Annotated in this window: 42 protein-coding genes, 1 tRNA gene and 1 other RNA gene; 10 read left to right on the top strand and 34 right to left on the bottom strand. The window is 58.8% G+C overall.

What is annotated here, in order from left to right:
- Positions 1-238: 238 nt before the first annotated feature.
- Together ACYVIS_RS08845 and ACYVIS_RS08850 are read right to left on the bottom strand one after the other, a co-directional pair.
- Positions 239-793, bottom strand: a complete 555-nt coding sequence (locus ACYVIS_RS08845) for a hypothetical protein (protein ID WP_232744148.1) — start codon at positions 791-793, stop codon at positions 239-241.
- Positions 794-1,011: 218 nt separating this feature from the next.
- A tRNA-Lys gene (locus ACYVIS_RS08850) sits at positions 1,012-1,087 on the bottom strand.
- 144 nt (positions 1,088-1,231) lie between these two features.
- Between ACYVIS_RS08850 and ACYVIS_RS08855 the strand changes: the two genes are divergently transcribed.
- Entirely contained in the window at positions 1,232-2,017 is a 786-nt protein-coding gene (locus ACYVIS_RS08855; protein ID WP_460873798.1) for a metallophosphoesterase, read from the top strand.
- Between the two features lie 20 nt (positions 2,018-2,037).
- On the opposite strand, the gene ACYVIS_RS08860 is transcribed toward ACYVIS_RS08855, so the two are convergent.
- The 5 genes from ACYVIS_RS08860 to mnmC form a co-directional block, all read right to left on the bottom strand.
- On the bottom strand, positions 2,038-2,460 hold the full coding sequence (locus ACYVIS_RS08860) for a c-type cytochrome (RefSeq protein WP_460873799.1): 423 nt from the start codon (positions 2,458-2,460) through the stop codon (positions 2,038-2,040).
- Entirely contained in the window at positions 2,457-3,035 is a 579-nt protein-coding gene (locus tag ACYVIS_RS08865; RefSeq protein ID WP_232744150.1) for a ferritin-like domain-containing protein, read from the bottom strand. Before ACYVIS_RS08865 ends, ACYVIS_RS08860 begins: the two co-directional genes overlap by 4 nt.
- Positions 3,036-3,073: 38 nt before the next feature.
- Positions 3,074-3,781, bottom strand: coding sequence for an RNA polymerase sigma factor (locus tag ACYVIS_RS08870; RefSeq protein ID WP_232744151.1), 708 nt, complete (start codon positions 3,779-3,781; stop codon positions 3,074-3,076).
- A gap of 170 nt (positions 3,782-3,951) precedes the next feature.
- Positions 3,952-6,165: a glycoside hydrolase family 31 protein gene (locus tag ACYVIS_RS08875; protein WP_460873800.1), complete on the bottom strand. Its 2,214-nt coding sequence runs from the start codon at positions 6,163-6,165 to the stop codon at positions 3,952-3,954.
- A 118-nt stretch (positions 6,166-6,283) separates the two neighbouring features.
- Complete coding sequence (gene mnmC, locus ACYVIS_RS08880; RefSeq protein ID WP_460873801.1) at positions 6,284-8,158, bottom strand: bifunctional tRNA (5-methylaminomethyl-2-thiouridine)(34)-methyltransferase MnmC2/FAD-dependent 5-carboxymethylaminomethyl-2-thiouridine(34) oxidoreductase MnmC1; 1,875 nt, start codon at positions 8,156-8,158, stop codon at positions 6,284-6,286.
- A 109-nt stretch (positions 8,159-8,267) separates the two neighbouring features.
- On the opposite strand from mnmC, the gene ACYVIS_RS08885 reads away from it, so the two are divergent.
- A complete protein-coding gene (locus ACYVIS_RS08885) occupies positions 8,268-9,113 on the top strand; it encodes an inositol monophosphatase family protein (protein ID WP_232744154.1) in 846 nt (281 codons plus the stop codon).
- Between the two features lie 45 nt (positions 9,114-9,158).
- On the opposite strand, the gene ACYVIS_RS08890 is transcribed toward ACYVIS_RS08885, so the two are convergent.
- Complete coding sequence (locus ACYVIS_RS08890) at positions 9,159-10,844, bottom strand: AMP-binding protein (protein ID WP_460873802.1); 1,686 nt, start codon at positions 10,842-10,844, stop codon at positions 9,159-9,161.
- Between the two features lie 89 nt (positions 10,845-10,933).
- Here ACYVIS_RS08890 and ACYVIS_RS08895 point away from each other — a divergent pair, with 89 nt between their 5' ends.
- From ACYVIS_RS08895 to mgtE, 3 genes are all read left to right on the top strand, one after another.
- Positions 10,934-12,139 carry a M20 aminoacylase family protein gene (locus ACYVIS_RS08895; protein WP_460873803.1) on the top strand — a complete coding sequence of 402 codons (1,206 nt, stop codon included), beginning with the start codon at positions 10,934-10,936 and terminating at the stop codon, positions 12,137-12,139.
- A 69-nt stretch (positions 12,140-12,208) separates the two neighbouring features.
- Complete coding sequence (locus ACYVIS_RS08900) at positions 12,209-12,604, top strand: acyl-CoA thioesterase (RefSeq protein ID WP_232744617.1); 396 nt, start codon at positions 12,209-12,211, stop codon at positions 12,602-12,604.
- A 13-nt stretch (positions 12,605-12,617) separates the two neighbouring features.
- Entirely contained in the window at positions 12,618-14,096 is a 1,479-nt protein-coding gene (gene mgtE, locus ACYVIS_RS08905) for a magnesium transporter (protein ID WP_232744157.1), read from the top strand.
- Positions 14,097-14,148: 52 nt separating this feature from the next.
- Here the strand turns inward: mgtE and secA are convergent, their stop codons facing one another.
- Entirely contained in the window at positions 14,149-16,896 is a 2,748-nt protein-coding gene (gene secA / locus ACYVIS_RS08910; RefSeq protein ID WP_460873804.1) for a preprotein translocase subunit SecA, read from the bottom strand.
- Between the two features lie 99 nt (positions 16,897-16,995).
- Entirely contained in the window at positions 16,996-17,970 is a 975-nt protein-coding gene (locus ACYVIS_RS08915; protein ID WP_460873805.1) for a M23 family metallopeptidase, read from the bottom strand.
- Positions 17,971-17,998: 28 nt separating this feature from the next.
- Here ACYVIS_RS08915 and ACYVIS_RS08920 point away from each other — a divergent pair, with 28 nt between their 5' ends.
- The gene (locus tag ACYVIS_RS08920; protein ID WP_232744159.1) at positions 17,999-18,484 is read left to right on the top strand and encodes a DciA family protein; all 486 of its coding nucleotides are present in this window, start codon (positions 17,999-18,001) and stop codon (positions 18,482-18,484) included.
- An 8-nt stretch (positions 18,485-18,492) separates the two neighbouring features.
- Here ACYVIS_RS08920 and lpxC read toward each other — a convergent pair whose 3' ends face one another.
- The 16 genes from lpxC to rnpB form a co-directional block, all read right to left on the bottom strand.
- On the bottom strand, positions 18,493-19,416 hold the full coding sequence (gene lpxC, locus ACYVIS_RS08925; protein ID WP_232744160.1) for a UDP-3-O-acyl-N-acetylglucosamine deacetylase: 924 nt from the start codon (positions 19,414-19,416) through the stop codon (positions 18,493-18,495).
- Between the two features lie 263 nt (positions 19,417-19,679).
- Positions 19,680-20,849 (bottom strand): cell division protein FtsZ, encoded by a 1,170-nt coding sequence (gene ftsZ / locus ACYVIS_RS08930; protein WP_232744161.1) that lies wholly within the window; start codon positions 20,847-20,849, stop codon positions 19,680-19,682.
- 173 nt (positions 20,850-21,022) lie between these two features.
- The gene (ftsA, locus tag ACYVIS_RS08935) at positions 21,023-22,249 is read right to left on the bottom strand and encodes a cell division protein FtsA (RefSeq protein WP_232744162.1); all 1,227 of its coding nucleotides are present in this window, start codon (positions 22,247-22,249) and stop codon (positions 21,023-21,025) included.
- A gap of 7 nt (positions 22,250-22,256) precedes the next feature.
- On the bottom strand, positions 22,257-23,048 hold the full coding sequence (locus ACYVIS_RS08940; protein WP_232744163.1) for a cell division protein FtsQ/DivIB: 792 nt from the start codon (positions 23,046-23,048) through the stop codon (positions 22,257-22,259).
- Between the two features lie 22 nt (positions 23,049-23,070).
- On the bottom strand, positions 23,071-24,018 hold the full coding sequence (locus tag ACYVIS_RS08945) for a D-alanine--D-alanine ligase (RefSeq protein WP_460873806.1): 948 nt from the start codon (positions 24,016-24,018) through the stop codon (positions 23,071-23,073).
- Complete coding sequence (murC, locus tag ACYVIS_RS08950) at positions 24,015-25,421, bottom strand: UDP-N-acetylmuramate--L-alanine ligase (protein WP_232744165.1); 1,407 nt, start codon at positions 25,419-25,421, stop codon at positions 24,015-24,017. The genes ACYVIS_RS08945 and murC overlap by 4 nt, the downstream gene beginning before the upstream one ends.
- On the bottom strand, positions 25,418-26,491 hold the full coding sequence (gene murG, locus ACYVIS_RS08955; RefSeq protein ID WP_460873807.1) for an undecaprenyldiphospho-muramoylpentapeptide beta-N-acetylglucosaminyltransferase: 1,074 nt from the start codon (positions 26,489-26,491) through the stop codon (positions 25,418-25,420). The genes murC and murG overlap by 4 nt, the downstream gene beginning before the upstream one ends.
- A complete protein-coding gene (gene ftsW, locus ACYVIS_RS08960) occupies positions 26,488-27,681 on the bottom strand; it encodes a putative lipid II flippase FtsW (RefSeq protein ID WP_232744167.1) in 1,194 nt (397 codons plus the stop codon). Before ftsW ends, murG begins: the two co-directional genes overlap by 4 nt.
- Complete coding sequence (gene murD / locus ACYVIS_RS08965) at positions 27,678-29,207, bottom strand: UDP-N-acetylmuramoyl-L-alanine--D-glutamate ligase (RefSeq protein ID WP_460873808.1); 1,530 nt, start codon at positions 29,205-29,207, stop codon at positions 27,678-27,680. Before murD ends, ftsW begins: the two co-directional genes overlap by 4 nt.
- The gene (gene mraY, locus ACYVIS_RS08970) at positions 29,204-30,376 is read right to left on the bottom strand and encodes a phospho-N-acetylmuramoyl-pentapeptide-transferase (protein WP_232744169.1); all 1,173 of its coding nucleotides are present in this window, start codon (positions 30,374-30,376) and stop codon (positions 29,204-29,206) included. The genes murD and mraY overlap by 4 nt, the downstream gene beginning before the upstream one ends.
- Positions 30,366-33,155 carry a bifunctional UDP-N-acetylmuramoyl-L-alanyl-D-glutamate--2,6-diaminopimelate ligase MurE/UDP-N-acetylmuramoyl-tripeptide--D-alanyl-D-alanine ligase MurF gene (murF, locus tag ACYVIS_RS08975; RefSeq protein WP_460873809.1) on the bottom strand — a complete coding sequence of 930 codons (2,790 nt, stop codon included), beginning with the start codon at positions 33,153-33,155 and terminating at the stop codon, positions 30,366-30,368. The genes mraY and murF overlap by 11 nt, the downstream gene beginning before the upstream one ends.
- The gene (locus ACYVIS_RS08980) at positions 33,152-34,885 is read right to left on the bottom strand and encodes a peptidoglycan D,D-transpeptidase FtsI family protein (RefSeq protein ID WP_460873810.1); all 1,734 of its coding nucleotides are present in this window, start codon (positions 34,883-34,885) and stop codon (positions 33,152-33,154) included. Before ACYVIS_RS08980 ends, murF begins: the two co-directional genes overlap by 4 nt.
- Positions 34,882-35,229 (bottom strand): cell division protein FtsL, encoded by a 348-nt coding sequence (gene ftsL, locus ACYVIS_RS08985; protein ID WP_460873811.1) that lies wholly within the window; start codon positions 35,227-35,229, stop codon positions 34,882-34,884. The genes ACYVIS_RS08980 and ftsL overlap by 4 nt, the downstream gene beginning before the upstream one ends.
- Positions 35,229-36,299, bottom strand: coding sequence for a 16S rRNA (cytosine(1402)-N(4))-methyltransferase RsmH (gene rsmH / locus ACYVIS_RS08990; RefSeq protein WP_232744173.1), 1,071 nt, complete (start codon positions 36,297-36,299; stop codon positions 35,229-35,231). The genes ftsL and rsmH overlap by 1 nt, the downstream gene beginning before the upstream one ends.
- Positions 36,300-36,307: 8 nt before the next feature.
- Positions 36,308-36,736: a division/cell wall cluster transcriptional repressor MraZ gene (gene mraZ, locus ACYVIS_RS08995; RefSeq protein ID WP_232744174.1), complete on the bottom strand. Its 429-nt coding sequence runs from the start codon at positions 36,734-36,736 to the stop codon at positions 36,308-36,310.
- Positions 36,737-37,028: 292 nt separating this feature from the next.
- Positions 37,029-37,438: RNase P RNA component class A (gene rnpB / locus ACYVIS_RS09000), an RNA gene on the bottom strand.
- A 182-nt stretch (positions 37,439-37,620) separates the two neighbouring features.
- Between rnpB and ACYVIS_RS09005 the strand changes: the two genes are divergently transcribed.
- On the top strand, positions 37,621-39,426 hold the full coding sequence (locus ACYVIS_RS09005) for an ATP-binding cassette domain-containing protein (protein WP_460873812.1): 1,806 nt from the start codon (positions 37,621-37,623) through the stop codon (positions 39,424-39,426).
- A 42-nt stretch (positions 39,427-39,468) separates the two neighbouring features.
- Here the strand turns inward: ACYVIS_RS09005 and pyrC are convergent, their stop codons facing one another.
- Both pyrC and ACYVIS_RS09015 read right to left on the bottom strand, forming a co-directional pair.
- A complete protein-coding gene (pyrC, locus tag ACYVIS_RS09010; protein WP_460873813.1) occupies positions 39,469-40,536 on the bottom strand; it encodes a dihydroorotase in 1,068 nt (355 codons plus the stop codon).
- A gap of 36 nt (positions 40,537-40,572) precedes the next feature.
- Positions 40,573-41,772: a M20 aminoacylase family protein gene (locus ACYVIS_RS09015; protein ID WP_232744177.1), complete on the bottom strand. Its 1,200-nt coding sequence runs from the start codon at positions 41,770-41,772 to the stop codon at positions 40,573-40,575.
- 320 nt (positions 41,773-42,092) lie between these two features.
- On the opposite strand from ACYVIS_RS09015, the gene ACYVIS_RS09020 reads away from it, so the two are divergent.
- Positions 42,093-43,436 carry an ABC transporter substrate-binding protein gene (locus ACYVIS_RS09020; RefSeq protein ID WP_232744178.1) on the top strand — a complete coding sequence of 448 codons (1,344 nt, stop codon included), beginning with the start codon at positions 42,093-42,095 and terminating at the stop codon, positions 43,434-43,436.
- Between the two features lie 65 nt (positions 43,437-43,501).
- On the opposite strand, the gene ACYVIS_RS09025 is transcribed toward ACYVIS_RS09020, so the two are convergent.
- From ACYVIS_RS09025 to ACYVIS_RS09040, 4 genes are read right to left on the bottom strand one after another with little or no spacing between them, the layout of a single operon-like run.
- Entirely contained in the window at positions 43,502-44,689 is a 1,188-nt protein-coding gene (locus tag ACYVIS_RS09025; protein WP_460873814.1) for a branched-chain amino acid ABC transporter permease, read from the bottom strand.
- Positions 44,690-44,705: 16 nt separating this feature from the next.
- Complete coding sequence (locus ACYVIS_RS09030) at positions 44,706-45,824, bottom strand: branched-chain amino acid ABC transporter permease (RefSeq protein WP_232744180.1); 1,119 nt, start codon at positions 45,822-45,824, stop codon at positions 44,706-44,708.
- Between the two features lie 13 nt (positions 45,825-45,837).
- Positions 45,838-46,545, bottom strand: coding sequence for an ABC transporter ATP-binding protein (locus ACYVIS_RS09035; RefSeq protein ID WP_232744181.1), 708 nt, complete (start codon positions 46,543-46,545; stop codon positions 45,838-45,840).
- Positions 46,526-47,359 (bottom strand): ABC transporter ATP-binding protein, encoded by an 834-nt coding sequence (locus ACYVIS_RS09040; RefSeq protein ID WP_232744182.1) that lies wholly within the window; start codon positions 47,357-47,359, stop codon positions 46,526-46,528. The genes ACYVIS_RS09035 and ACYVIS_RS09040 overlap by 20 nt, the downstream gene beginning before the upstream one ends.
- Between ACYVIS_RS09040 and ACYVIS_RS09045 the strand changes: the two genes are divergently transcribed.
- Both ACYVIS_RS09045 and ACYVIS_RS09050 read left to right on the top strand, forming a co-directional pair.
- Entirely contained in the window at positions 47,358-47,720 is a 363-nt protein-coding gene (locus ACYVIS_RS09045) for a hypothetical protein (RefSeq protein ID WP_232744183.1), read from the top strand. The two genes, ACYVIS_RS09040 and ACYVIS_RS09045, sit on opposite strands and share 2 nt — an antisense overlap.
- A 194-nt stretch (positions 47,721-47,914) precedes the next feature.
- Positions 47,915-48,190: an SWIB/MDM2 domain-containing protein gene (locus ACYVIS_RS09050; RefSeq protein WP_232744184.1), complete on the top strand. Its 276-nt coding sequence runs from the start codon at positions 47,915-47,917 to the stop codon at positions 48,188-48,190.
- Between the two features lie 208 nt (positions 48,191-48,398).
- Here the strand turns inward: ACYVIS_RS09050 and ACYVIS_RS09055 are convergent, their stop codons facing one another.
- Both ACYVIS_RS09055 and ACYVIS_RS09060 read right to left on the bottom strand, forming a co-directional pair.
- Positions 48,399-48,764 carry a DUF4870 family protein gene (locus ACYVIS_RS09055; protein WP_232744185.1) on the bottom strand — a complete coding sequence of 122 codons (366 nt, stop codon included), beginning with the start codon at positions 48,762-48,764 and terminating at the stop codon, positions 48,399-48,401.
- 122 nt (positions 48,765-48,886) lie between these two features.
- Positions 48,887-49,075, bottom strand: a 189-nt coding sequence (locus ACYVIS_RS09060) for a hypothetical protein (RefSeq protein WP_460873815.1), incomplete at its 5' end; no start/stop codon positions are given.

Raw genomic sequence — 49,075 nt, forward strand, 5'->3', positions numbered from 1 at the left:
GCGAGTTCGCCCGACGCCCGCCTGGACGAGGCAGACCCGGGCAGTCGGGGCGCGTAGCGACACGACCGCTGGACGTGCCGGACTGCACAGCACCGCCCACCCTGCGGCGTCTTTATAGAATTAACCGCCGCCTACACAGCAACGCTCAGTCCAAAGTCACTACCCAAGCCAAAAAACGGCTCAAAAACAAAGTCACAGAAACACGTCCAGCGCCGTAAACACCTGAACCGAAAATACTCTAGTCTTTCCGATGCCCAGTGTGCTTGTCGGCCTTTTCCTTCAGATAGGCAGTGACCTTCTGTTGCTGCGCGCCATCAAGCGCATCCCAGACGGCCAGCCATTTCTGAGTGAGCTGGTCACGACTCGCGCCCATATCTTTTTTCCACATGTCATCAGCCGCCTTCTGGGCGGCATGAGGATCGATCTTGCCCGTATCCAATTGTGCTTTTTGTTCTTGGCGCGCTGTTCGTTTCAAGTCATGCAAAGATTTTTGAAACGCGTCTTGTGCCGCCTGCGCATCGGCAAGCAGTTTCATCTGGCTATCGTTCAGTTTCAGCGAGTTCACCACCTTGTGCTTGACAGTGCCAAAGCCTGGCACCACCAAGGCCATGCCCTTTTTCTCATGATGACGCTTTGTCGCACGAGGCACGGTCTGACTGGCGCTGGCGGGCGCAACACTTTGCGTGGCACTGGCAGGCGCATCTGAGGGTGCCGCCATTGCCGCACCTTGCAGCGCAAACACCACTGTCAGCACCGCAAACTTAGCCAAAGCGGGTATTTTAAAATATGACATAGTGATTATTTCCATTTATGGACAAGGAATCGCAAGTCAGCTCCTTCGCAACCATGAAGCAAGCCTTGGAGGCGATATTAACCCGGAGCGCCCCCTGGGTGAACCGCAGCGCGCTCGCCATTTCCACAAATAAATAATCGCAACCCCATAACGACAAACGGCAGGTCGAACGTGATTCGGCCTGCCGTCGGATAAGTGCTTAATGCATATAGGGTTTCTGGTGGGTCGTGCGCGACTCGAACGCGCGACCATCGGATTAAAAGTCCGGTGCTCTACCAACTGAGCTAACGACCCAACAAAGAACGAGATTATGAAGAATAATTTTTTTACTGTCAAATTGACCAGTATATTGGCCCCCTCGGCATCAAGCCTTTGCGTCCGCCTCTAAAATAACAAAGAACGCATCCGATTCCAGCATCGTTGTCACAAGGATTGAGCATGGCCAAACTAGCGCCGCTTCGGCTGAACATACTTTCCGACCTGCATTTGAGCCAGGGCAGCCTGCCCCTGCCCGAAACATCCGCCGATGTGATTGTGCTGGCCGGCGACATCACCCGCCCGCGCGAAGCGATAGAATGGGCGCGCGGCTTTGACAAGCCCGTGATCTACATAGCAGGCAACCACGAGTTTTATGGCGGCAACCTGCCCGACACGCTGCAAGAACTGAAGCAGCGCAGCCAAGGGACTCACATCCACGTGCTCGACCAAGACGAGCTGATCCTGCAGGGAGTACGATTTTTGGGGGCCACGTTGTGGACCGACTTCCTGTTGTATGGGCGTGGCCCGCAACGCGAAGAGGCCTGTCGCCAGGCACAGCTCATGATTCGCGACTTCAGCCGCATCCAGTCGGACACATCCCGCGAACAAAGGTTTACTCCATCCGACTCGGAAATGCTCTGCAAAAACCACAGTGCCTGGCTGGATCGCAAATTGGCCGAGCCGTACAAGGGCCCCACAGTCGTCATTACCCACCACGCCCCATCGACGGGCAGCATACACCCACGATTCGATGGCTCGCCGCTCAATGTCTGCTATGTATCCAGGCTGGAACATCTCATGAGCAAGGACCGCGCCATTTTATGGGTACACGGGCACACCCACGACAGCTTCGACTATCTGGTCAACGGCACAAGGGTGATTTGCAACCCGCGAGGCTACTGCAAGGACGGAATCAACGAAAACGCCGCGTTCGACCCACGACTGATCGTCGAGGTCGAACGCTAGCGGCTGCTTAAAGCTGGCGGCTACTTGACGTTGGCACAGGTGGCCGATTCGTTTTCCCGCTTCAGGTACGCAATCAGATCGGCCCGCTCCTGCGGGTCGGGAATGCCTGCGTAGCCCATGGCGGTTCCCGGAATGTCCGCCATCGGATTTTTCAGAAAGACATTCAAGGTTTCTTCAGTCCATACGATTTTTGAATTTTTCATCGCATCGGAATAAACAAAACCTTTGACGCTGCCCGCCTTTCTACCGAAAAGACCACAATGCCGTGGGCCGGTTCGATCATAGGCCAGTGCATGGCACGCAAGACAGCGGGTATAAATTGCCTCGCCTCGGCCTGCGTTGCCGGTCAGCAAAGGCTCGGACCATGCTTCGTGCAATACCCCCCCCGTGCTTATCAGGAACGTACAGGCCAGAAGCCTGATCCACTGGGCCCGGCGTCTCATGACATGAAAGCCGAAGGAACGGGGGGTTCGCCCAAGGCATTGCGCAAAATCGCCCAATGCATGGACTCGTCGCCCAGGATGCTGGCGGCTGCCTTGGCCAGATCGCGATTGTCGAAAATAGGTACGGCCCCCAGATAGGCGCTGACAGCTCCTTTTTCCAGCAAGGACGCAAAACGCAGCACATCGGTTTGCGTTTTCAGCTTGTCGGTCGGGAATGTGTATTTGGACTTGGCCACCACCGGCTTGCCGCCCAGGGTCACAATGGTCTTGGAAAGCAGTTCCGCGTGCTGCTTGTGATGCCCTTGAAAGGTGACAGCCAAATCGAGCACAGGCTTTTGCAACAAGCCGCTTTCCGCACCCAATTGGTACGCAGCAATGGCCTCCAGTTCGGCACCCAGCGCCGTGTTCAGAATTCGCGCGTCCGAAGCGGCCGAACCCTTCGTTCCTTTGGCCAGGGCCTCCCGGCCGGCAAGCAGCGCAACCGCCGTACCCGACAAAAGCATGCCGGATTTGCCCAGAAAAGCCCTGCGTGAGCTTTGCGAGGTGGAGGTATCAATAAAATCAAGAAACGACATGGTGGTTCTCCCAGGTATAGAGCCTGAACAATCAGGCATCATGAATTTGTACGTAAAGCATCGACACGAGCCAGAACGCCGGCCACGATGCGGTCGCAGCGGTCGCCCGCGAAGGCGAACGCATCTTCCAGCCCGTGCCCGATTTCCTGGGACAGCAGCTTGCGCAATAAGCCCCGTGCCCTGAAATAGCGTGTACGCACGGTTGCCGGAGGAATCTCCAGGCACTGCGCCACCTCGTCGACCGTCATTTCCTCAACGGCTCTCAAGACAAAGACTGTACGAAAGACATCGGGCAGCAGATCGATTTTGGCCTCAATCAGATGCCTGGTTTGGACATGCACCATGGCCTGCTCCGGTTGGCTGTAAATAGATTCATCGGTGTCCGCCAGCACCTGATCGCCCAGATGCTCGAGATCGTCGTCGTACTCAAGCACGGCATGCAGGCGCTTGTTTTTATGCAGGCGCTTGTTCGACTCATTGACCACGATGCGAGTCAACCAGGTCGACAAGGCCGAGTCTCCACGAAATCGGCCCATGGCGCGATAAGCAAGGAAAAACGCCTCAAGAACCGCTTCCTCGGCATCGGCGTCATTGCGCAGCACGCTGCGGGCGACTCGAAACAGCCTCTGGTTATAGCGCCGCATCAAGGCTTTCAGGGCTTCCCGATCTCCTTGCGAGATCCGTAGCGCAATCTCGGTATCGGACAAATCCTGACTGCTGTGAGGTTTTACGATTGACAATGGCATGCTGGATCCAGGCAAAAGGGGTGATTACGACATTAGATTAGGCTATCGCGGCTGGCGTTCCCGCTGCCGGCGATTACTTATCATGCAGGCCGGCGGCATGAATGACAAGGGCCGGGAATTCAGACTCGAAAAGTCTGAATTCCCGGCCCTATAGACCAGGGGAAAAAGATCTACCGCGCCCTGGAAATACGCACTTCGGCCCCCCGGCGCTTGACCTCCAGGCCTTCCGATGGAAGTATGCGCAGACCTTCCAGCCCCTTGATGTAGCTGGAACCTTGCATCTGCATGACACGTATCTTGTTGCGCATGACAACAGGGCTGTGTTCGGGCATCCCGAACATCCAGACCTCATCCAGAATCCGGGCTGAGTTGAATTCGCCGGTATGCTGGGCGGTTGGCCCCAGGCACAGCATATGCCCTTCACGCCCGAACACCGGCAGGGTATTCAGCCCGGCTTCGACCGTCCAGGTAGTGCCGCCCTCGTAGCGCCAACCCGTGTTCAAATCCCACCAGGCCTCGCCTTCGGGCAAATACACTCTGGATTCCTTGCCGGCTTGCACCGCCGGCGCCACCAGCAAGGCCGGTCCCAGCAGATATTGCGTGTCCCATGCATGAGCCACGGGATCGGACGGGAAAGCCAGCGCCATGGTGCGTTGCACAGGCAGGCCCGTACGTACCGAATCTTCGATAATACCCAGCACGTACGGAATCAGGCGATAACGCCACTGCAGCCAATGCTGGACCAGCTCGCGCGTTGCCGCGTCGAAGGCCTCCGGCAACAAGCCGTGTACGCCCTGAAAGCTGAAGTTGGCGGAAAAGACATTCATGGCCAGCCAGCGTATGTACAGTTCGGGACTCATGGTCGCGGTGGAATGCGCCGCCGACCCTAAGCCATGCACTTGCACAGGAACACCGCTGGCCCCCAGTGACAAAGCCGTGCGCAAGGTATGCTCCAGGCCCGCCCAGCTATTGCCGGCCCGAGGTCCGATCTGCCAGGGAAAGCGCTGGGCGGCAGGGAACAGATCTGTACTGCATATGATCCCTTCCTGAGGGGTCTTGTGGCCTGCGACAGCGTCAAACAGGGCTCGGCGCGCCAACAGTGGGTACATCGTGCGCAAAACCGCCCCCGACTCGCCCCCACGGGCAGTGATGCCATCGGGAATATCGAACTGGGCAACGCAGTCCGGAGCCCCCAGGCCCTCGTCCACCAGTTGACGCTGGCGCTCGGCCCATAGTTTGTATACATCTTTATTGGTCAGATCGAGCAGCCCAAAACGCTGGCCGGCGGTTACCGTATTGCCCGCAAAACGGTGCGCAGCGCCACTGGAGTCGTCAATGAGCAGCCAGCCGCGATCCTCCCACTCTCCGAACAGGGGAGTATCGGCAAGAACGCCTGGAAAGCAAGGAGCCGCCACTTGCACATTCAATGCCTGAAACCGCGCCAGCATACTGCGCGAATCCTGCACCCTGTGCGCATCCCATTCGAATGCCGGCTTATCTGCCTGAAAACCGTAAATACCCGGGGCCGCCAGACGGACGGCATCGAGTGCAAGCTCGCCGGCACGGAAGTCTTCCACTATTTTCAATGTGGCCTCGACGGCCTGGCCCGGAGCCTGGTCCAGCCAGACGCCCATGGGCCACAGGCCGGGTTGCCCGGCACGCCCGGTAAGCGCCGAGTACTGATTGAGGATTTCAGCGGGGTCGCCCGCAAAGACAAACACATCGAAAATCCGGTCTTGCAAATGCACCGTATATAAATCGGAATCCGCAGCCCCCAGATCGTGCTCGACGCGCCCAAATGTATTGACATAAAGCCCCCAGCCGGCCGTGCTCCAGACTAGAGGCAGGGCTCGATCTTGCGGGGAGTCGGAAACCAGGCGTTCGCCGCGGCGATCCAGATCGCCGGCTGTTTCGCCCAAACCGTACAAGGCATCGTCGCCATCGAGCTCCAGGCCCAAACGCCACCGGTTGGAGCCCTCGAGGGCCTCGCGTCCGAGCGTAGCCGAGATTTCACTGCGCAACACGCAGCGATCACCCCGATACAGCAAAAACTGCAAGGGATCGGACGATATTTCGAGAACGACGTCGCCTTGCTCCAGGCGCCACCCACGGCGATCGGCCAGGGTAATGGAGCTGACGGCCAATTCGCCGACCGGCTCGTGCCGCGCCAACAGCATATCGGCATGCGCCCGGGCGCGAGCGCCAGGTTTGTCATCGAGCAAGGCTTTGGCCTCGGCGCAGCGCAAACGATATACGCCAGGCGCATGGGCTTCGATTTGAAGCTGCAGCTCGTCGAACGAAAAATCTGCGCGCGTGGATTTCGCCGTCAGAAATTTCAAAGAAGCAAGTTGCGTCACGTGAGCAAGGTTAGACTTGGGCGGCACAGCGCAATCCTCGGGCTCTAAGCCCAAAAAGCATTCAAAAGTGACTATTTTGACGGATTTACTCTATAAAATAAAATCGCATACATTCAGGCCTGTTTCAAAAGCCGTCAAAACCGCTTCAACGAGGCGCAATTGCCCTCAATAAATCACGCTCTACCGGCGCCGGCTCATGATTGAGACGCGCCGCAATAATATCTCCTGCCAGGGCCGACCACGTCAAGCCGCGTGAGCCGTAGCCGCACGCCAGCCATAGCCCGGGCGCCTGCGCAAGTTCTCCTATCAGCGGCAAGCGCCCTGCCGCCACCGCTCGCCATCCGGCCCAGCCGCCTGAATTATGTAGCGCTGATCGCAATTCAGAAACAGATACATTCAGCAACATATTTAATTTGTCGATCACCTCGCCATGCCCCCGATCGGTGACAGAGCTGACAAGGGCATCCGCGTCGTAGGTACTGCCCCCAACACAGATCTGGTCTACAGCCGGTAGGCAATAACCGACTCCTCCGAGTATGAGTTGGGGGTTGAGTCGCGCTGTGTCCGGCGCGGAAAAATGACTGACTTGCCCGCTCAACGCCTGCATGGCGAAAAGCTTGGGCAAGGCTGCAGTATACGGTGTAGCCGCCAGCAGGGTTTTGGCCTGAACCGCGTTGGCAAGCACCAGCGTGGATGCCCGGGCAAGTTCCCGGCCTGCCGCGTCCCTCACCAGCCACTGCCCGGGCCCAGATTGTTCCAGGCTGCCAACCTGAACGGCCTGGCAACGAATGCCAGGCCGGCCAAGCAGCGCTTCAATGAGCGGCTCGGGCCGCACCAACTGGCCATCGGTAAAAAACACCCCGCCCCGGGCAAGGGAAAGCCCCGCGCGGCGCGAAGCTGCCTCCGGCTCCAGCCACGACACCCAGCTATCCGGAAACGACAAATGCGCCAAGGTCTCTTGGCGCTCAAGCGCATCCTGCGGGTCCGTGGCCAGCTCCAGGGTTCCACAGCGCAGCGGACGCGCCGGCTCGGCAAGAGTCTGCCAGCGATGCAAGGCTCTCAAAGTACCGGCACGGGACAAGCGCGCACGAATATCGTCGTCCCGGGAAATCAAAGGTGTCAGCGCAGCCGACCTGTGCCCCTTGTGACTTGCGCCCACGCCCTGCCCGAAGACCGGATCCAGCACGGTGACGGCATGGCCTCGAAGCGCCAGACTGTGGGCAATGCCGGCGCCCGCCAGTCCGCCGCCCACCACGAGGACAGAATGACCCCGAACAGCAGAGGCGCTATCGCGGCGCATGCTTGGCCGCAGGGTCGCGACCGTTACCTCCCGCTTGCGGCCAAAGCCCGGCGCCTTGGAGACCAGAAAGCCAGCCTCGGTCAATGCACGGCGCACGCTCCCTGCGCAACACCAGCTTGCCGCCGTAGCCCCCGCATTGGCCATGCGGACCAGTTGGCCAAACAACCTGGGCGACCACATCTCAGGGTTCTTTTGTGGAGCAAAACCGTCCAGAAAATAAGCGTCGACCCGCGCATCGAGTTGCCGGGCAAGTTTTTCCACGAAACCGAACGCCAGGGTAAGGGTCAAGGCCCCCGACTCGAACTCCAGCCTATGCAATCCAGGCAACGCGGCGGGCCACACGGCGACCAGTTGCTCGGCCAGTCCGGCAAACCGGGCCGGAACCCGCGGCAACAACACCCGCGCCAGATCTTCTTTCGAAAAAGGATGGGCTTCGAACGACACCATGTGCAGGCGTGACGAACGCTCCGGATCGGCGCGCCAGGCCTGCCACAACGCCAGAAAATTCTGCCCCAGGCCAAAACCCGTTTCACACACGGTGAATGTGTCCCGGCCGCGCCAGCGGAAGGGCAATTGATTGCCCTTTAAAAATACATGTTCGGCTTGCGCCAGAGCACCCAGTTCCGCATGGTAAACATCGCCATATTGCTCGCTCACGGGAGTACCCGCCGCATCGAAGGCTACGCTTGCCGGAACCAGCGGCTCAAAAGAAATTGCCATAAACCAAACTACGCTCAAATCCAGTATTGCTGAAAGCCAGTTGCAAACTTGGCCGGGTACAATGTTACGTACACTAGAGTTTCCCGACCCTCAGACGCTTACGGATCGTATGCCAATACCACGCCTCAATCTCAGCGAATCCCTTGACGCCGCGGTTACCGCCTCTCGTGCAGCAGCGGCGATTCTGCAATCCTACGCCCACAATCGATCCGACCTGGTCATCAACAAGAAAGCCAGAAACGATCTGGTCTCCCAAGCCGATCGGGAAGCGGAAATCGCTATTATCGACCTGTTGCGTGAACGCACGCCCGACTTTGGCATCGTGGCGGAAGAATCCGGCGGAAAAACAGCGGGTAAAGCGACCTGGTACATCGATCCCCTCGATGGCACCACCAATTTCCTGCATGGCATACCCCATTATGCGGTTTCGATAGCGCTGATTGCGCACGCCGGGGCAATCCTCGACGATCAGCCCCTGGAGCAGGATACGCCTGTAATCGGGGTCGTCTACGATCCGAACCGCGAAGAAATATTTACCGCCATGCACGGCGTGGGCGCGTGGTTGAACGAGTACAGGATCTCATGCTCGCAAACTCGCGACCTGAGCGAGGCCGTACTGGCCACAGGATTTCCATTCCGGGATTTCTCCTTTGCCGAGCAATACATGCCCACCTTGCATGAAGCCATTAACACCACACGCGGAGTACGGCGATTAGGGGCGGCCGCGCTCGATCTGGCCTGGACCGCCTGCGGCCGCTACGACGGCTATTGGGAAATGGGCCTGGCTCCCTGGGACGTGGCCGCGGGGACGGTCATCGTGCGCGAAGCGGGTGGAGTAGCCGAAGATATGCATCACATCGACCCTTGGCCCATAAAAGGCTATGTGTACGCCGGCAATCCCGACACGGCATCCGCCATCGATGCCATGATCCGGCCTCATTTGAAGCCGCGCTGACCTGAGAAGGTCCGGCGCCAAGGCCTTTCCAGGGCTGGGCGACGTTCAGGCAACAACGCCTTGCGACGCCTCATCGCGCAGCGCTCGCCGCAAAATCTTGCCCACATTGCTTTTGGGCAGCTCGGTACGGAATTCGATTCTGTGCGGACGCTTGTACGCCGCCAGCCGCTCGGCGCACCAGTCCCGCAACTGCCGTTCGTCCAGGGACTGATCTTTTTTTACTACATAGAGCTTGACCATTTCGCCGGTGCGCGCATCGGGCAGGCCTATTGCCGCGCACTCCAGCACGCCCGGATGAGCGGCCACGACCTCTTCGATCTCGCTGGGATAGACATTGAATCCCGAAACCAGAATCATGTCTTTTTTGCGATCGACCAGGCGGATTCGCCCTTGCTCGCTCATGATGCCGATATCGCCGCTCTTGAAAAACCCATCCTTGGTAAAGGACTGGGCCGTTTCGTCGAGACGCTGCCAGTACCCCTTCATGACCTGAGGGCCGCGTATGCCTACCTCGCCGGGCTCGCCCAGGGCCACAGGCTGTTCCTGATTATCGAACAGGACAATGTCGGTGGACGGCAGGGGAAAACCGATATCCCCGGAGTATTCGCCGGCATCGGTCGGGTTGACGCACACGACAGGCGATGTCTCGGACAGGCCGTATCCTTCAATAAGCGGCTTGCCTGTGATTTGCTGCCATTTTTCGGCCACGGCACGTTGTACGGCCGCTCCTCCGCCAAAACACAGGCGCAGGGCGGAAAAATCCAGGGCGGCAAATTCGGTCCGATTGGCCAAACCATTGAACAAGGTATTGACAGCGGGAAAGATATGAATCGGATCACGGCGCCATGCCTGCACGATCGTGGATAAATCGCGCGGATTGACGATCAGTACGCTGCACATGCCCGCGTGCACGGCAAACAGCCCGCAGACCGTCAGTGCAAAAATATGATAAAGAGGCAAGGCGCTCAAGATGGTCAGGGGCTCGCCCGACAGATCGCCCAGCGCCGGCCGGGCTACCGCCCTGACCTGCAACACATTGGCCACCAGGTTGCGGTGAGTCAGCATGGCGCCCTTGGGCACGCCGGTGGTGCCTCCCGTGTACTGCAGCACCGCCAGGTCGTCCATCGCCACCACGGGCCGCGTAAAGACCGCTTTGGCGCCCTGCTCCAGCACCGCGCGAAAACGCAGTGCCCCCGCCAGGCTATAAGGGGGAATCAGCCGCTTGACGTAGCGCACCACCAGATCGACCAGGCGCCCCTTGAGTCCCAGCAAATCGCCCAGCGACACAATGACCACCCGCCCTGGCCGCTGATCGCCCGGAACCGCGGCCAGGGTGGCGGCAAAATTTTCCAGGATGAAAATCAATTCCGGACGGCAGTCCTGGAGCTGGTGTTCGAGCTCGCGCTCGCTATACATGGGATTGATATTGACAGCCACCATGCCCGCACGCAAAACCCCCATGAAAACCACCATATAGGGCATGGCATTGGGCATCATCAGAGCGACGCGGCTGCCCGCGGGCAGGCCTTGCTGCTGTATCCAGGCGGCCACCGCATCGGCATGCCGATCGAGGTCGCGATAAAGCAGGCTGCGGCCCATCAATGTCAGGGCGCGCCGGTCTGCGTGCTTCTTGCAGGCCTGATCCAGCAAATCCACCAGCGAAGAGTAATTTCCGGTATTTATTTCAGCCGGGACGTCTTTCGGATAGTGCAGCAACCACGGTTTTTCCATCTGTCAGCCCCTTTTCCCGATTTCAACAGTTTGATGATACGCTGTCACAGGCGTACAGTTTCATCGACGACTACAACAGGATATCCATCATGAAATTAGTTGAACCTATCGTTGCATGGCAAGCCGAGATCGCTGCGATCCGGCGCGATATCCACGCGCATCCTGAACTAGCCTACGAAGAAGTCCGCACCGCCGATGTCGTGGCAAAAAAGCTCGAATCCTGGAGCATCGATACGCACCGGGGCCTGGGTGTTACAGGCGTCGTAGGAACAATACACGGTAAAACGCAAAATGGCCATGCCATTGGCTTGCGGGCCGACATGGATGCGCTGCCCATGCAAGAACTGAATACCTTCGGGCACGCCAGCAAAAACCCCGGCAAGATGCACGCTTGCGGACACGACGGCCATACCGCCATGCTCCTGGCGGCAGCTCGCTATCTCGCCGAGCATCGCGATTTCGACGGCACCGTTCACGTTATTTTCCAGCCTGCCGAAGAAGGCTTCAGCGGCGCAAAAAAAATGATCGACGATGGCCTCTTCACGCTGTTCCCCATGGACGCCGTATTTGGCATGCATAACTGGCCGGGCATGGAAGTCGGCACTTTCGGCGTCATTCCAGGCCCCATGATGGGCTCCAGCAATACGTTCGAAATCGTCCTCGAAGGCAAGGGAGCGCATGCCGCCATGCCGCATCTGGGCGTCGATCCCGTCATGGCCGCCGTCCAGCTGGCGCAGTCGTTCCAGACCATACTCACGCGCGACCTGGACCCCCTCGATCCCGCCGTACTCAGCATTACCCAGATTCATGCCGGTTCGGCCGACAATGTCATCCCCAACAGCGCCTCGATGCGAGGCACTGTCCGCACATTTTCCGACAAAGCCCTCGACATCATTGAAAAACGCATGTCCGAAATTACGCACTTGGGCTGTCAAGCCATGAACTGCAAAGCCGAATTCACGTTTCACCGCAAATATCCGGCCACCGTCAACCACGCCAGGGAAACCGCCTTTTGCGCCAATGTGCTCAAAGGCATCGTCGGCCAACAAGGGGTCAACCAGTCGGTACGGCCTTCCATGGGCTCCGAAGATTTTGCCTTCATGCTCAGGGAAAAACCCGGCTGTTATGTCTGGATAGGCAATGGCGACGGCACCCACCGCACCCAGGGGCATGGCATGGGGCCGTGCATGCTGCACAATGGCAGTTACGACTTCAACGACGACCTCCTCCCTTTGGGCGCGAGCTACTGGGTCGAACTGGCTCGAAGCTGGCTGGCCGACGCGGCTTCTCATTAACCTCTTTCTCGCTGCCTTGCACGCCTGCGCATCGGCCAGGCTTTTATTGGAGTTGTCTTGAGCACCCCTATGCCCGCCACCATCCTGCCCACCCCGTCGCGGCACGCCGTGCTGCGCGTTGTCCCCATGCCTGCCGACGCCAATATGCACGGTGATGTATTCGGAGGCTGGATCATGGCGCAAGTCGATATAGCCGGATCGATCCCCGCGGCCCGCCGGGCTGCCGGACGCGTGGCAACCATCGCCGTCAATGCCTTTACCTTCAAGCAACCTGTTTTTGTCGGCGACCTTCTCAGCTTCTATGCGGAAATCATCAAAGTCGGCACCACCTCGGTTACGGTTGCCGTCGAAGTCTACGCCGAACGCCAACGCCTGCAATTCGAAGTCGTCAAGGTAACCGAAGCGACCCTGACTTACGTCGCCACCGACGAGCAGCGTCGGCGCCGCCCCCTTCCACCCGTTTGAACAAGGCGCGCCTATGTCGGACACCTTCGTCAAGCCTGAAAGCGAGCCCATCGCGATTCCTCGCAGGCTGGACCCTGAAGATGCGCAGCTTGCCCTGCAAAAGCTGCAATCGATACTCAAGCGGCAAGAAGTCGTAGAAGCCCTGGCCCACCGCCAGTACGAAGACGAAGACCGCTCAAACCTGCTCGAAGGCATGCTGCATCGGCAGCATGAGAACGAGATCAAGACGATCGTCAACGGCCTGCACCCGGCCGATATCGCCTTTATCCTCGAGTCCCTGCCGGTCGTCGAGCGGCAAGCGGTATGGCACTTGGTCGACGCCGAACACGATGCCGATGTGCTGCTCGAAGTGGACGACTGGGCTCGCGAATCGCTGATCGAATCCATGAACCACCAGGACTTGGTGGCTGCCACCGGCACCATGGATGCCGACGAAATCGCCGACCTGGTTCCGGACCTGCCGGCTGACGTCATAGCCGAAGTGCAAAAAGGCCTGACCGACGAAGAACGTGCGCAATTGATTGCGGCCATGGGCTACCCCGAAGGCACCGTGGGCGCCATCATGGACTTCGAAATGGTGCGGGTACGCGAGAATGTATCGCTCGAGGTTGTCTTGCGTTATTTGCGGCGCCTGCGCGAATTGCCGGACCATACCGACCAGATTTTTGTGGTCGATCGCCAGGACAAGCTGCAAGGCACGCTGCCCTTATCGACCCTGCTTGTCAGCGAACCCGAAACCGATGTGTCGGGTGTCATGGACACCGATTACCTGACGCTCAACCCACTGGACTCCGACGCCGACGCGGCTGGCGCATTCGAACGTTACGACCTGGTCTCGGCGCCGGTAGTCGATGACCAGGGCCGCTTGATCGGGCGCGTCACCATCGCCGAAGTCGTGGACGTGATGCAGGAAGACTCCCAGGAGCAAGCCTTGTCCCGCGCCGGCCTGCAGGAAGAGGACATCTTTGCGCCGATCGTCAGCGCCCTGAAAAACCGCGCGCCCTGGCTGCTGGTCAATTTATGCACGGCATCGACGGCTTCATTCATTGCCTCGCGCTTCGAAGAGACCGTCAGCCATATCGTCATACTGGCATTTTTAATGTCCATCGTCGCCGGAATCGGCGGCAACTCCGGCAATCAGACCATGACCATGATCATTCGCGCGCTGGCGGTGGGCCGGGTCACAGGCGCCAACGCCTGGCAACTCGTCAAGCGCGAACTGTACGTGGCCTTCCTGGTCGGGACATGCGGCAGTTTCGTCACCGGAATATTCGCCTGGTTGATTTCAGGCTCGCTGGCCATAGCGGCCGTCATGATGGCCGCCATGGTGGGCAATATACTGATAGGCGCGGCACTTGGCGTGCTGATTCCGATCCTGCGCGACCGCTTCGGCAAAGACCCGGCAATGGGCTCGTCGGTGCTCCTGACCTTTGCCACCGATTCGTTGGGCTTTTTTCTCTTTCTCGGCCTGGCAACCCTATTCTTGCTGTAGAAGCGGGCACAAGTCCCGCCTCTACATCATCCCTTGCTTGCCAAGAGGGTATCTACGCCAGCTTGCCGTGGCAATGCTTGTATTTTTTCCCGCTCCCGCAGGGGCACGGATCGTTGCGGCCTACTTTCGGCGTCACATTGACCAGGGGACGGTTCACGGGCCCGGTCGCATCCACGCCATCGATACCGGGATCTTCGCCGCTCAATGCGACGTCGTAATCGGAGTGATGATAGGTCACGTTCTCGAGCTGAGGCTGCTCCTCGGCTTCCACCTGAGCGGCGGACTCGATCTTGACTGTCATCAAGACCTTGACTACATCGCTGCGGATCCGGTCAAGCATGGCCGAAAACAGTTCAAAGGCCTCGCGTTTGTATGCCTGCTTGGGATCCTGCTGCGCATAGCCGCGCAAATGAATGCCTTGCCGCAGATGATCCAACGACGACAAATGCCCGCGCCAATGCGTATCGACAGCCTGCAGCAACATCGACCGCTCAAAGGGATTCCAGTTTTCTCGCCCCACCATCTCGACCTTGGCGTCGTAAATACGGCGCGCTTCGGCCAGCACACGCTCAAGCAGGTCATCATCGGTCAGGTTAGGCTCTTTTTCGAGCATATCGACCAGAGGCATTTCAATCTGCCAGTCGGCTTCCAGCGCACTCTGCAGGGCAGGGACGTCCCACTGCTCTTCCATGCTTTCCTCGGGGATATACGCCCGGAACTGCTCGGTCACCGCGGCGTCGCGCAAATTATTGATGGTTTCCGACACATCGGCCGATTCCAGCACCTCGTTGCGCTGCGCATACAAGACCTTGCGCTGATCGTTCGAAACATCGTCGTATTCGAGCAATTGCTTGCGTATATCGAAGTTGCGCGCCTCGACCTTGCGTTGCGCCGATTCGATCGAGCGCGACACCATGCGCGCCTCGATAGGCTCGCCCTCAGGCAAACGCAGACGCTCCATGATGGACCGTACCCTGTCACCGGCGAAAATCCGCATCAGGGAATCATCGAGCGACAGGTAGAAGCGCGAAGAACCCGGGTCGCCCTGACGTCCGGCACGGCCACGCAACTGATTGTCGATCCGTCGGGATTCGTGGCGTTCGGTACCGATAATGCGCAAGCCCCCCGCCTGCTTGACGCGCTCATTGGCAGGAGCCCACTCGGACTTGACGGTGTCAATGCGCGCCACCTTGTCGTCCTCGCTGAGTGAGGAATCGGCACGGATCAGGTCGATCTGCTTCTCGATGCTGCCGCCCAGCACGATATCGGTTCCGCGGCCGGCCATATTGGTGGCTATCGTAATATGCCCGGGCTTGCCGGCTTCGGCCACGATTTCGGCCTCGCGTGCATGCTGCTTGGCATTCAGAACTTCATGCGGCAACTTGGCCCGCACCAGCAAACCCGCCAACAGCTCGGAGTTTTCAATACTGGTTGTACCAACCAGCACCGGCTGGCCACGCTCGTGGCAATCTTTGATGTCGCCCAGGATCGCCTGGTATTTTTCTTTATCGGTTTTGAAAACCTGATCGTTTTGATCCTTGCGGATCATGGGACGATTGGTCGGGATAATCATGGTTTCCAGGCTATAGATCTCCTGGAACTCATAAGCCTCGGTATCGGCCGTTCCGGTCATGCCCGACAGTTTGTCGTACATGCGGAAGTAATTCTGGAATGTAATGGAAGCGAGCGTCTGGTTTTCGTTCTGGATCTTGACGCCTTCTTTGGCTTCGACGGCCTGGTGCAGGCCATCCGACCAGCGGCGCCCAACCATCAGTCTTCCGGTGAACTCATCGACGATCATCACTTCGTCGTTCTGAACAACGTATTGCTGGTCCCGGAAGAACAAGTTATGCGCCCGCAAGGCCACCATCAAATGGTGTATCAAGGCAATATTGCGTGGGTCGTACAGAGACTCGCCATCGGGCAGCAGGCCCATGCTCGACAGAATTTGCTCGGCCTTCTCATGCCCCGCTTCCGACATATGAACCTGCTGCGCCTTTTCGTCGACCCAGAAATCGCCTTCGGGTTCGGGCTCCTGCGGCTTGGGTTCGGAAGCCATGCGCGACAGCAGCGGCGGCACCGCATTCATGCGGATGTAAAGATCGGTATTGTCTTCGGCCTGACCGGAAATGATCAGTGGCGTGCGCGCCTCGTCGATCAGGATCGAATCGACTTCATCGACAATAGCGTAGGCAAGCTGGCGCTGCCGGCGATCTTCGGCGCGGTACTCCATATTGTCGCGCAAATAATCAAAACCGTATTCGTTGTTGGTGCCGTATGTGATGTCGGCCATATAGGCCGCTCTTTTTTCCTCGTTTTCCTGCTGGGGTACAACCACTCCAACCGTCATGGCCAGGAAATTGTACAAACGGCCCATCCATTGCGCATCGCGGCGAGCCAGATAGTCGTTGACGGTTACCACATGCACGCCGCGACCGGCCAGGGCGTTGAGGTACACCGCGAGGGTCGCCATAAGCGTTTTGCCTTCGCCGGTGCGCATTTCCGCGATCTTGCCGTTATGCAGGGCAATGGCCCCGAGCATCTGGACATCGAAGTGACGCATGCCAAACACCCGCTTGCTGGCCTCGCGCACCACGGCAAACGCCTCGGGCAATAAATCGTCCAGCGATGCACCGGCCTGATATCTTTGGCGGAATTCGTCTGTTTTAGCCGTCAACTGCTCGTCGGCGAGAGCAACCATTTTCGACTCGAGCGCGTTAACTTGCGCTACCTGCTTGCGATACTGCTTAAGTAACCGATCGTTGCGACTACCAATGAGCTTTTTTAGCAGAGAGACCATTCTTGTGTCGTTAATGCAGGCTTGCACCGTTAGCACGCGCAACGCCTAATGCATATCTTTTTTTAGGTTGGCGGAAAATCCGCAGGAAAACGAGACAGTTTAACGCACCTCGGGCAGGATGGCTTTTACGTGGCTTGAGGCGTCGGCGACCAAGTGCCTGGACACCTCCGGCTTGGCTAAAAACAACTTGGGATCCAGGGGGTGCCCTGCCATTCGAACTTCGAAATGCAGATGCGAGCCGGTGGATCGGCCAGAGGAACCGACACGGGCGATCATTTGCCCTTTTTCGACCAGATCGCCGGCTTTCACATCCAGCACGGATGCATGAGCGTACCGTGTAACCAGGCCGTTTCCATGATTGATTTCAACCATTTTCCCGTAACCCGCCTGAACACCCGCTTCGGATACCACGCCACCTGAAGCCGCATAAATGGGCGCGCCTTTGGGCGCCGCAAAATCCAGGCCCTCGTGCATGGAGCGACGGCCGGTCACCGGATTCAGGCGCCAGCCAAACGAAGAGCTCAGGTAAGGGTAATTGACCGGCATCAAGGTCGGCAAGCGAGCCTCGGTGCCGGCACGCTTGGTCAGCACCAGATCCAGCATGGCAAACCAGTCTTTTTGCTCGTCGATCTGCTGCTGCATGAGATCCAGCTGGCGCCCCAGGCCCTCGGCCGACATGGAGTCGCCCGGACCGTCGTTGATGTAATCCATAACAGGCTGAGCGTGGTCGAGACTGGCCTTGATTTCCGGGTCGGTGTAGGAAATGCCGGCGACATCGGCCACCCGCTTGCTCAGGCCGCCCATGGCGATGAGCTTGGCCTGCAGCTCGCCGACAGTCTGGGCAAGAAGGTTTACATTTTCGCGTATATACGCGGAATCGCGGGAAACTTGATTGTTAATAACGCGTTCTTGCGCCACACTAAGCGAAGCCGGGCGACTGTAGCGCGATTGTACCCAGGCGCCTGCGGCGGCCGAAGCCGACAGCGCGGCAATCGCCAAGGCAGCCAGAAACGGCATTCCCAGCTTCTTGACATTGGAACCATCCGAACGACCATGCATAATGACAACATTCACTGTATAAATCCTTACTGACAAGTCGCGCATGCCCCAGACTCCCGATCGACGATCCCGAGATAAATCCTTACCCGCCAACCTTTCTGCAATCAGTTGGCTGGGTAGCGATCGGCATGGCGCTGATGTTTTAACGACGGCACGCATGTTGCTATCAATAGAACATGCGGCCAAAAAAATATTGCCCCCTGCGATTGCGCAGGTTTGTCGAGTAGCGCGTATAGACAGACAGCAAGTCACGCTGGCGGTTCCCAGCGCGGCGCATGCGGCAAAGCTTCGACAATTGGCCCCCCGAATTGTTCAACTGCTAACGGAGGGTGGATGGAACCTTAACGAAATTAATGTCAGGGTTCAAGCTGGCTTGTTACAAAACCAGACAAAAGCAGCACCCATCAAAGAAGTGGTGCCACTCGATAATAACGCTTTACGCGCATTTGAAACGTTACAAAATAACTTGCGCCCCGGCCCGCTGGCCGACGCCGTAAAACGCCTGCTGGCGCATCATCGGCACCCGTAACGCCGAGATCAGGCGAACTTCCACTCGTTGGTGAAAGCCTTGGGCGCCGTGGCACTGGATTCGTAGGTAATCATCTCCCAGGCATCCTGTTGGGCCAGCAAGGCCCGCGCCAGCCTGTTATTCAGGCTATGGCCCGACTTGCAAGCCACATAGCGCGCCACCAGCGGCTTGCCGATCAGATATAAATCGCCGATAGCGTCAAGAATTTTATGCTTGACGAACTCGTCGTCGTAGCGCAAGCCATCGGAATTCAATACCCGGTATTCATCCATGACAATGGCGTTGTCAAGGCTGCCGCCGCGAGCCAAGCCCGCCGCGCGCAAAGCTTCAACCTCGCTCACGAATCCGAAGGTGCGGGCCCGCGCAATGGTTTTGGCGTACGAATCCTTGGAAAAATCGACTTCGGCGAAATTGGCCGTGGAGTCGATGGCCGGATGATGAAAGTCGATGGCAAACGACAGGGCGAAGCCATCGTAGGGTTCCAGGCGAGCCCACTTCAATTCCTGGCCTTCGCCTTCCTGCACCTCGATGGTTTTCAGCACCCGCAGGAATTGCTTGGCAGCCGCCTGTTCCTGAAGGCCTGCCGAGCGCAACAAGTAAACGAAAGTCCCGGCGCTGCCATCCATGATGGGAACTTCTTCGCCGGTAAGATCGATATGAAGGTTGTCGATGCCCAGGCCGGCCAGAGCCGACATGAGGTGCTCGACAGTCGATACCCGCACATTGCCCTGCTGCAGCACCGAAGCCATGCGAGTATCGCCGACCCGATTTGCCTGGGCCGGAAAATCCACGACTTCGGGCAGATCGACGCGATGAAACACAATACCTGTATTGGGGGCTGCGGGGCGGAGCGTAATTTCAACTCGACGACCAGAGTGCAGGCCCACACCTTTGGTACTGATGGATTTTTGTATGGTGCGTTGGCGTAACATAAATAAAAGACCAGAATTCAAACAGCTGGCGCGACCACTTTGGCAGCGTACTCGTCATTGTAACAAGAATACGTATCAATCCCTTAAATTTTTGTAAGTCCTGGCAACGTCTGCGGACCGCCGGCCATCGCAATGGCTGCGGTTGATACGCGGCGGCACGCCCTCCCGGGGATATAGGAAGACGTGCCGTCGGATCGGTACGGGCGTTTCGCCCGCCTCATCGCTGTGAGGGCTGCCTGAACAGCCTTGGGCCGGATTTCTGTCTAGTCGGCCTGTTTGCGCAAAAACGCCGGTATGTCGAAATGATCCATGCCGGCGGTTTCCAGCGCCCGCACCTGTGCGGAAGCCTGGCTGCGCGGATTGCGAATCACTGCGGGCACGTCGGAATTGGCAAAACCTCCCATCAGGGGCAGATTATCGGTGCCGGTGCGATACACTTCGGCCGAATTCGACACGAGTTGAGGACGCGTGGAAGCAGCCGTGCGGCCCAAGCCGGTTGCGACCACCGTAACACGCAAGTTTTCACCCATGGATTCGTCGTAGGCCGTCCCGAAAATCACCGTGGCATCTTCAGCGGCGTAGCTGCGGATGGTATCCATGATTTCGCGCGTTTCGCGCATTTTAAGGGTACGGCTGGCAGTGATATTCACCAGCATGCCACGGGCTCCGTGCAAATCGACGCCTTCCAGCAACGGGCATGCAATGGCCCGCTCGGCAGCCACACGGGCGCGGTCGGCCCCGGCGGCGATGGATGTGCCCATCATGGCCTGGCCCTGTTCGCCCATAATGGTCTTGACGTCTTCGAAGTCGACGTTCACATTGCCTTCGACATTGATGATCTCGGCAATTCCGGCGCACGCATTGTGCAATACGTCGTCGGCCGACTTGAAGCAGTCTTCCTGAGTGGCGTCGTCGTCCATCAATTCGTAGAGATTCTCGTTCAGCACGACAATCAGCGAATGCACATGCTTGGACAACTCGGCAATACCGTCTTCCGCCATTTTCAGGCGCTTGGCGCCTTCGAAGGAGAATGGCTTGGTTACGACCCCGACGGTCAGAATGCCAAGTTCCTTGGCAACTTCGGCAACCACGGGACCCGCTCCGGTTCCTGTGCCGCCACCCATGCCGGCTGTAATGAACACCATATTCGCACCCGTCAATGCGGCACGAATTTCTTCTCTTGCGGTTTCGGCCGCGGCGCGGCCCTGCTCAGGCTTGGCGCCTGCACCCAGGCCTGTGCGACCCAGACGGATTTGCACAGGGGCTTCGCTGGCAACCAATGCCTGGGCATCGGTATTGGCGCAAATAAAATCCACACCGTTGACGCCGGAACGGATCATGTGCGCCACGGCGTTGCCGCCAGCACCACCCACACCGACTACTTTGATAACGGTACCATTGGCATTGCTATCGAGCATTTCAAAATTCATCATGATTGACTCCCTCACATTTCCTGAAAACGATAAAAGCGTATAAATTTCCCCAGTACTACTTACCTTGCCGGAAATCGCTTCAAAGGAGATGCCAGTTGCATGACTCGCACCAAATTTGAAACGCCTCCCGAAGACAGGACAAAAAACCACCTGTCTATTAAGGCCATAAGGCCCTAATTCATAAACCACTCCTTCATGCGCGATAAAAGGCTTTTGAAACTCCCTTTTTGTTGCGCGACCTTGCGACCGCGTGCACGCTGCAAACGCGCCTCGGATAACAAACCCATGACGGTTGAAAAGCGTGGGTTGTGCATGACATCGGCCAGACTACCCTGGTAATCGGGCACCGCAACACGCACCGGTTTTAAGAAAACATCCTCGGCCAGCTCGACAATGCCGGGCATCAGGGCCGTACCGCCGGTCAGGACCACGCCCGACGCCAGCAAATCCTCGTAGCCGGACTCACGCACGATTTGCTGCACAAACGTAAACAGCTCCTCGATCCGGGGCTCTATGACCGCGCCCAAAGCCTGCCGCTTGACCTGGCGGTTGGGCCGGTCGCCCAGGCCCGGCACTTCGACATGATCCTCGGCACTGGCCAATACCTGCTTGGCGATCCCGAAACGCAACTTGATTTCCTCCGCGTCCGGGGTCGGTGTGCGCAGCATTGCCGCGATATCGCTGGTGATCTGATCGCCCGCGATAGGCACGACAGCGGTATGGCGTATCGCCCCGCCGGTATAGATCGCGATATCGGTGGTGCCGCCGCCGATGTCGACCAGCACCACGCCCAGCTCCTTTTCGTCGGAGGTCAGGCAGGCCATGCTGGAGGCCAAGGGCTGCAAAATAAGGTCCTGGACTTCGAGACCGCAGCGGCGCACGCACTTGACGATATTTTGTGCCGCGCTGACCGCGCCCGTAACGATATGCACACGCACCTCGAGGCGCAGGCCGCTCATGCCTATCGGTTCGCGTATATCTTCTTGCGAATCGACGATGAACTCCTGCGTCAACACGTGCAATACCTGCTGATCGGTAGGTATATTCACGGCTTTGGCGGTTTCAATCACGCGGGCCACGTCGGTCGCAGTGACCTCTTTGTCCTTGACCGCGACCATGCCGCTCGAGTTGAAACTCGTGATGTGGCTGCCGGCGATACCGGTATACACCTCACGAATCTTGCAGTCGGCCATGAGTTCAGCCTCTTCGAGCGCGCGCTGAATCGAATTTACGGTCGACTCGATATTGACCACGACGCCTTTGCGCATCCCCTGGGACTCATGCTGGCCCAGGCCAAGCACTTCGAAACGCCCTTCCGGCAATATTTCAGCCACCACCGCCACCACTTTGCTGGTGCCGATATCGAGTGCAACGATCAGATCCTTGATGTCACGGGTCATAGTTTTTCTATTTAGTAGAGGTAGGAGAAACAGGAGCCAACGTAATAGCAAACCCGTTGGAGTAACGTAAATCGGCACTGCGTACGGCACGACCGCCAAGCCGTTGCATAAGCACCGGCCAGGTTTTTACAAAACGTTCGATGCGCGCCGCGAATGGCAGCGCGCCGGAGCGGCCGTGAGGATCGGCCACGTCGGCGGCCGGATCGCGGCCCAGGCTCAGACGCACGCCATCCGACAATTCGACATCCCACGCATAACGCGGGCTGAGCGTAATTTGCTTGACATGCAAGTTGAGCGGCGCAAACCAGCGAGCCAGCTCGGCATAGCGCTGCACCACCAAGCGCTCGGACTGGGCCGGGCCATAAAAATGCGGCAAATTGGCATCGTCGGGAAGTTCACCCTGGTTGGCGCTGAAAGCCTCGCCCCAGGTGTTGATCATTTGATTCTCGTTCCACAATGCCAATGGTTGCTGCTCTTCTATTTGAACCCGCAAAGTATTGGGCCACACGCGCCGAATCTGCGCACGGCGCACCCATGGTACGGTTTCCAACAATTTGCGCGTGTCGTTAAGATTTACCGTAAAGAAATTTCCTGCCAACCTCCCGGCTATTGTCGCCCGCACACTGGTCGCCGAGACGTAATTCAATGTATCCGCTTGCATCGGTTCAATCTGGATTTGGGTAATCGCGAAATACGGCCGCTGCGCGACCCAGAGTACGACGCCCAAGATCAACGCCAATACCGCCAGCAAAGCCAGCGAATTGGCAATGAAGTTGGTTAGGCGGGCGTCGTTAAACACGATTACATTTTCTCCTGTCGTTTCAAGCCGCGGGCGGCGCAAGTACTTTGCACGAGGCGCTGGCCAGGATCGTCACGCACAAATCGACATAACTCATCCCGGCAGCCTTGGCTCCCATCGGAACGAGCGAGTGGCTCGTCATTCCGGGAGAGGTATTCATTTCCAACAGCCAAGGCCTGTCATCGGCATCGAGCATGAAATCTGCGCGTCCCCATCCCTCGCACCCCAAGGCCACATAGGCCCGTTCCGCCAAGGTCATGATTTCCCGGGTCAGCGCCGTGTCGAGTTTGGCCGGACACACATACTGCGTGTCATTCGACACATATTTGTGCTCGTAGTCGTAATTGCCTTGAGGTGCCACGATCTCGACTATCGGCAAGGCACGCGCCCCCTTGCCCTTGCCGAGTACCGGCACGGTGAGTTCACGGCCCGAGATAAACCGTTCGGCGAGAATCTCCGCATCGTACCGGGCGGCCAGACGATAGGCGGCGCTCAATTCTTCGAGCTTCCCGACCTTCGTCACTCCCAGCGTCGACCCTTCATGCGGCGGCTTGATGATCAGCGGCAAGCCGATTGCGGCAACGACCTCATCGAGATCGGAGGACTCCGTCAATATTGCGAATCCGGGTGTCGGCAAATTCTGTTCGAGCCAGACTTTCTTGGTCATGATCTTGTCCATGGCAAGACTGGATGCCAAGGGGCCGCTGCCGGTGTAAGGCAACTGCAGCAGCTCGAGAGCGCCTTGCAGAGTGCCGTCCTCGCCGTAACGGCCATGCAGCGCAATAAACACGCGATCGAAACCTGCATTGGCCAGGTCGACCAGGCTTTGCTTGCCCGGGTCGAACAGATGGGCGTCGATACCCACGCTGGTCAGCGCCGCATGTACGCCCTGGCCGGACATGAGCGATACCTCGCGCTCGGCCGAACAGCCTCCATACAACACTCCGACGCGCCCAAAATTTTCGCTCATGCCAACTCTCCTATGCGGGCCGGAACCTTGCTGATCGAGCCCGCACCCATGACGATGACCACATCGCCATCCTGTACAAAATCCAGTATCGCCTGAGGCAAATCGACGACATCTTCGACGAACAGGGGTTCGACTTTGCCTGCCACACGAATTGCGCGGCTCAGGGCGCGCCCATCGGCGGCGACCAAAGGAGCCTCGCCGGCCGGATAGACATCCGTCAGGAGCACCGCGTCGGCCGAGCTCAGGACACGCACGAAATCTTCGAAGCAGTCGCGTGTACGCGTATACCGATGCGGCTGGAACGCCAGGACGATACGACGCTCGGGCCACGCCCCGCGGGCGGCATCCAGCGTCGCCGCCATCTCGACCGGATGATGTCCGTAGTCGTCGATCAGAGTGAATGCGCCGCCATTGCGCTGGTCGGATACGGCGAATTCGCCAACCTGCGTAAAGCGGCGCCCTACGCCGTTGAAAGCGGCAAGCGCCCCGGCAATGGAGCTGTCGGCCACGCCCAGCTCCGTGGCGACGGCAATTGCCGCCAGTGCATTCAGGACATTGTGCTTGCCAGGCAGATTCAGGGTGATCGACAGTCGGGGCAGCATCCCGGCGGCGCTGCGGCGCTCCACGTCGAAATGCATGGTGGTTCCGTCCGCCCGCAGATTGACGGCACGTACCTGGGCATCGGGATTGACGCCATAAGTCGTGATTGGACGCGAAACGAAAGGCATGATTTCACGCACATTGGCATCGTCGCTGCACAATACGGCACTGCCGTAAAACGGCAGCTTGTGCGTAAATTCGATGAAAGCGCTCTTGAGACGGGCTACGTCATGCCCATAGGTATCCATGTGGTCGACGTCGATGTTCGTCACGATCGCCATGACGGGCAACAAGTTCAAGAACGACGCATCGGATTCGTCCGCCTCGACGACAATAAATTCTCCCTGCCCCAGACGGGCATTGGCGCCCGCTGAATTCAGGCGCCCCCCGATAACAAAGGTTGGATCCAGGTCTCCCGCCGCCAGCACGCTGGCCACGAGACTGGTGGTCGTGGTCTTGCCATGCGTGCCCGCCACCGCAATACCGCGCTTGAGACGCATGAGCTCTGCCAGCATCAGGGCACGGGGCACAACCGGAATGTGCGCCGCCCGAGCGGCCAGGACCTCGGGGTTGTCGGCGGTGACGGCCGTCGATGTCACAATGGCGCCGACCCCACGTATATTTTCAGCCGTATGGCCGATCGAGACCTTCGCGCCAAGACCGGCGAGCCGACGTGTTACAGCCGACTCCTGTATATCGGATCCGCTGATGGCATAGCCCAGGTTCAACAACACTTCGGCAATGCCGCTCATGCCCGACCCGCCAATACCTACAAAATGAATGCTTTGAATTCTGTGCTTCATGCCCGACTCCTTAACGCTTGCTCACAGGCATCGGCAATCTGCTGTGTCGCATTCAGGCACGCGTGCTCGTGGGCATGCTGTGCCACGGCGGCCAATTCCGTGCGTGAACGCGCACGCAACCACTGAGCCAGCCAATCCGCCGAGAATTCCGCCTGGCTTTGCAGCCAGCCCCCTTGGCAGTCGCTCAGGTAACGGGCATTGGCCGTCTGATGATCGTCAATCGCGTTCGGCAGTGGAATAAACAGGGCCGCCACACCGACTGCGGCTACTTCAGCCACGGTCATGGCTCCAGCGCGGCAAATCAACAAATCGGCGTCGGCCAGGGCCGCCGCCATATCGTCGATAAAGGCATGGCACTCAGCCTGGACCCCGGCACTTTCATAAGCCGCGCGCAAACCGGCCAAATGCCGCTCTCCCGCCTGATGTACGACCACAGGCCGGTCGTCGACGGCGATCTGCGCCAGCGCCAGCGGCACTATCTTGTTCAGGGCCTGCGCCCCCAGGCTGCCGCCCACCACCAGCAGGCGCAATGCACCCTGACGAGCGCTGTAACGCTGCTGCGCCGGTGTCAATCCAGTCAGGCTGCGGCGGACGGGATTGCCTACCATAATGGCTCCGGGCAAGGACCCCGGAAAACCCACCAATACTTTCTTGGCCATTTTCGCCAGCCATCGATTGGCGGTACCGGCCACGGCGTTCTGCTCATGTATCACAAGCGGGATACGGCGCAAGGCCGCCATCAAGCCGCCGGGAAAAGCAACATAGCCACCCATGCCCAGCACCACATCCGGGCGAATTGCCTTCAGGCTGGCGAACGTCCGCCGGCATGCGCAGGCCAACGCGAAAGGCAATTTCAGCAAAGCCATCGGGCCCTTCCCCCGTACGCCGCCAAAACGCAGCGATACCAGTTCAAATCCCTGCTGCGGCACCAGCCGGCCTTCCATGCGATCGGGATCGCCCAGCCACACGATCCGCCAGCCGCGGCTTTGCATCTCGTGGGCCACGGCCAGTCCCGGCATGATGTGCCCACCCGTACCGCCAGCCATGATGAGCAAGGTGCGCATACTCATGTCCGCTTGCCCCGCATCATATTGCGATTTTCATGATCCACCCTCAACAGCAAGGCAATCGCGCACAGGTTCATGACAATCCCGGAGCCGCCGTAGCTCACCATTGGCAGAGTCAACCCCTTGGTAGGCAGCAGTCCCACACACACACCCACATTGATGAAGGTCTGCACGCCGAACCACAGCGCAACACCCTGGGCCACCAGGCCATTGAAAATGCGTTCCATGGCAATCGATTGCCGGCCAATGTCAAAACCGCGCCACACAAGAAACACAAACAGGGAGAGCAGACACATCAGGCCCACAAAGCCCAGCTCCTCACCGATGACGGCAACAATAAAATCGGTGTGCGCCTCCGGAAGGTAATGCAGTTTCTCGATGCTGGCCCCAAGACCCACGCCAAACCATTCCCCACGCCCCAAGGCAATCAAGGAATGAGACAACTGATAAGCGCTGCCGTAGGCATTGTCGGGATTCCAGGGGTCGAGATAGGCAAACAGGCGCCCGCGCCGCCACGGAGACAACCAGATCAGCGCCAGGAAGCTGCCGAACAGAATGGCCAGCAGGCTCGAAAACAGCTTGCCATTGATACCGCCTATGAACAGAATACCCACGGCAATCGCCACGATCACCATGAACGCGCCCAGATCCGGTTCGAGCAGCAGCACTATGCCGACCGCGGCAAGGGCGAAAGACATGGGCAAAAAACCCCGGAAAAAATTCTGCATATGTTCTTGCTTGCGCACCGTGTAATCGGCGGCATAGAGCAAGATGGTGATCTTCATGAGCTCCGAAGGCTGAAAATTGAGCGGCCCCAGAGGCAGCCAGCGACGCGCGCCATTCACTTCCCGGCCTATGCCGGGCACCAGCACAACGAGCAACAGCAACAAACTGATCAGGAACAAGGGCACGGCAAATTTCTGCCACACCTGCATGGGTATGCTGAGTACGAAAGCGGCGCATAATAGCCCTGCACAAATGAACATGCCGTGCCGGCCCACAAAATAGAAGCGGCCATAGCTTTCATAACGCGGCCCATCGGCCAGGGCAATCGAGGCCGAATACACCATGAGCAATCCAAACAGCAACAGTGCCACGGCAGTAATCACTATGGCAACATCGAAATTCGGCATCGTGGTGCGGCCGGGACGCACGGCGTTGACGCCGGAACTCAGATCCCCAAATACGCTCATGTCAGCTCTCCTTGCTCAAGAGCCAGCGCCTGAACAGCCTCAACAAAAACCCGGGCACGATCGCCATAATTTTTAAACATATCCATGCTGGCGCAGGCCGGCGATAACAATACGGCATCGCCCTCCCGGGCCAGGGCAAAGCCGCGGGCCACGGCCTGCTCCATGGACTCGGCCTGCTCGAGCGGAACACCGCAGGACGCCAAAGTCTGGGCAATCAAGGGGCCGTCCTGGCCAATCAGCACCACCGCCCGGGTGTGCTCTCGAACCACTTTCACCAAGGGCGAAAAGTCCTGGCCTTTCCCCAGGCCGCCAGCAATCAATACAACGGTCTGGCCCAGACCATCGAGCGCGGCTACCGTAGCGCCGACATTGGTTCCCTTGCTGTCTTCGACAAAGGCGACACCCCCAATGCTGCGCACGAACTCCACCCGATGAGGCTCGCCGCGATAATCTCGAAGCGCCGGCAAGATACCGGCCCAAGCCAGGCCCAGGCATCGCACCAACGCCAGCGCCGCCAAGGCATTCAAGGCATTATGCGTGCCTCGGACCCGCAAGGCATCGACCGGGATCAGGCGCGTCATGCGGCCCGTTTCGCGCGGCGGCTCGGCATCGTTCTTTTTCCGTTTTGGCTTGGCGGCCGGTACGTCGAAATCCAATGCCTCGGCGACCGCCAGCCAACGGACTTCGTGGCTGCTTTCAATACCAAGATCGCCCTCGATCACAGGCACATCGCGACCGAACGAACGCACGGATTGCGCCTTGACATCGGCCACCATGGCTGCAACCACAGGGTCGTCGCGGTTGATGACCACGACTTTTGCCATCTTCACCAGCCTGGCCTTGGCCGCCGCATAGGCGTTCAGGGACCCATGCCAGTCAAGGTGGTCCTGGCTGATATTCAACACAGCAGCCGCATCCGCTGCCAGAGTATGGGTTGCGTCAAGCTGAAAACTCGACAGCTCCAGTACCCAGACCTCGGGCAGATCGTCGGCTGCCAAGGCTTCGCGCAAGGCCGTCAATGCAGCCGGGCTGATATTGCCCGCCGCGCGCGCCTTCAGGCCGCCCGCCTCGCACAATTGCCGCGCCATGGCGGTCACGGTTGTCTTGCCATTGGTGCCGGTTACCGCCAGCACTTTCGGCTGGTAGCCCTGTTCGGCCATATCAGACAATGCACGGGCAAAAAGCTCGATTTCGCCAAGGACTTCAATGCCGCGCTCGGCAGCCAAGGCCAGAAATGACCGTACCGGTTCGTCCCGAGGAGAAAGCCCGGGACTGAGGACGACCATAGATACATCCAGCAAAGCATCTTCGACCAATGCATCGGCGCCAAACCGGCACTCGGCCGCCGCTTCCCCCAACTGCTCGCGCAAGGCGGGCCAGGCACCCGGCTGCTCACGGGTATCGAGTACCCTCAGCCGGGCTCCGCGATCGGCGCACCAGAGAGCCGCCGCCACGCCCGTCTCGCCCAATCCGAGGATCAGGACAAGAGAACCGGCAGGTACCGAGGGAAAAGACATCGTAGTCATCGTAATTTCAATGTTGCCAAGCCAAGAAGCACCAACATCATGCTGATAATCCAGAAACGCACCACAACCTGGGTTTCCTTCCAGCCGCCTACTTCAAAATGATGATGCAATGGAGCCATGCGCAAAATGCGCCGGCCTTGCCCATACCGTTTCTTCGTGTATTTGAAATAGGTCACCTGCAGCATCACCGAAAGGGTTTCTGCCACAAACACCCCTCCCATGATGAACAGGACAATTTCCTGACGCACAATGACGGCGATTGTGCCGAGGGCGCCGCCGAGTGCAAGCGCCCCCACATCGCCCATGAACACCTGGGCCGGATAAGCGTTGAACCACAAAAATGCCAAGCCTGCTCCGGCAATCGCCGCGCACAGAACCATCAGCTCCGACGCGCCGGGAATATACGGGAAGAGCAGGTATTTCGAGTAATCGACCCGTCCCACGACATAGGCAAAAATCCCCAGGGCGCTGCCCACCATGACGGTAGGCATGATCGCCAGCCCATCCAGGCCATCGGTCAGATTGACGGCGTTGCTGGTACCGACGATCACGAACCAGGTCAGCGCGGCGAAACCGAATGCACCCAGCGGGTAGCTGACGCTTTTGAAGAACGGCACAATCAGATCGGCGCGAGTCGGCAAGGACATGGTAAAGCCACTCACCACCCAATCGCGGAACAAGGGCCATAAGTCGGCATTGGCCGGCGCTGAAACAGCAAAAGTCAGGTAAATGGAGGCGATAAGGCCAACCAGGGCCTGCCAGAAAAATTTTCGGCGCGAAGACATTCCTTCCGGATCGCGATTGACCACCTTTTTATAGTCGTCGGCCCAACCGATCCAGCCAAAGCCAAACGTCACCAGCAATACCACCCACACAAAACGGTTAGTCCAGTCGGCCCACAACAGCGTGCTGACCGCGATCGAAATCAGAATCAGGGCCCCCCCCATGGTCGGCGTGCCGGTTTTCTGCAAATGCGATTCGGGCCCGTAGCTGCGGACTGCCTGGCCGATTTTCAATTCAGTCAATTTGCGTATCACACGGGGCCCGGCCACCAAACCGATGAATAGAGCCGTGCCGCACGCCAGCAACGCTCGAAACGTAATGTATTCAACGACGCCAAAGGCGCGGATGTGGGCATCGGACAGCCAACGTGCTAATTCAAGTAGCATGGCGCGCCTCGCTTTCTTGTTGCTTGAGTTGTTTTTGCAGCGCCTGCACCACTCTTTCCATGCGAGTGCTGCGGGATCCTTTCACCAGAATGTTCGCGGGCAGAAGCTCCAGCAAATCGGCGACCAGGGCCTCGATCGAATCGAAGGCCCGAACCGTCCCTCCAAACGCGGCGGCCGAATTCCTGGCTGCCGGCCCAAAAGTCAACAGCTCATCGATAGTCTGTTCGCGCGCATAGGCCCCGACTTCGGCATGCATGGCAGGCCCATTTTCGCCAACCTCGGCCATATCGCCCAGAACGAGTATTTTTTTGCCATCCAGACGCGCCAGCACATCGATGGCGGCCCGTACAGAGTCCGGATTCGCGTTATACGAATCATCGATAAGCTGCCGGCCATCGGCCAGCAAATAGGGCTGCATGCGGCCCGCAACCGGATTGAAACGAGCCAGGCCTTCCACTATGGCGACCAATGGCGCTCCCGCGGCGCAGGCGCAAGCCGCCGCTGCCAGGGCGTTGCGCAGGTTATGCACGCCCGGAGCCACAAGCGTCAGTGCGGCAACTCCAACAGGCGTATGCAACTGGCACTGTGTGCCTCGAGCCTCGGCATGAATCTGATCGGCATACACATCGAAGTGTGGTTCAAACCCGAACAACAGGGTTTTGCGCTCACCCGCGAGCCGCTTCCACACGGGGGTATACAGATCATCACCGGGGAAAACCGCCACACCATCGTCCGGCAAGGCGCTCAGAACCGCACCGTTTTCAATCGCGACAGCCTCGACGGAATGCATGAACTCCTGGTGCTCGCGCTGGGCATTGTTCACCAGCGCCACCGTGGCTTGTGCCATATCGGCCAAGCCGGCGATTTCGCCCGGATGATTCATTCCCAGCTCGAACACCGCGGCGGAATGCGAAGGGCGCAAACGCAGCAGTGTCAGCGGCACGCCGATATCGTTGTTCAAATTGCCCGCCGTGGACAAAGACGCCTCGGCACCCACCCATGCCAGCAGGATCGCGGCGACCATTTCTTTGGTCGTCGTTTTGCCATTGCTTCCGGTCACCGCAATGGCCGGCAAATGAAACTGGCGGCGCCATGCCGATCCGGCCTTGATCAGGGCCGCGCGTGTATCGCCCAATTCGAATTGCGGCAAGGTAATGTTCGTGTCGCGCCGGGACACAATGGCTGCGCAGGCTCCTGCCAATTGCACCTGAGCCAGATACCGGTGGCCATCGAAAGACTCACCTTTGAGGGCAACAAAGATCTGGCCCGGAAGGATGCTTCGCGAATCGGTCGAGACTGTCATTCCACGCAGCCAGGTCACGGCAAAACGAGCCCATTCGCGATCATCGAAAGGAATGCGCGTATTCTTGAATTCCTGGTAGGTTTCATGCCCCTTGCCCGCGAGCAGCACCACATCGTTGGGCTTCGCACCCCAGATCGCCGCAAGAATAGCGCTGGCACGATCCAGTTCGATCTGCGGCCGGGCCGGCATGCCGGCGACGATCTGATCGACAATCGCGTGCGGGTCCTCGGCACGCGGATTATCGTTGGTCAGGATGACGGAATCGGCCAGCTTGCCGGCTATCCCGCCCATGATGGGACGCTTGCCGCTGTCGCGGCTGCCACCGCAACCGAACACACATACCAGGCGTCCGTTTCGTACACGGGCGACTTCGCGTAAAGACTGCAAGGCACGTTCCAGCGCATCCGGCGTATGCGCATAATCGACCACCACCAGGGGTGTTGCAATCGATGCATCGCCGCCATCGCAAGGCTCAACGACCTGCAATCGCCCCTCGACAGAGCGCAATGTAACCAACACCCGGGCTATGCGCGCCAAGCCCCAGCCCAGTTCACGCAATACTCCGGCGACCAGCAGCAAATTGGAAATATTGTGCTCGCCCACCAGACGAGTCACGATTTGGGCCGCGCCATCGGGCATGAGCAAATTGAAAATCAGGCCGTAGCTTCCTGTTTGAACATCCTGCGCCTGCACGGCGGCGGCGCTGTCGCGCTTGAGCGAATATCCCAGCCGATCGGAGACGGCCACCGACGCATACAATTCCTTTCCCGCGGCATCGTCTACATTGACAATTACCGCGCGCAAAGCCGGCCAGCCGAACAGTGCAAACTTGGCGGCCTTGTAGTTCTCCAGGGTCTGGTGATAGTCGAGATGATCGCGCGTCAGATTGGTAAACCCGGCAATCTCGATGTGAACATGGTCTAGGCGCCCCTGCTCGATGCCTATGGAAGACGCCTCGAGCGCGACCGCCTTGCCGCCGGCATCGCGAATGGCGGCCAGGCTGCGGTGCAAGGTCAGTACATCGGGCGTCGTCAAGGCCCCGCCCAGATTCGCTCCATTGGGGAGCGTTACTCCCAAAGTCCCTACCGTGCCGCAAGGCACGCCTTCCAGATTCAGGGCTGCCGCGATCCACTGCACTGTCGTGGTCTTGCCATTGGTACCCGTGACGGCGATCACCGACATGACGCTCGAAGGCTCTTCGTACCAGGCGTGGGCGATCGAGCCCAGCAGCGCCTGCAAGCCCTGGATTTCAAGCATGGGCGCCGACTGCTCGAGGACAGCACCGTCGCCGGCCTGCATCACTATGGCCGCGGCACCGCGGGCAATCGCATCGCGTATGTATTGCCGCCCATCGTCCGCCAGGCCGGGGCAGGCAAAAAACACATCGCCCCGCGCCACTTGGCGTGAATCCAGGCAAAGATGCGCCGTGCGCGCGACATGCTCTTTCAGCCAGCCGATTATCTGTTGCGCCGTCATCGCCGCACCCCGTGAGGAGAGCCGACCGCCACCAGGGAATCGACTGGCGCATCAGGCTGAACCCCAAGCCGGCGCAGAGTGCTGCCCATCACACTGGCGAATACGGGTCCCGAGATGACGCTGCCATAATAACCACCGACATGCGGCTCATCGAGCGAGACAGCCACCACGACACGAGGATTGGACACCGGCCCGAAGCCGACGAAAGACCCTCTATATAGAGACTTGCTGTAGTGACCGTTGACGATCTGACGCGCCGTCCCGCTCTTGCCCGCCACACGGTAGCCGGGAACCTTTTGCTTGGCGCCCTCGGGACCTGCGGCCGCCTCCAGCATGGCCCGGATCAGGCCAGCCACTTGCGGGGTGAACACCTGCACGCTGGTCGCCTTGCCCTTGCGCTTTAACAAAGTCAGTGAAACCATGTCGCCGTTGCGCGCAAACACCGTGTAGGCATGGGCGATTTGCAATAGCGACACCGACAAGCCGTAGCCATAGGCCATGGTGGCCCGCTCGATGGGGCGCCAGCGCTCCCAGGGACGCAGGCGTCCGGACGCAACACCTGGGAAATTGGCCTGCGGGGCGCGGCCGAAACCCAACTCGGTAAAGTTGTTCCACATTTCCTGCGAGGTCAGCAATTCGGAAATCATCGTCATGCCAATATTGCTGGAACGGCGCAAAATTCCAGCCACGTTCAAGGTGCCATTGCTGCTGACATCGGTGATCGTGGCGCCTTGATACCGATAATGCCCATTGCCGGTATTGAACATCGTCGAGGTCGTGATCCGCCCCAGGCTCAAGGCCAAAGCCGCCGTGAACGGCTTCATGATAGAGCCGGGCTCAAATGTGTCGGTAATCACCCGGTTGCGCAACGCCGCACCTTTGCGGTCTTCGCGATCGTTCGGATCGTAGGAAGGGAGATTCGCCAACGCCAGAATTTCGCCGGTGCGCACGTCGACGATGATGCCAGCCGCCGCCTTGGCCTGGTGCTCGTCCTTGGCTTTTTTAAGCGCGCTGAAAAGATCGAACTGCAAACCGGCATCGATCGACAAGCTCAAATCCTGCCCATTGACGGGCGGGACAACAGCCTGCACGTCTTCAACCACACGACCAAGGCGATCCTTGATTACCCGGCGGCTGCCCGGACGGCCGGAAAGCTCGGAATTGAACGCCAGTTCAATGCCTTCGATGCCCTGATCTTCGATGTTGGTGAAACCCACCACGTGCGCCGCAATGTCGCCCTCGGGGTATGAACGCCGCATTTCTCCCTGCTGATGAAAACCGGGAACCTTCAGTTCCTTGATTTTTGCCGCCACATCAAGCGGCACCTGGCGCTTGATGTAGACAAAATTCTTGTCCTCATCAACCAGGCGGCTTTGTATGTCCTTGACCGGCATATCGAGCAATTTGCCCAGCGCCGCCAGTTGTTCGGGCGTGGCATCCTTGGCATCTTCCGGGATAGCCCAAATGGCGCGAGCGGGAACGCTTGACGCCAGCACCACCGAACCGCTGCGGTCGAATATCTTGCCACGCGTGGCGGGCAGGACCAGTGTGCGCTCGTAACGCCGCTCGCCTTGCTGCTGCAGGAATTCGGTGGACAGCCCCTGCAAATAAAGCGCCTTGACGGCAAGCGCCACAAAGCCCAGCATCAGCAAGATCAACACCAGGCGCGAGCGCCACAAAGGCATCTGCACATTGAGCACCGGGCTGTCATAGAACCGGACTCGCTTCATGGCTTCCTCCGGGAGGATCGAGCCGCCGCGGCAGGCGCGACGGGCGCGACGGGCGCGGCGGCAGCGGGTGGAGCGGCAGCGGGCCCATCTTTAATATATATTGTGCGGCCCGGCGTTACGTTGATCATTTTCAGCTCGCCACGAGCCGTGCCGTCGATACGGGCGTTGCGCGCCAATTCGGCGCGCGCGAGCTGGAGACGCCGCCAATCGGTATCCAGATCGCGCGCCTTGGTCGCCAGACGATCGGATACCACAAATAGTTGGCGCGACTGAAAGCGCGCCGTCACCAGGGAAATCGCGGAAAACATCAATAAGGCGGCAACTATTGCAATCAGCCGGACCATTATTTTCTCCCCCTTTTGTGATGCGCAGCCGGTTCGGGACCCAGGCGAATCGCATTGACAAAAGAAGCGCCCTGATCAGGCGGCAAAGGAATATTGGTACGTTCAGCCACACGCAGGACCGCCGAACGGGACCGGGCATTGGCCGCCACTTCTTCGGCGGAAGGCAGGACTCGGCCCAGTGAATTCAGTATGGGCTGCGGCAGGTCTTTCTCGAAAATCGGCAGGCGGGCGTGCGCCGCCGCCGGCCGCGCGGCCGCCGCAATGCACTGCTTCACCATGCGATCTTCCAGAGAATGAAAACTGATCACCGCAAGCCGCCCCTTTGGTGCCAGAACTCTTAAAACTGCCGCGAGGGTGAACGCGAGTTCTTCGAGTTCCTGATTGAGGTAAATCCGTAAAGCCTGAAAGGTACGAGTGGCCGGGTGTTGACCCTTTTCGCGCGTACGGACGACACTGGCGACGAGCTCGGCGAGGTCGAGCGTTGTGCGCAGCGGCCTGGATTCGCGGCGAGCAATAACCGCCTTTGCAATCTGGAAAGCAAACCGTTCTTCGCCATATTTAGCTATGACCTCCCGTATCTCTTCAACACTGGCTTGCGCCAGCCATTCCGCGGCCGTCAAGCCGCTGCTTGTATCCATCCGCATATCGAGGGGGCCTTCACGCATGAAGGAAAACCCGCGACTTGCATCATCTATCTGCGGAGATGAAATCCCCAAATCCAGCATTACGCCATCGGCACCCGCTATGCCCAAGGCGCCGAGCTGCTCCGGCATCGACGCAAAACCGCCATGTATCACCTGAACGCGCGGATCCTCGGCTTGCAGAACTCGCGCCGCGACAATAGCTTCGGGATCTTTGTCGAACACCACCAGCCTTGCGTCATGCGCCAACTTCGACAGTAGCAAGCGACTATGCCCGCCACGACCGAAGGTGCCATCCACAAAAACACCGCTTAACCGCGCCGAGGAATCGTCCTCTGTGTGCCCACGTCTGGCCTTCCCGCCGAAATGCGGATCCACCAGGGCATTAACCGTAGGCTCTAGCAGCACGGGTCGGTGCAAAAACTCCATGACCTACTTCAGAACGAAAACTGATCTAATGCGTCGGGCATGCCTTTGGCCAGGTCTTCCGCCTCTCGGCGAGCCCACTCGGCCGCATCCCATAATTCGAAATGGCTTCCCATCCCTAAAAGCATGACTTCACGGGTCAGGCCGACAGCGGCCCGAAGCTCGGGCGCGACCAGGATACGTCCGGCACCATCCATATCGACATCTTGCGCATTGCCCAGCAGCAAACGCTGCAGAGGCCGCGCCGACATTGGAAAGGCGGCGATCTGTTCACGCTTCTTTTCCCAAACCGACCGTGGATAAACAAGCAAGCAGCCATCAGGGTGACGCGTCAGGGTCAAACGACCCTCTACCTGCGACACGAGCGCGTCACGATGCCGAGTCGGGATGGAGACCCGACCCTTGACATCCAACGTGAGCGCACTGCTACCCTGAAACACCACTTTACCTCCACTTTTTTACACTAAATCCTACTTTTCCCCACTCTACGGGAACACGCGCAGCAGGTCAAGCGCTCAGTTGCAATTTTTTCAATGACAACAAGCACTTAGCATCAATCTATAAAAAGTGGAAAATAGAAATCCGTAGATAAATCAAGAAATTGCAGGTTTATCTAGAAGTCGTTCATGAAGAGAAAACAGGGAAAAAGATTTTTTGTATTTTCAATTTCTAACATTCAGCGCCACCAGGCCCGAACCGCTGCGGCATGGGTATCCCTGTGGAAAACAATAAAGGCGGGACAGGTCTGTAGGCCGGATTCTGTACGCCAGGCAAGCCTGGCGGGCAATCATTCCTCTGCGCAAGACATTGCTGCCCTGCTCTAGCCATCTACCCGCATACTCGAGCGAGCCGCCCTTCGGACCCGAGGGCCCACGTATGCCTATTTGATGTTGCTCCGGATAGAGGTTGCCGCGTTTCACCCTGCAGCGCCATGGCCTGTTCCCAGACCATGCAGCACGGAAGTAGCCGTGCCGGTGCATGCCAGGCATGCCCACGCCGCAGACTCGTCTCTGTGGCCCTGTTCCTCGGCCGCCTGACATACCGGAGTATGACAAGCGCCGGACGGCCGTTAGCCGCTATCCCGCTCTGTGGAGTCCGGACCTTCCTCGATATCGAAATACCGCGATTGCCCAACCTGCCCCGCACCCGCATTGTATAGGACAGTGGCAACTCTGGCCGCCCGCAAGCTCGGACGCCCATTTAAATAACGGCCTTGCGAGGTGTTTGCGTCATGCTTCGACAGGGCGGGCCAGAACGCAATTTCTTCAAACTGCGACAATAGCGGTTTGCTGCTTGCCGATTATTGCTACCCACCACAGGATTTATGGCTGTTACCACTCTTGTTACCCTGACCGACGCGCAACTCGCATATGGGCATCATCCCCTGCTCGATCACGCCAATTTTGCCATTCAGCCTAACGAGCGCATAGGCCTGATCGGCCGTAACGGAGCGGGAAAATCATCGCTCCTGAAGGTCCTTGATGGGCGTACGCTGCCCGACGATGGCGAAGTCATGCGCCTGGGCGGGCTCAAGATTGCCACTGTTGAACAGGAACCCGATCTCGACGAATCGCTGACCGTGTTCGAGACGCTGTGCGGCAATATCAATGACAGCGAAGACTGGCGACGCCCGTCCCGGGTACAGGCCCTGATTGATCAATTGGGTTTGAGTTCGGACGCCAGCATCGCCGACTTGTCCGGAGGAACCCGCAAACGCGTCGCGCTGGCCCGCGCCCTGGCCGACGAGCCTGATTTGCTGCTGCTGGACGAGCCCACCAACCATCTGGACTTCGACGGCATCGCATGGCTGGAAACGCTGCTGCTCAATGCCCGCTGCAGCGCGATCATTATTACTCATGATCGGCGTTTTCTGGATGCAGTCGCCACCCGCATCGTCGAGCTCGACCGGGGTCAACTCTTCAGCTTCCCCGGAAATTTCTCAGCCTGGCAAGAACGCAAAGCGCAATGGCTGGAAGCCGAAAAGCAGCAAAGCGCCAAATTAGACAAAGTACTGGCCCAGGAAGAAGTCTGGATACGTAAAGGAGTGGAAGCCCGGCGCACTCGCAACGAAGGGCGCGTACGCCGCCTCGAACAATTGCGGCGCGACCGGGCGGCCAGGCGCGAACGCGTCGGCAACGTCAGCCTGGCTGTCGCCGAAGGACAGCGGTCGGGCAAGATGGTGGCTGAACTGGAAAACGTCAGCCAACATTATGGCGAACGGACCATCATCCGAAACCTGTCCACCACTATCCTGCGGAAGGACCGCATCGGCCTGATCGGCGCCAACGGCGCCGGTAAGACCACCTTGCTGAAAATCATACTCGGTCAGTTGGAGCCCAGCTCGGGACAAGTACGCCTGGGAACCAATCTGTCGATCGGCTACTTCGATCAGATGCGCTCGCAGCTCGACGAAACGGCAACCCTGGCCGACACCATCAATCCCGGCAGCGAGTGGATTGAAATCGGCAATCAGCGCAAGCACGTCATGAGCTATCTGGAAGACTTTCTGTTTCCAGCCGCCCGGGCGAATTCGCCGGTGCAGAGCCTCTCGGGAGGCGAGCGCGCCCGCCTGGTCCTGGCCAGGCTTTTCGCCCGCCCCACCAATGTGCTGGTCATGGATGAACCCACCAACGATCTGGATATCGAAACGCTGGAATTGCTGGAAGAACTGCTTCAGGATTATGCGGGAACAGTGCTGCTGGTCAGCCACGACCGGGCTTTCCTGGACAATGTGGTCACTCAAACCATTGCCGCGGAGGGCGATGGGGAATGGCGGGAGTACGTGGGCGGTTACGACGAATGGCTCGCGCAGCGCCCCGCGCCGACAGACAAGTCCGCCGATGATAAAGGCAGAAAAATCGAAGCCGCGCCTGCGGAACGCCCAAAACCGCCCAAGCCCAGCAAAATCAATGCCTGGGAATTGCGAGAACTCGAAGGTTTGCCCGAAGCTATCGCCCAGGTCGAAGCGCAGCAGGCAGAGCTGGCCGCCAAACTGGCCGACGCAAGCCTGTATCGCGATGCGCCCGGCGAAGTCGAGAAAATCAACGAGCAGTTGCACACGCTCGAGAACAAGCTGACCGCATTGTTCGCCCGCTGGGAAATCCTGGAAGAAAAACGCGGCGATTCGTGACAGCGCGATTACGCCATCGCCTCTATGCGTCCAATCTTGGCGCTATGAACCGTCCGCTATCCGCCAGCCCAGCGATTCGCCGGCCGCCAGGGGAACCAGGGTATCGTTGCCCATGGACAACTCAGCCGGAATCTCGTAATGCGCCCGATTCAACGTCAGCGTCCCCTGATTGACAGGCAAACCATAAAACGCCGGCCCGTTCAGGCTGGCAAAGGCTTCCAGCCTATCTATCCGGCCAACCGAATCGAAAGCCGTGGCGTACAACTCCATGGCATGCAGGGCCGTGTAGCAGCCCGCGCAACCACAGGCATGTTCTTTGAGCACCTTGGGATGCGGGGCGCTGTCGGTGCCCAGAAAAAAACGCCGGCTATCGCCCGTGGCCGCTTCGACCAGGGCCTGCCGATGCGTTTCACGCTTTAAAACCGGCAGACAATACCAGTGAGGCCGCATTCCGCCCAAAAACAGCGCATTGCGGTTATACAGCAGGTGATGCGCGGTGATTGTCGCGGCAATAGGCCCCTCGGCATCGCGTACGTATTCGGCACCCTGCCGAGTGGTGATGTGCTCGAACACGACCTTGAGCTCAGGCAGTGCTTTACGCAGGGGAATCATGACTCGATCGATAAAGACCGCCTCGCGATCGAACAGATCGATATCCTTGTCGGTGACCTCGCCATGCACCAGCAAAGGCATGCCTGATTTTTGCAGCGCCTCCAGGGCAGGCCTGCAGCGCCCCAGCAAATCGGTGACACCGGCGTCTGAATTGGTGGTAGCCCCGGCCGGGTAGAGCTTGACGCCGTGCACGGCTCCGGAAGCCTTGGCTGTGGCGATCTCTTGAGCCGAGGTGTTATCGGTCAGATACAAGGTCATGAGCGGAGTGAAACTGCCTTCCCCGATTCCCGCCCGGGCCAGGGCGGCGATAATTCTGTCGCGGTAGGCCAGGGCCAGCGCGGTCGTCGTGACCGGCGGTTTCAAATTCGGCATGATGATGGCGCGGGCAAACTGGCGCGCCGAATCGGGCACCACGGCGTCCAGCACCGCACCATCGCGCAAATGCAGATGCCAGTCGTCGGGGCGAACAATAGTCAGTGAGTCGGTGGCGTTTTGCATTGGATCAAATCGGGCCGTCGGGAACAAAGGATGGAATTATGACGCATTCGCCAAAGGCATGCTGCGCTCGACCAGACGGCAGAACATGGCGCTTCCTACCGGGATCACCGCATCGTTGAAATCGAAAGCGGCATTATGCAAGACACATCCCTCTTCGGCGCCGCCCTGACCCAGGCGGAAATACGCGCCGGGACGCTGTTGCAGCATGAAGGAAAAATCTTCCGATCCCATCGACGGAACCAGATTGGGCACCACATTCTCGGCGCCAAACAGTTCGGTGGCGACCTCGGCCACAAATGCCGCGTGCTCGGGTGTATTGACCGTCGCCGGGAACAGGCGATGGTATTTCATTTCTATCCTGGCTTTGAATGCCGCGGCAATACCCGCCACCATCTCTTCCATGCGCTGTATGACTTGCTCTTGGACCTTGGGGCTGAAGGTGCGCACGGTGCCCACCATATGAGCGTCTTTGGGAATGACATTCATCGCCTGCAAATTGCCCGCATTGACTGCGGCTACTGTAACCACGGCCGAATCGGGTGCCGGCACATTGCGCGATACGATGGTTTGCAATGCGGTGATCAGTTGGGCCGCAATCACGATGGGATCGTTCGTTTGATAAGCGTGGGCGCCGTGACCGCCCCGCCCTTCGATGTGTATTTCAAAATGGTCGGCGGCCGCCATCATGGGCCCCGGGCTGACTCCTATTACTCCCGCAGGCAGCCCCGGCCAGTTATGCAAACCGTAAATGGCGTCGCAGGGAAAGCGGTCGAACAAGCCATCGTCGAGCATCGCCTTGGAGCCGCCCAAGCCCTCTTCGGCCGGCTGGAAAATCAGCACCACCTTACCGTCGAAATTGCGAGTCTCGGCCATGTAGCGCGCCGCGCCGAGCAAGACGGTAGTATGACCATCGTGCCCGCAAGCATGCATTACCCCGGCATTCGTCGACGCATAAGCATGCTTGCCCTGTTCAAGTATCGGCAGTGCATCCATATCGGCTCGCAGGCCGATGCAGCGGCCCATGGTGTTGCGGCGACCTTCCAGCACCCCCACCAAACCCGTTTTGCCTATGCCGCGATGCACCTCGTAGCCCAAAGCCAGCAACGCATTGGCCACCAGATCGGAAGTCCGGGTTTCCTGGAAACCCAGCTCAGGATGAGCGTGAATATCCTGGCGTATCGAAATTAGTTCGTCGTGGAATAATTTGATCGACTCGACTATATTCTTTGCGTACATGTGTTGACACCTCAAAAACGATCGCGAAACCAGCACCCATGCTCTTTATAACAAAGGTTGCCGCCGCCACATCCGGCCCGCCTCTTTAAATTCGCGGCCCGAACGGCCATGCGGCCCCATGGGTACAAAGCATGTGCCATATCTTATTGCTACCCGGCCCTTCAGGCCTACTTCTTTTTGCATATCAAGGCTTATTTGCTTGACAGTTGCCATAAATCCGGCGGTAATATAAAGCTACAAATGGACCGCGCCAGACTCGAGTTCATCCGAGCCCCATGTGCTGCCTGAATACGATGAAGATCAACCCCAGGAGACATACTATGACTGACCAGAACTCGAGCCTCATAAGTCGCCGTAAATTCTTTGTATCCGCCGGAGTCGCCGGAGGGGCAGTAATATTCGCCAGCGCATTCCCGCGCAGGGCCTTCGCAGCAGCGCCGCCGGCCATCAACCTTGGGCAAATTGCGCCCATGACCGGCGCGGCGGCGGAATTCGGCCCCTATTACCGCGATGCCGTGCAGCTTGCCATCAATCATATCAACACGGCGGCCCAGCAGGTATTCGGCGGCCCCATCATCGCCAAACACATCACGGTCGATACCACGACCGTGCCCACGGTCGGCGTTCAGGCCGCGCGCCAGATGGTCGACACGGCGCATGTGCCGGCGATCGTCGGCGGCTGGTCCAGCGGGGTCACCGTGGCGGTTGCCACCTCGGTCACCATTCCCTCGGGCGTGCTGCAGATCGCCAATGGCGCCACATCCCCGCTGATCACTGTGCTGCCGGCCGATGCCAAGGCCGACCTGCTGTTCCGCACCACCGCTTCGGATGCTTTGCAAGGCGTGGTGGCCGCGCAGTTGGTGAATGGCGAAATCATCCCCACGTACAAGTACAAATCGGTATCTACCATCTATATCAATAACCCCTACGGCCAGGGCTTGTCCAATGCCTTTACGGCCTCGTTCGAGAAGCGCGGCGGCAAGGTGCTTGCCCAGGTTCCGCACCCCGAACAAGTGCAAGCCACCTACCGATCGCAGCTCGAGGCCGCGCTCAAGGGCAAGCCCGAATTGCTGTTGTGCATCAGCTACCCGTCGCACACGGCGGTGTTCCTCAAGGAATCGCGCGATATCTTCAATTTCACCACTTGGCAGTTCACCGACGGCAATGCATCGCTGGATGTAGTCAAGGCGGTGGGCGCCCAAAGCATGGACGGCAAATTGGGCACGGCACCCGGCGAAGACACCACCACCGCTTCCTATAAGGATTTCTCCAAGACCTTCCTGAAAGATTTCAAATACGACCACATTCCGCCATTCACCGCCTCCACCTATGACGCCGGCCTGGTCATCGGCCTGGCGCTGGCCAAGGTCATCGCCGGAGGCGCAACCGACCCAAGCAAAATCACCGGAACGGCGCTGCGCGATCAATTGCGGGTCGTCGCCAACCCGCCGGGCGAATCCATAGAAGGGGGCGACCAGGGCCGCGTCACCGAAATGCTCAAGATGATCAAGGCGGGCAAGAAAATCAATTACACCGGCGTGGCCGGCCCCTGCGATTTCGACAAGAACGGGGACGTCATCACGCCGATCAATATCTGGAAGTTCGACAAGGGCGAGGTCCAGACCATGAAGACTTTGCCCGCGGCTTCGATTCCCAGCGTCTAGCTCGGCGAATCCCCCCATTACGCCCGGCCTATGCGGCCGGGCGTAATCTTTGAACCGGCAACGGTTTATTTCAGGAAGCGGGAAACGATCTTGCGTTCCTTGAAGATGCCCTCGGGGCGATAAAGCACGATTCCCGCCAGCAACAAGCCGACAAGCATCCAGCGCAGGAAAGCAGTGCGGGAGGCAATCTGCGGTGCAATCGAGCTCAAGGCAACTTGCAGCGAATCGGTCAGGAAACCCGTGCCACTCCAGACCCCCCAAATGACAAAAGCTCCGAGTATGGCGCCCTTGTTGTTGCCGCTACCTCCGAGCATCAGCATCACCCACACGAGAAAAGTAGCGAACAGCGGCTCAAAGTGGCTGTAATCGATAGTGACCATATAAGGGGCATACAGCGCCCCGCCCATACCCATTATCACCGCGCCCAGCACGAAGGACTGGATCCGCAGCGATGTCACATTCTTGCCATTCATGGCAGCCGATTGTTCTTCGTCACGCACGGCTCGCAGCGCCCGTCCCCAGGGGGAGCGCACGGCGATTTCCAGCACCAGATAGATGGCCGCCAGGACCAGGATGGTGATGTCCAGGTACAGATAGCTATAGTCGCGCGGCGTCAGGGGCTCGAGCAGCGAGGCCAGTGATTGAGGCAACCAGGCGCAGCCAGGATGCTCGAACACGCACGACAAGGGTTGGGGAATGCCGCTCAAAGGCTGGGGACCATTGGCCAGCCAGCGTTCATTCTGGAATATGAGGCGTATGATTTCCGCAATGCCCAGGGTGGCAATGGCCAGGAAGTCGGTGCGCAGGCGCAGCACGGGCAGGGCAATCAGGTAGCCCACCAGCCCCGAAACCACGCCGGCCGCAATCAGGCCTATGAGGAATGGGGCATGCAGCCCGAATGCCTGATGCGCATATTGAGCCATCAAGCCGCTGGGAACGGCCGTGACAAACAAAGCGGTAGTGAATGCGCCGACGGCGAAGAAACCGGCAATGCCGAAATCCAGGTGGCCGGCATAGCCCCACTGCGAATTCAAGCCCAGGCTGAGAACAGCGTAAATGGACGCCATGATGGAAAACGACACAATGTAATCCATGCCGCCCGGGAAAAAAGCCGCCAGGGCGAAAGCGACGGCCACACCCAGGGCCGCGCCCGCGGGAATCCGCCAGAGCCAGCGCAGCGGCAAGACCGCGAAGGCCAGAAACATGAACGGAATGATCAGGAAAACAGCCTTCAGGGTAAGAATCGGACTCATGGGCTTTTTCCTTTTTTCATTTTTCGCCGAAAAGACCCTGGGGACGCACCACCAGGACCAGCACCATCAGTGCAAAGGCCACGGCAGGCCCATAGGCGGGATTCATGAAGGAGGACGTCACCTGTATCGCCACGCCAATAACAATGGCTCCCACCAGCGCGCCGAAAGCATTGCCTATGGTGCCCAGGATCACCGCCGCAAACATGGGCAGCAACAGAGTGAACCCCATGTCCGGCCGCAATTGCGAGGCGAGCCCATACATGACCCCGCCCGCCGCCGCAAGCGCTCCGCTGATGCCCCAGGTCCAGGCCGTCACCCGCTCGGTATCAATGCCCCGGATCTGTGCCAGATCGGGATTGTCCGCGGTCGCGCGCATGGCCTTGCCCATTCTGGTCTTGGCCAGCAAAAGGTAGACCAGCACCACCAGCACCACCGCCAGCGCCAGCACGAAAATCTGATCCGCCTGCACCCGTATCTGCCAAGGCAAGTGCAGGGCCGGGTTGGCTCGGCCCACATAGAAGAAGTGAAAATCCGAGCCCCACAATATATAAATGCAACTGCGCAGAAAAAATGCCATGCCCAGCGAAGCCATGGCAAACAGAACCATGGGCGCTTTAGTCCTGCGCAAGCGGCGATAGAGCACACGATCGAGCAGTACCGAGATCAGCCCTGTCACGGGAATCGCGACCAGCAGGCCGGCCACCAGTTCCCAGCCGAAGGAAAAATGCCAGATCGGGGCGCTTTTGGGCAGCACCGAGACCACGGTATAGGTCACGTAGGCACCGATAGTCAGCAGTTCGCCGTGTGCGAAATTGGGAAACTTGAGCACTCCATAGCATAGCGTGAGCCCCGCGCCGCCAAGCGCGATGATCGCCCCGAGCATCACCCCCCAGATGGTCAGGGACAGCAGTTCGACCAGGTTGCCACCCAGTGCCAGGCCCAGCAGCCACATTACCGCCAGAATGACCAGCAGGCCCAGGCCCATGGCCGTGCGGCTCTGCAGCGCCGAGGCGGCCCATGAACCGCGCGGGGCACCATCGGCCGCCGGAGATTCCGTGCCCGGCGCCGGCACGGCCCCGCCTCCGGTGTCCGGAACCACGGGCGCCGCGAACGGCTTCTGTCGAAAGAGTGACATACGCATCAGCAGTTCATCCTCCTAGATAAAGGCGCCCGACATTCGGATCGGCCAACAGGTCCGGGCCAGTGCCTTCGTGACGGTTCTCGCCGCTGGCAAGCACGTATCCACGATGCGCCATCTGCAACGATTGCCGGGCGTTTTGCTCTACCATCAGAATGGCAATGCCGGTCTGGTTGATGCGTACGACCCGATCGAAAATCTCGTCGACCAGCCTGGGGGATAAAGCCGCGGTCGGCTCATCGAGAAGCAAAAGCCTGGGGCTCAGCATCAGGGCGCTACCCATGGCGACCATCTGGCGCTCACCGCCCGACATTTTGCCCACCATTTGCCGCCGCCGCTCTTTGAGCCGCGGAAACATCTCGTAGATTCGCTGTTTGGCCGCATCGATATCGCCACTGGCCAGAGTGAAGGCGCCCATTTCCAGATTTTCGTCGACCGACAGGTTGGTGAATACATTGGCCACCTGGGGTACATAGCACATGCCGAGCTTGACGATCTGGTGCGCGGCGAGTTGGGAGATCTCGTGGCCGGCAAACGCAACGGAACCCTCGCGCGGATGCAGCAGGCCGAAGACTGTCTTCATGAGCGTAGACTTGCCCGCGCCATTGGGCCCGACGATGCACACGATTTCGTTTTCATCGACCCTCATGGAAACCTGTCGCAGCACTTCCGAATCGCCATAGCCGCAGCTTACCTTGTCAACGTTCAACAGCGGCATACTGCCCTCCCAGGTAGGCTTCAAGCACGCTTTGATTGCTGCGGACCTCTTGCGGCGAACCTTCCACGAGCTTGCGGCCTTCGCTCATCACGATCACCGGATCGCACAGATTCATGACCATATTCATATCGTGCTCGATCAGCAGAAAGGTGATGCCGCGTTCGCGCGATAGATATTCGATATTGGCCACGAGCCGTTTGAGCAGAGTGCGATTGACACCTGCCGCCGGCTCGTCCAGCAGCACCAGTTCGGGGCCGGTCATGAGCGTGCGGCCGAGTTCCAGCAATTTTTTCTGGCCACCCGAAAGATTGCCCGCGTATTCGTCCTTGACATGGGTGAGCTCGATATATTCGAGCACCTCCAGCGCCTTGGCGCGATTCTCGTGCTCTTGCCGGCGAACCGCGCCAGGCCTGAGCCAGGTATTCCAGATATGCTCGCCGATCTGCCCCTTCGGCACCAGCATGAGGTTTTCGAGCACGCTCATGCTGCCATGCTCGCGCGGAATCTGGAAAGTCCGGCACAGCCCGCGCGTGAAAATCTGGTCTGGGCGCATGCCGGCGATATCCTGGCCCTTGAAATGAATACGCCCCGAATCCGGGGCGATGAAACCGGTGATGATATTGAACATCGTGGTTTTGCCGGCGCCATTGGGTCCGATCAGCCCAGTGATGGTGCCGCGGCGCACACTCAGCGAACACTGATCGACAGCACACAAGCCACCGAAGTTCTTGGAAATGCCGCGCACGTCGAGCAGATCGTCGGACGAGCCTGCGGCGCCATCATCCATTAAGCCTGAGTTGGATTGTTTTGCCATGGTCAGCGAAAAATCTCCTCCTTGCGGCAAACCGACAGATATTGTCCGGTCCGGACAGACACTGCGCCATCCATCGCGCGGGCCGCCAACTGATGCGCAAGACCCGGGTAAAATGCTACATTCAGTAAATCTTATCACAGTAACCTTGGCCGCAACGCGCGGCGATACCCCGCAAAAACCCGCAGCCTGCGCAAGAAAAGAGTCCAGGAAAACCAACCATCCGGCAATATCCATGGGCTTTCAAACAGGGAGCGAAGCACCGTCAGCCCTTCTTGTTTCAAGAAAATACAAATTCCGATTTATTTCGAGCGCCCGGGCAACACATCGTAGTTCGCCATGCTTTTCTTTTAAAACCGAGTAAAAACAGGGCGAAAAGGAGTCAATCCGCTGTCTATTTCGCCATAAAGCAATATCGGGCCGAATGCCTCGGGAACACCCTCACCCAAGAGCGGCTATTTTTTAGAAATTTTCTGCATAAATCGCTTTGTTTTTCCGAGCATCTCAAGTTATGCTCAAGAAAATGTTTTTTTCACCCATTCCGAGGAGCACTACTCTATGGCAACAACCGCGAAACCCGCAGCCCGCAAACCGAACGCCGCGTTCATGAAGCCACTAACACCTAGCGCTACCCTGGCAGCCATTATCGGGCCCGAAGCTGTACCGCGCACTGAAGTCACCAAGAAAATCTGGGACTACATCAAAAAGCACGATCTGCAAGACCCCAAAAACCGCCGCAACATCAATGCCGATGTAAAGCTGCGCCCCTTGTTCGGCAAAGATCAAGTGTCAATGTTCGAACTCACCAAGCTGGTCAGCGGCCATCTCAAATAAGCCTGGCTGAACCAAGCGGCAACAAACCGGCTGAGCGCGTTGATTCGGATAAAAAACCAGCCGAGGCCCTCTACGAGAAATCAAGGGTTTGTCGCAAATTTTTTATTCGAACCTTAAGCAAGTCCGCAGCGATGAATTAACTGCGCTGCCGCCATAAAAAAACGCCGCCTGAATCCAGGCAGCGTTTTTTTTGTGTGTAATCTGAAACCTACAGATCCGTATAGGGCGATTGCCCTGCAAACAAGGCAAGCCAGCCTTTGATCAGACGATACAGCACCCAGACCACAGCAACCAGACCCGTTGCCCAACCTATGAATAAATGGGTTGCGATGGCGCTCAGGACGAGCCACAACAAGCCCCACCAGAATGTTTTGAGGATCCAGTCGAAATGCCCGGCGCATACCGTGCCTGCGGCGTCGCCGCGCTTCAAGTAAGCCAGGACAATGGCTGCCACGGTGGCAAGGCCCAGGAACCCCGCACTGATCAGTCCCAGGGCAAACAAGCCGTATATCACATGCGTAATGGTGCGCATGGCGGGACCCTGCTGGTCTTCTGGCGGCAACGCCTCGATCATACTAATCTCCGGTAATAGGCCAAGACAGATGGCAAGCTTGTTATTTTAACTGTTCCATTGCCAAGCAGGCAGATTTTCACACAGTGCAGCGCGCATCGAGACCGTGAAGGAGCGTAAGACGATCAGGCTTCAGGATCAAGAGGTCCAGGCCGGGCGCTTGCAGCCCAAGAGCGAGTCCCGGATGCTTTTTTATAGGTGGTGTTGGGATAGGGCCCGGCACGCGCAGCCGAGTTGCGGCTACGGCCGCTACCCAAGGCAAACGCCCCGGCAGGGTTGAGCCTGTCGGGGCGATTGGTACAGATAAGAGCCTG

The sequence above is a fragment of the Paralcaligenes ginsengisoli genome (assembly GCF_054781135.1).

Coding starts and splice junctions, on each gene's coding strand:
- lpxC (WP_232744160.1), bottom strand. CDS start 19,416: ATGTTACGCCAACGCACCATACAAAAATCCATCAGTACCAAAGGTGTG.
- ACYVIS_RS09030 (WP_232744180.1), bottom strand. CDS start 45,824: ATGTCACTCTTTCGACAGAAGCCGTTCGCGGCGCCCGTGGTTCCGGAC.
- ftsA (WP_232744162.1), bottom strand. CDS start 22,249: ATGACCCGTGACATCAAGGATCTGATCGTTGCACTCGATATCGGCACC.
- murG (WP_460873807.1), bottom strand. CDS start 26,491: ATGAGTATGCGCACCTTGCTCATCATGGCTGGCGGTACGGGTGGGCAC.
- ACYVIS_RS08860 (WP_460873799.1), bottom strand. CDS start 2,460: ATGAGACGCCGGGCCCAGTGGATCAGGCTTCTGGCCTGTACGTTCCTG.
- ACYVIS_RS08855 (WP_460873798.1), top strand. CDS start 1,232: ATGGCCAAACTAGCGCCGCTTCGGCTGAACATACTTTCCGACCTGCAT.
- mgtE (WP_232744157.1), top strand. CDS start 12,618: ATGTCGGACACCTTCGTCAAGCCTGAAAGCGAGCCCATCGCGATTCCT.
- mraY (WP_232744169.1), bottom strand. CDS start 30,376: ATGCTACTTGAATTAGCACGTTGGCTGTCCGATGCCCACATCCGCGCC.
- ACYVIS_RS08890 (WP_460873802.1), bottom strand. CDS start 10,844: ATGGAAAAACCGTGGTTGCTGCACTATCCGAAAGACGTCCCGGCTGAA.
- ACYVIS_RS08980 (WP_460873810.1), bottom strand. CDS start 34,885: ATGAAGCGAGTCCGGTTCTATGACAGCCCGGTGCTCAATGTGCAGATG.
- ACYVIS_RS09050 (WP_232744184.1), top strand. CDS start 47,915: ATGGCAACAACCGCGAAACCCGCAGCCCGCAAACCGAACGCCGCGTTC.
- ACYVIS_RS09045 (WP_232744183.1), top strand. CDS start 47,358: ATGGTCAGCGAAAAATCTCCTCCTTGCGGCAAACCGACAGATATTGTC.
- ACYVIS_RS09025 (WP_460873814.1), bottom strand. CDS start 44,689: ATGAGTCCGATTCTTACCCTGAAGGCTGTTTTCCTGATCATTCCGTTC.
- ftsW (WP_232744167.1), bottom strand. CDS start 27,681: ATGAGCGTATTTGGGGATCTGAGTTCCGGCGTCAACGCCGTGCGTCCC.
- ACYVIS_RS08895 (WP_460873803.1), top strand. CDS start 10,934: ATGAAATTAGTTGAACCTATCGTTGCATGGCAAGCCGAGATCGCTGCG.
- mnmC (WP_460873801.1), bottom strand. CDS start 8,158: ATGGCAATTTCTTTTGAGCCGCTGGTTCCGGCAAGCGTAGCCTTCGAT.
- ACYVIS_RS09055 (WP_232744185.1), bottom strand. CDS start 48,764: ATGATCGAGGCGTTGCCGCCAGAAGACCAGCAGGGTCCCGCCATGCGC.
- ACYVIS_RS09015 (WP_232744177.1), bottom strand. CDS start 41,772: ATGTACGCAAAGAATATAGTCGAGTCGATCAAATTATTCCACGACGAA.
- ACYVIS_RS09020 (WP_232744178.1), top strand. CDS start 42,093: ATGACTGACCAGAACTCGAGCCTCATAAGTCGCCGTAAATTCTTTGTA.
- murD (WP_460873808.1), bottom strand. CDS start 29,207: ATGACTACGATGTCTTTTCCCTCGGTACCTGCCGGTTCTCTTGTCCTG.
- ACYVIS_RS09040 (WP_232744182.1), bottom strand. CDS start 47,359: ATGGCAAAACAATCCAACTCAGGCTTAATGGATGATGGCGCCGCAGGC.
- murF (WP_460873809.1), bottom strand. CDS start 33,155: ATGACGGCGCAACAGATAATCGGCTGGCTGAAAGAGCATGTCGCGCGC.
- ACYVIS_RS08845 (WP_232744148.1), bottom strand. CDS start 793: ATGTCATATTTTAAAATACCCGCTTTGGCTAAGTTTGCGGTGCTGACA.
- ACYVIS_RS08945 (WP_460873806.1), bottom strand. CDS start 24,018: ATGAGCGAAAATTTTGGGCGCGTCGGAGTGTTGTATGGAGGCTGTTCG.
- ACYVIS_RS08900 (WP_232744617.1), top strand. CDS start 12,209: ATGCCCGCCACCATCCTGCCCACCCCGTCGCGGCACGCCGTGCTGCGC.
- ACYVIS_RS09005 (WP_460873812.1), top strand. CDS start 37,621: ATGGCTGTTACCACTCTTGTTACCCTGACCGACGCGCAACTCGCATAT.
- ACYVIS_RS08870 (WP_232744151.1), bottom strand. CDS start 3,781: ATGCCATTGTCAATCGTAAAACCTCACAGCAGTCAGGATTTGTCCGAT.
- ACYVIS_RS09035 (WP_232744181.1), bottom strand. CDS start 46,545: ATGCCGCTGTTGAACGTTGACAAGGTAAGCTGCGGCTATGGCGATTCG.
- murC (WP_232744165.1), bottom strand. CDS start 25,421: ATGAAGCACAGAATTCAAAGCATTCATTTTGTAGGTATTGGCGGGTCG.
- ftsZ (WP_232744161.1), bottom strand. CDS start 20,849: ATGATGAATTTTGAAATGCTCGATAGCAATGCCAATGGTACCGTTATC.
- ftsL (WP_460873811.1), bottom strand. CDS start 35,229: ATGGTCCGGCTGATTGCAATAGTTGCCGCCTTATTGATGTTTTCCGCG.
- pyrC (WP_460873813.1), bottom strand. CDS start 40,536: ATGCAAAACGCCACCGACTCACTGACTATTGTTCGCCCCGACGACTGG.
- ACYVIS_RS08920 (WP_232744159.1), top strand. CDS start 17,999: ATGCCCCAGACTCCCGATCGACGATCCCGAGATAAATCCTTACCCGCC.
- secA (WP_460873804.1), bottom strand. CDS start 16,896: ATGGTCTCTCTGCTAAAAAAGCTCATTGGTAGTCGCAACGATCGGTTA.
- rsmH (WP_232744173.1), bottom strand. CDS start 36,299: ATGGAGTTTTTGCACCGACCCGTGCTGCTAGAGCCTACGGTTAATGCC.
- ACYVIS_RS08865 (WP_232744150.1), bottom strand. CDS start 3,035: ATGTCGTTTCTTGATTTTATTGATACCTCCACCTCGCAAAGCTCACGC.
- ACYVIS_RS08885 (WP_232744154.1), top strand. CDS start 8,268: ATGCCAATACCACGCCTCAATCTCAGCGAATCCCTTGACGCCGCGGTT.